General features: G+C 70.1%; 40 protein-coding genes. 20 read left to right on the top strand and 20 right to left on the bottom strand.

What is annotated here, in order from left to right; all coding sequences use genetic code 11:
• Positions 1–343: 343 nt before the first annotated feature.
• The 3 genes from ACWEPL_RS52575 (at position 344) to ACWEPL_RS52565 (ending at position 3,058) form a co-directional block, all read left to right on the top strand.
• Positions 344–1,483 (top strand): mandelate racemase/muconate lactonizing enzyme family protein, encoded by a 1,140-nt coding sequence (locus ACWEPL_RS52575; protein WP_452440888.1) that lies wholly within the window; start codon positions 344–346, stop codon positions 1,481–1,483.
• 228 nt (positions 1,484–1,711) lie between these two features.
• Entirely contained in the window at positions 1,712–2,059 is a 348-nt protein-coding gene (locus tag ACWEPL_RS52570) for an STAS domain-containing protein (protein WP_363975703.1), read from the top strand.
• A 261-nt stretch (positions 2,060–2,320) separates the two neighbouring features.
• Positions 2,321–3,058: a hypothetical protein gene (locus ACWEPL_RS52565; RefSeq protein WP_452440887.1), complete on the top strand. Its 738-nt coding sequence runs from the start codon at positions 2,321–2,323 to the stop codon at positions 3,056–3,058.
• 56 nt (positions 3,059–3,114) lie between these two features.
• Here the strand turns inward: ACWEPL_RS52565 and ACWEPL_RS52560 are convergent, their stop codons facing one another.
• A complete protein-coding gene (locus ACWEPL_RS52560; RefSeq protein WP_452440886.1) occupies positions 3,115–4,584 on the bottom strand; it encodes an MFS transporter in 1,470 nt (489 codons plus the stop codon).
• 65 nt (positions 4,585–4,649) lie between these two features.
• Here ACWEPL_RS52560 and ACWEPL_RS52555 point away from each other — a divergent pair, with 65 nt between their 5' ends.
• Positions 4,650–5,630 carry a helix-turn-helix transcriptional regulator gene (locus ACWEPL_RS52555; RefSeq protein WP_452440884.1) on the top strand — a complete coding sequence of 327 codons (981 nt, stop codon included), beginning with the start codon at positions 4,650–4,652 and terminating at the stop codon, positions 5,628–5,630.
• 2 nt (positions 5,631–5,632) lie between these two features.
• Here the strand turns inward: ACWEPL_RS52555 and ACWEPL_RS52550 are convergent, their stop codons facing one another.
• Positions 5,633–7,333, bottom strand: coding sequence for a sensor histidine kinase (locus ACWEPL_RS52550; RefSeq protein ID WP_452440883.1), 1,701 nt, complete (start codon positions 7,331–7,333; stop codon positions 5,633–5,635).
• 570 nt (positions 7,334–7,903) lie between these two features.
• Between ACWEPL_RS52550 and ACWEPL_RS52545 the strand changes: the two genes are divergently transcribed.
• Together ACWEPL_RS52545 and ACWEPL_RS52540 are read left to right on the top strand one after the other, a co-directional pair.
• The gene (locus ACWEPL_RS52545) at positions 7,904–8,545 is read left to right on the top strand and encodes a response regulator transcription factor (protein ID WP_350735980.1); all 642 of its coding nucleotides are present in this window, start codon (positions 7,904–7,906) and stop codon (positions 8,543–8,545) included.
• A 292-nt stretch (positions 8,546–8,837) separates the two neighbouring features.
• On the top strand, positions 8,838–9,902 hold the full coding sequence (locus tag ACWEPL_RS52540) for an LLM class flavin-dependent oxidoreductase (RefSeq protein ID WP_452440881.1): 1,065 nt from the start codon (positions 8,838–8,840) through the stop codon (positions 9,900–9,902).
• 292 nt (positions 9,903–10,194) lie between these two features.
• Here ACWEPL_RS52540 and ACWEPL_RS52535 read toward each other — a convergent pair whose 3' ends face one another.
• Positions 10,195–10,632, bottom strand: a complete 438-nt coding sequence (locus ACWEPL_RS52535; protein WP_363975684.1) for a hypothetical protein — start codon at positions 10,630–10,632, stop codon at positions 10,195–10,197.
• Positions 10,633–11,170: 538 nt separating this feature from the next.
• Here ACWEPL_RS52535 and ACWEPL_RS52530 point away from each other — a divergent pair.
• A complete protein-coding gene (locus tag ACWEPL_RS52530) occupies positions 11,171–12,049 on the top strand; it encodes a TNT domain-containing protein (RefSeq protein WP_452440880.1) in 879 nt (292 codons plus the stop codon).
• 533 nt (positions 12,050–12,582) lie between these two features.
• Here ACWEPL_RS52530 and ACWEPL_RS52525 read toward each other — a convergent pair.
• From ACWEPL_RS52525 to ACWEPL_RS52515, 3 genes are all read right to left on the bottom strand, one after another.
• Complete coding sequence (locus ACWEPL_RS52525; protein WP_363975679.1) at positions 12,583–13,107, bottom strand: hypothetical protein; 525 nt, start codon at positions 13,105–13,107, stop codon at positions 12,583–12,585.
• Between the two features lie 110 nt (positions 13,108–13,217).
• The gene (locus ACWEPL_RS52520; RefSeq protein WP_363975676.1) at positions 13,218–13,886 is read right to left on the bottom strand and encodes a CBS domain-containing protein; all 669 of its coding nucleotides are present in this window, start codon (positions 13,884–13,886) and stop codon (positions 13,218–13,220) included.
• Positions 13,887–13,982: 96 nt separating this feature from the next.
• Entirely contained in the window at positions 13,983–14,825 is an 843-nt protein-coding gene (locus ACWEPL_RS52515; RefSeq protein WP_452440878.1) for a universal stress protein, read from the bottom strand.
• 124 nt (positions 14,826–14,949) lie between these two features.
• Here ACWEPL_RS52515 and ACWEPL_RS52510 point away from each other — a divergent pair, with 124 nt between their 5' ends.
• Entirely contained in the window at positions 14,950–15,618 is a 669-nt protein-coding gene (locus ACWEPL_RS52510) for a helix-turn-helix domain-containing protein (RefSeq protein ID WP_452440877.1), read from the top strand.
• 4 nt (positions 15,619–15,622) lie between these two features.
• Here the strand turns inward: ACWEPL_RS52510 and ACWEPL_RS52505 are convergent, their stop codons facing one another.
• Together ACWEPL_RS52505 and ACWEPL_RS52500 are read right to left on the bottom strand one after the other, a co-directional pair.
• Positions 15,623–17,035 (bottom strand): WS/DGAT/MGAT family O-acyltransferase, encoded by a 1,413-nt coding sequence (locus ACWEPL_RS52505; RefSeq protein ID WP_452440876.1) that lies wholly within the window; start codon positions 17,033–17,035, stop codon positions 15,623–15,625.
• A 109-nt stretch (positions 17,036–17,144) separates the two neighbouring features.
• Positions 17,145–18,023, bottom strand: a complete 879-nt coding sequence (locus tag ACWEPL_RS52500; RefSeq protein WP_452440875.1) for an EamA family transporter — start codon at positions 18,021–18,023, stop codon at positions 17,145–17,147.
• A 68-nt stretch (positions 18,024–18,091) separates the two neighbouring features.
• Here ACWEPL_RS52500 and ACWEPL_RS52495 point away from each other — a divergent pair, with 68 nt between their 5' ends.
• The 6 genes from ACWEPL_RS52495 to ACWEPL_RS52470 all read left to right on the top strand — a co-directional run bounded on the left by ACWEPL_RS52495 (position 18,092) and on the right by ACWEPL_RS52470 (position 24,610).
• Entirely contained in the window at positions 18,092–18,961 is an 870-nt protein-coding gene (locus ACWEPL_RS52495) for a LysR family transcriptional regulator (RefSeq protein WP_452440874.1), read from the top strand.
• Positions 18,962–19,262: 301 nt separating this feature from the next.
• Positions 19,263–20,810 (top strand): ABC transporter substrate-binding protein, encoded by a 1,548-nt coding sequence (locus ACWEPL_RS52490; RefSeq protein ID WP_452440873.1) that lies wholly within the window; start codon positions 19,263–19,265, stop codon positions 20,808–20,810.
• Positions 20,810–21,769, top strand: a complete 960-nt coding sequence (locus tag ACWEPL_RS52485; protein ID WP_363975652.1) for an ABC transporter permease — start codon at positions 20,810–20,812, stop codon at positions 21,767–21,769. The genes ACWEPL_RS52490 and ACWEPL_RS52485 overlap by 1 nt, the downstream gene beginning before the upstream one ends.
• The gene (gene opp4C / locus ACWEPL_RS52480) at positions 21,766–22,635 is read left to right on the top strand and encodes an oligopeptide ABC transporter permease (RefSeq protein WP_452440871.1); all 870 of its coding nucleotides are present in this window, start codon (positions 21,766–21,768) and stop codon (positions 22,633–22,635) included. The genes ACWEPL_RS52485 and opp4C overlap by 4 nt, the downstream gene beginning before the upstream one ends.
• Complete coding sequence (locus tag ACWEPL_RS52475; protein ID WP_452440870.1) at positions 22,632–23,612, top strand: ABC transporter ATP-binding protein; 981 nt, start codon at positions 22,632–22,634, stop codon at positions 23,610–23,612. Before opp4C ends, ACWEPL_RS52475 begins: the two co-directional genes overlap by 4 nt.
• Entirely contained in the window at positions 23,609–24,610 is a 1,002-nt protein-coding gene (locus tag ACWEPL_RS52470; RefSeq protein WP_452440869.1) for an ABC transporter ATP-binding protein, read from the top strand. Before ACWEPL_RS52475 ends, ACWEPL_RS52470 begins: the two co-directional genes overlap by 4 nt.
• Positions 24,611–24,613: 3 nt before the next feature.
• Here ACWEPL_RS52470 and ACWEPL_RS52465 read toward each other — a convergent pair whose 3' ends face one another.
• The 3 genes from ACWEPL_RS52465 to ACWEPL_RS52455 all read right to left on the bottom strand — a co-directional run bounded on the left by ACWEPL_RS52465 (position 24,614) and on the right by ACWEPL_RS52455 (position 27,289).
• The gene (locus ACWEPL_RS52465) at positions 24,614–25,735 is read right to left on the bottom strand and encodes a CU044_5270 family protein (protein WP_452440868.1); all 1,122 of its coding nucleotides are present in this window, start codon (positions 25,733–25,735) and stop codon (positions 24,614–24,616) included.
• Positions 25,732–26,268, bottom strand: coding sequence for an RNA polymerase sigma factor (locus tag ACWEPL_RS52460; protein WP_350736030.1), 537 nt, complete (start codon positions 26,266–26,268; stop codon positions 25,732–25,734). Before ACWEPL_RS52460 ends, ACWEPL_RS52465 begins: the two co-directional genes overlap by 4 nt.
• Positions 26,269–26,347: 79 nt before the next feature.
• Entirely contained in the window at positions 26,348–27,289 is a 942-nt protein-coding gene (locus tag ACWEPL_RS52455; protein WP_355199699.1) for a LacI family DNA-binding transcriptional regulator, read from the bottom strand.
• A gap of 163 nt (positions 27,290–27,452) precedes the next feature.
• On the opposite strand from ACWEPL_RS52455, the gene ACWEPL_RS52450 reads away from it, so the two are divergent.
• From ACWEPL_RS52450 to ACWEPL_RS52430, 5 genes are read left to right on the top strand one after another with little or no spacing between them, the layout of a single operon-like run.
• Positions 27,453–28,244 (top strand): ABC transporter permease, encoded by a 792-nt coding sequence (locus tag ACWEPL_RS52450; RefSeq protein ID WP_363975633.1) that lies wholly within the window; start codon positions 27,453–27,455, stop codon positions 28,242–28,244.
• Positions 28,241–29,032, top strand: a complete 792-nt coding sequence (locus tag ACWEPL_RS52445) for an ABC transporter permease (protein WP_350736038.1) — start codon at positions 28,241–28,243, stop codon at positions 29,030–29,032. The genes ACWEPL_RS52450 and ACWEPL_RS52445 overlap by 4 nt, the downstream gene beginning before the upstream one ends.
• A complete protein-coding gene (locus tag ACWEPL_RS52440) occupies positions 29,029–30,018 on the top strand; it encodes an ABC transporter ATP-binding protein (protein WP_452440867.1) in 990 nt (329 codons plus the stop codon). The genes ACWEPL_RS52445 and ACWEPL_RS52440 overlap by 4 nt, the downstream gene beginning before the upstream one ends.
• Positions 30,019–30,034: 16 nt before the next feature.
• On the top strand, positions 30,035–31,087 hold the full coding sequence (locus tag ACWEPL_RS52435) for an extracellular solute-binding protein (RefSeq protein ID WP_364264958.1): 1,053 nt from the start codon (positions 30,035–30,037) through the stop codon (positions 31,085–31,087).
• Positions 31,084–32,157 carry an adenosine deaminase family protein gene (locus ACWEPL_RS52430; RefSeq protein WP_452440866.1) on the top strand — a complete coding sequence of 358 codons (1,074 nt, stop codon included), beginning with the start codon at positions 31,084–31,086 and terminating at the stop codon, positions 32,155–32,157. Before ACWEPL_RS52435 ends, ACWEPL_RS52430 begins: the two co-directional genes overlap by 4 nt.
• A 340-nt stretch (positions 32,158–32,497) precedes the next feature.
• On the opposite strand, the gene ACWEPL_RS52425 is transcribed toward ACWEPL_RS52430, so the two are convergent.
• The 4 genes from ACWEPL_RS52425 to ACWEPL_RS52410 all read right to left on the bottom strand — a co-directional run bounded on the left by ACWEPL_RS52425 (position 32,498) and on the right by ACWEPL_RS52410 (position 35,142).
• Positions 32,498–32,821 carry a hypothetical protein gene (locus ACWEPL_RS52425; RefSeq protein WP_452440865.1) on the bottom strand — a complete coding sequence of 108 codons (324 nt, stop codon included), beginning with the start codon at positions 32,819–32,821 and terminating at the stop codon, positions 32,498–32,500.
• A gap of 126 nt (positions 32,822–32,947) precedes the next feature.
• Positions 32,948–33,667: an ABC transporter permease gene (locus ACWEPL_RS52420; RefSeq protein ID WP_452440863.1), complete on the bottom strand. Its 720-nt coding sequence runs from the start codon at positions 33,665–33,667 to the stop codon at positions 32,948–32,950.
• Positions 33,668–33,691: 24 nt separating this feature from the next.
• Positions 33,692–34,588 (bottom strand): ABC transporter ATP-binding protein, encoded by an 897-nt coding sequence (locus ACWEPL_RS52415; RefSeq protein ID WP_452440862.1) that lies wholly within the window; start codon positions 34,586–34,588, stop codon positions 33,692–33,694.
• 314 nt (positions 34,589–34,902) lie between these two features.
• A complete protein-coding gene (locus ACWEPL_RS52410; RefSeq protein ID WP_452440861.1) occupies positions 34,903–35,142 on the bottom strand; it encodes a hypothetical protein in 240 nt (79 codons plus the stop codon).
• A gap of 165 nt (positions 35,143–35,307) precedes the next feature.
• Here ACWEPL_RS52410 and ACWEPL_RS52405 point away from each other — a divergent pair, with 165 nt between their 5' ends.
• Positions 35,308–35,910: a response regulator transcription factor gene (locus ACWEPL_RS52405; protein WP_452440859.1), complete on the top strand. Its 603-nt coding sequence runs from the start codon at positions 35,308–35,310 to the stop codon at positions 35,908–35,910.
• A gap of 304 nt (positions 35,911–36,214) precedes the next feature.
• On the opposite strand, the gene ACWEPL_RS52400 is transcribed toward ACWEPL_RS52405, so the two are convergent.
• The 5 genes from ACWEPL_RS52400 to ACWEPL_RS52380 form a co-directional block, all read right to left on the bottom strand.
• Positions 36,215–36,412 (bottom strand): hypothetical protein, encoded by a 198-nt coding sequence (locus tag ACWEPL_RS52400; protein WP_452440858.1) that lies wholly within the window; start codon positions 36,410–36,412, stop codon positions 36,215–36,217.
• A 254-nt stretch (positions 36,413–36,666) separates the two neighbouring features.
• Positions 36,667–38,475, bottom strand: coding sequence for a glycoside hydrolase family 15 protein (locus ACWEPL_RS52395; protein ID WP_452440857.1), 1,809 nt, complete (start codon positions 38,473–38,475; stop codon positions 36,667–36,669).
• Complete coding sequence (locus tag ACWEPL_RS52390; RefSeq protein WP_452440856.1) at positions 38,472–38,978, bottom strand: hypothetical protein; 507 nt, start codon at positions 38,976–38,978, stop codon at positions 38,472–38,474. The genes ACWEPL_RS52395 and ACWEPL_RS52390 overlap by 4 nt, the downstream gene beginning before the upstream one ends.
• Positions 38,975–40,345 carry a molybdopterin-dependent oxidoreductase gene (locus ACWEPL_RS52385; RefSeq protein WP_363975597.1) on the bottom strand — a complete coding sequence of 457 codons (1,371 nt, stop codon included), beginning with the start codon at positions 40,343–40,345 and terminating at the stop codon, positions 38,975–38,977. Before ACWEPL_RS52385 ends, ACWEPL_RS52390 begins: the two co-directional genes overlap by 4 nt.
• Before the next feature lie 18 nt (positions 40,346–40,363).
• Entirely contained in the window at positions 40,364–41,638 is a 1,275-nt protein-coding gene (locus ACWEPL_RS52380; protein ID WP_452440855.1) for a glycosyltransferase 87 family protein, read from the bottom strand.
• Positions 41,639–41,841 lie beyond the last annotated feature (203 nt).

The raw sequence follows: 41,841 nt of genomic DNA, 5'->3' as shown, positions 1-41,841 counted from the left end.
CCGCCCAAGACCCCCCCCCCCACCGCGCTGCGGGTCTTCCCCCCGCACCCCTCGTCCGCGTACCCCGCCGGCCCGCCGCCCCCCCCCCCCCCCACGGACCAGCCCTCGTCGGCGATCCGCTCCCGCAGTGCGGCCGCCACCTTTTCCGATTTCATTCCCTGAGAGAATGAATTTGATCCGATCGGCGGTGTCATGGCCGGAATCATGCCTGAGCAGAAAGAGACGGTCAAGAGTTGTCCAGCCGTTTATTTCGTGATTTCCTCCTGCCTATCACCCCCTCTGAAGTGCGACTTCATGGAATGAATTCATTCCTTTTCAAAGGAGGAAAGTGCCCGGCCCGAGAATGACCGTGGATTCGGTCGAATGCTTCGTCCTGCACCTGCCCGCGCTCCGCGACTTCAAGATCTCCGGTGGCACCGTCACCCGCGCGGGCGGCGCGCATGCCCGCGTCCTGGTCCGCGTCGGCGCGGATGGCCTGGCCGGGTGGGGCGAAGCCACTCCGGCCCCGACCTGGACCTACGAGACGACAGAGAGCATCGTCTCGACCATCCGCGGATACCTGGCCCCCGCCCTGGTCGGCCATCCGGTCTGGGACCTCGACGGCGCGATCCGCCTCTTCGAGCGGGCCATCAGTCCCGGATACACCCTCGGTGCCCCCTTGGCCAAGGCGGCGGTCGACGTGGCCCTGCACGATCTCGTCGGCCGGGCCCTGGGCGTCTCCATCGGCGAGCTCTGGGGCCAGCGCCGGGTTGACGAGATCCCCCTGGCCTGGATCGTGTCGGGCGCCGACCCCGAATCGGCGGCCAAGGAGACGGAAGAGGGCCTGGCGGCCGGATATCGGGCGTTCAAGACGAAGGTGGGCATCTCTTCGCCCGAACACGACGCCGAACGCGTGGCAGCGGTCCGCGCCCGCGCGCCCGACGCGCCGCTCTGGATCGACGCCAACCAGGCCTACACCCTCGACCAGGCCTTCCGCCTGGCACGCCGCATCGAGCCGCTGGCGGTCAGCCTGCTCGAACAGCCGCTCCGGGCCAACGACCCGATCGGCCTGAGCCGGCTGCGCGACCGGAGCCCGATCCCGATCGCCCTCGACGAAAGCCTGGTCCACCCGTCCGACCTGGCCACCTTCATCCGTCTCGGCGCCCTCGACCTGGCCGTGGCCAAGGTCCAGCGAACCGGCGGCCTCCTGCTGTCCCGCCGTCTCTGCTCACTGGCCGAGGACAGCGGAATCGGCCTTGTCGGCTCCGGTCTCACGGACTCCGCCGTGGGCCTGGCGGCCTCCCTCCATCTGTTCGCGGCGTTCGGCATCACCCACCCGGCCGACCTCAACGGCCCCCAGTTCGTCCGATCACCTTACGTACGCGGTCCAGACGTCGTGATCAGCGACGGCACCGCTCACGTGCCCTCCGGTCCCGGCCTGGGCGTGGAGGTCGACGAGGACGCGGTCCGGGCCCTGGCCGTCCCTCTACCGGCTTGGTCATAGGTGAACGCGCGCACCAGCGGGCCCAGCTCGGTGTCGCACTCGCCTCCCGTACCCGTCCCGCCCCTGATGATCGGCAGTGAGCGCGGGCCGTATCGCCCACGATCTCTTCGTCGTCCACATCCGCCATCCCAGAGGACCATCGGAGGACAAGGACCGGGACTTTCGGCCCTACTGCGGCCGCCGGAGCCCCGACAGCATGGAGCGAGGGGGATCCGGCTGGAGGCGGATATGAACGGGAAACATGCCAATCCAGGCCTACATATGGAACATTTCCAACTTTCCGAGCAGGCGGTGAGCGGCTCCGCGAAGATCATGGTCAGCGGAGAGGTCGACCTGGCTGCGGCGCTGCCACTGCAGGAGCTGCTCTTCGACACGATGAACGGCCCGAGCTCGACCACCGAGGTCGACCTGGGCGACGTTTCGTTCATGGACGCGTCAGGACTCACAGCGCTCATCCGGGCCGATAGCAAGGCCCGAGACGTCGGCGGACAGCTGCATCTGTCCCATGTTCCCGATCGCGTCTTCCGCCTCCTCAGGATCTTCGATCTTGATCAACGATTCTCCATCCTGACCTGATCACCTGTGTGACAAGCGGCTCGCCCACCGTGCGAGTGCGCGCCAGGTGACGTGATCGAGACCGCAGCGTCGTGAGCCCAGTCCCACAGTGCCCCAGCAGGCGCGGCTGCGGGTTGTCCGCGTTTCGTGGTGGGATGCTGCGTTATGAGATCGCTGAAAGGCGCAGTGATAGGGCTCATGGTCGGGGCGGTCGTGGCCTTGATCTACGCCGATACGATCGCACAGGAGCACGAACTCGGCACGATGCTGAACAGTGCGCTGATGCTCTTGGTTCCTTTCCCGATCGGTGCGGCGGGCGCGGCGCTGCTGCGGATGCCGCGCTGGGGTGCCGTGGCGATCGCCGGGCCGATCGCGACGCCCGTGCTGGGATCGGCGCTGATGCAGGTCATCCCCGACTTCTACCTCTTCGGCTTCGACGAGATGTGGACCACTGGGGTGTGGGTCGTCGCCGGGGTGCTCGGGTACGTGGCGGCAGCGTGGTGGGCCCGTGACCGGTGGGCCGCGATCACGGTCACCGGCGTGCTGTTGTCGGTGCACGTGATCTCGGGCCAGGTGCGGGATCCGCTGAACGAGTGGCAGGAGGCCCTGGCCTTCCGGCGGTCGGGCATCCCGCTGCTCGCACCGGAGATGCCGGGCTACTCCATCAGGCGAGCCGAGCTGTGGACCGGCGAGGAGGACGGGACGGCGATCCTGCTCGAGTACACGCGCCCGAACCGGACGGAGGTCCAGGTTTTCCTCCGTCCTGCCACGGCCGCCACGCCGAAGACCGCGTGCGGCTCGCCGTTCCCTGTCGTCAGCTGGGGCACAGACGGCGTCTCCTGCACCCCGTCAGAGGGTGACCGGTGGATTCGTGAGGACTCGAGCGGGGAGGTCGCGGCGTTCGCCTGGCACGGGGGCGCTCTGGTCCAGGCTTCCGGCATGGCCTTGACCCCTCAGGAGCTGTTCGCGCTCCTCGACAGCCTGCGTCCCATCACGGCCGCCCAGCTCGCCCGGGTGTAACCGGTTGTCATGCGGCCTGGGCCGCCGCCGTCCGCGTCCATGACCGAGCGTTCGGCTCACCTCGGTCCGGCAGAGGCGTGCGGGGCTTTCGGGAGTGCCAGCATCACGAGCGCCGTGATCAGGTAAAGCGCGGCGGAGGCGATCAGGACGATGCTGAGCGCGTGACCGTAGTCGGGCAGCACCGGTGCTCCGGTGGCCGAATCGGTGACGGAAGTGAAGAAGATCGTGCCGAGCACGGCGATGCCGACGGCGCCGCCGATCTGGTTGACGGTGGAGAGCACCCCGCCCGCGGCGCCCGCGTTGCGTCCGGGGACTCCGGCGAGGACGACGTTGACGAGAATGGGTGCGGCGAGACCGAGCCCGAGGCCACCGATGAAGAGCGCGAGGGCGAGGAGCCAGTATCCGGGATCGTTGCCGTCCTTGACGATGTACCACAGGACGAGCTGGGAGGCCGCGATGGTGAGCGAGCCGGCGATCAGGAGCGTTCTGCCCGCCTTGGCGGCGAGCGCGACGCCGAGGCCGGAGGTGATGATCGAGCCGAGCGCGTACGGGAGGATCACCAGGCCGGTCTCCCATGCGGTTCGGCCGGTTCCGTTCTGGAGGTAGACCGAGAGGGTGAGGAAGTACGACCCGATGCCGCCGAAGAAGAGCACCGAGGCGCTCAGGCCGACTGCGAAGGCGCGGATTCTCAGCAGGGCCGGGTCGAAGACAGGTTCGTCCCCGCGTCTGGTGAGGCGGCGCTCGTGGGCGAGGAAGATCGCGAGCACGATGATTCCGGCTGCGAGGAGGGCGGAGCCGGCCCAGGTCCATCCCCATGTCTCGGTCTGGATGATCGGCAGCAGCAGGAGAAGGATGCCCGTGGCCGCGAGGAGCGCGCCGGGGAGGTCCGGTCGCGCGGTCGAGGCGGAACGGGACTCCGGCAGGACCTTCGCACCGATGATGAGCGCCAGGATCGAGACGGGCACGTTGATCCAGAAGATCGTGCGCCAGCCCAGGTCGAACAGGTCGATGTCGACGAGCAGCCCGCCCAGCAGCGGGCCGGCGACCGAGGCGAGGCCCTGGACCGCTCCGTAGGCGCCGAACGCCTTGGCACGCTCGCCCGGAGCGAATGACGCCCGGATGATCCCGAACACCTGCGGGACCATGATCCCGGCGGTCAGTCCCTGCCCGGCCCGCATGCCGATGAGCATCCCCGGATCGACGGCCAGCGCGCACAGTGCCGAGGTGACCATGAACCCGGCCAGCCCGATCATGAACAGCCGCTTGCGGCCGTACTGATCACCGAGCCGTCCCCCGGTGATCAGGCCCGCGCCCAGTGCGAGGGTGTAGGCGGCGATCGTCCACTGGATCTGAGCGTCGCCGGCGCCCAGGTCCTGGGCTATCGCCGGGGCCGCGACGGTGACGATCGTCGCGTCGAGAAGGTCCATGAAGGAACCGAAGAGCACCACCAACAGCGCCATGGTCGCGCCCGTCGGAGATGCCTCAGAGGTGAGGGTGCCCTCTCGGGGGCTCGGTGAATCGGTCATGCCGGTCACCATGGCGGGCATAGTTGCCATCGAGTGACCGCTATCGGTGGGAGAATCGCACAATCATGGCTGCCACCTCCGCGCGGACGCTCAAGCTGCTGTCCATCTTCGGGATCGGTGCGACCCTGACCGCCGAAGAACTCGCCACCCGGCTCGGAACGTCTGTGAGAACCGTGCGTCGCGATATCGATACGCTCCGGGACCTCGGGTACGAGATCGAGGCCGTCCGCGGAGCGGGTGGCGGATATCGGCTCGGTCTCGCTACCCGCCTGCCGCCGGTCGTGTTCGATGAGGACCAGGCCGTCGCCACGGCCGTCGCGCTCCAGACCGTGCCGACGGTCCTCTCCGGCATCCGCGAGAACGCGGCCCGTGCTCTCGCCACGCTGCACCAGGCGATGCCCGCGCGCAGCCGCGCGCACGCCGAAGCGTTCACCGTCCTTACGGCCCGCAACTACTGGGAGTTTCCCGCGCCACCGATCGACGCCGAGATCGTCCGCGCCGTCGGCAGCGCGATCAACCGGCAGCACCTCGTTCGCGTGGACTACACCGGTGACGGCGAACCCGTCACGCTCACGCTGGAGCCGCACGACCTCGTGGTCTGGGCCGCTCGCTGGTACCTGGTCGCCTTCGACCCGGATGCGGACCGATGGCGCGCGATGCGCATGGATCGCATCGAACCACACATGCCCACGCACACCCCCTTCGACCGACGTGACATCCCGCACGGCGATCCCGTCGCCTTCGTCATGACCGCACACGACCGCGGAGACGCCGCCGCCGAATGGCCATGCCGCGGCTCAGCCATCCTCGCCCTGCCCGCCTCCACCGTCGCCCGGTTCGCCCCCGGCGGATCAACAGTCGGGTACGTCACCGAAACCACGTGCCGGCTCACCCTCGGCGCATGGTCATGGCCAGGACTGGCAGGACTGCTCCTCACCTTCGACGCCGACATCACCGACATCGAACCGGCCGAACTCCGGCAGGCCCTGCGCTCCGTGCGCACCCGCATCACCAAGGCGATCCGACCCGACCGACCTCACCAGTGATCTCACAGAGGGACATGCCAGCGTAGCCGCGTGCCTTTCCCGTCCGGGCCCGGGCTCTCCAGCTCGGCGGCGCCGCCCAGGCGGCCTGCCCGTTCCTCGATGTTGCGCAGGCCGCTCCGGCGTCCGCCCTCCCCCAGGCCGACGCCGTTGTCGGAGACCACGAGGGTGACGCCGTCTCTTGACACCTCGGCCGAGACCTCGGCGCGGGTGGCGTGGGAGTGCCGTACGACATTGGACAGGGCCTCGCGCAGGACGGCCAGCAGCTGCTCGGCGACGCCTTCGGGCACCAGCGTGTCGATCTGACCTTCCATCCGCAGGCCCGGCATGAACCCCAGATGGCTGCCAGCGCCCTCCACCAGGTCCACGATCTGTCCTCGCAGGCTGGGCGCGGCCTGGTCGTGGGAGACCTGGAGGGCGAAGATGGACGAGCGGATCTGCCTGATCGTCTCGTCCAGCTCGTCGATGCCGCGCTGCAGCCGTTTGGCCGCCTCCGGATGGTCCACCAGCCGCACCGTGCTCATGAACGTCATCGCGGTCGCGAACAACCGCTGGATCACCACATCGTGCAGGTCCTTGGCGATCCGGTCGCGGTCCTCCAGCAGGCCGAGCCGCTCGGCGTCCCGGCGCGCCTCGGCCAGTTCCAGGGCGATCGCCGCCTGGCCCGCGAAGGCATGCAGCATCTGCCGGTCCGCGGCGCTGAACGGCAGCCGCCCGTCCCGCTTGGCCAGCGCGAGCACCCCGCGCACCTTCGGCGGGGCGCCGAGCGGGATCATGAGCCCGGGGCCGTAGCCCAGCCGCCGCAGCGGCGGGTCCAGGTTGGGAGCGCTCTGCAGGTCCGCGTCGGTCAGCGGCTCCCCCTGGGCGAACACGTCGCCGGCGAGCGTGGCCGACATCTCGAAGGCGGTTCCCAGCACTTCCTCGGCGCCCTCTCCTTCCACGACCTGCGCACGCAGCGAGTCGCCGGCCGGGTCCGGCAGCAGCACCTGGACGAGGTCGGCGTCACTCATCTGGCGGGCGCGGGCGGCCACCACGGCGAGCACCTGACCCGGCTCGGCGCCGGACAGCAGGCTCGTGGTCACCTCCGAAGAGGCCTGCAGCCAGGTCTCGCGCCGCCGCGACTCCTCGTACAGGCGGGCGTTCTCGACGGCGACGCCGGCCGCGGTGGCCAGCGCGATCACGATCGCCTCGTCCTCCTCGTCGAACTCGCCACCGCCGCGCTTCTCGGTCAGGTAGAGGTTGCCGAACACCTCGTCGCGCACCCGTACGGGGACACCGAGGAAGGTGCCCATCGGCGGGTGGCCGGCCGGGAAGCCGTACGACTCCGGGTGATCCGAGATGCGGCGCAGCCGCAGCGGCCGGGCGTCCTTGATCAGTAACCCGAGCAGGCCGAGCCCATGCGGCCAGTGCTCGATGCGAGCGATCTCCTCCTCGCTCAGCCCGACCGGGATGAACTGGATGAGGGTGTTCTCCTGGCCCACCACGCCGAGCGCGCCGTAGCCGGCGTCGACCAGCTTGGTCGCGGTCTCCACGATGCGCCGCAGCACCGTTTCCAGGTCGAGGTCGCTGCCCACGGACACGACGGCCTCGAGCAGCGCGTGCACCCGGTCCCGGGTGGCCAGCACGGCGTTGAGCCTTACCTGCAGCTCGGCCAGCAGCTCATCGAGCCGCATGTGCGGCATCAACGGACGGTGCTCGCTTTCCATATCGATCAGTCTGGCATCCCACAAAAACGCTTCCTACCCTCCGTTCCCGGTGTCCCCAGGCCGCCTTGGATAGCGGCGCCACGGGGCAACGGAGTCCGGCCTCCGACGTCAGGGCCACCCGGATCATGGACGAGAGCGGCGTCGAACGGCCGGTCGCCGTCGTCGCCGGCCGCCGGGACCCGCGCGACGATGACGAGCCCAGGCGCCGCACGCCCTCACCCGGGGACGGTGGCAGGGACCAGCAGACCGCCTGTCGTCCTGTAGTTCACCGCGACAGCCTGCTGTACGGGCGAGGCCAGGAATAGGGTCCAACGTCCCTTCTTGCCGCTTCTTCTCCGGACTTCCGCCGCCGCAGCGCGATGCGCCCGTGAGGAGGTCGCGTACGTGACCGGCCCAGCCCGGAAGCGGGTGCTGGCACGCATCCGCCCGCCCCCTTCGGTGTAGCGGCCGGTCTCGTACGCCCACCGCGGCATGGCATGCGCCACCCTCGACGATCGAGCGCCTCGGGTGCGCCCGGCTAGGGACTTTGGCCTCTTTGCGATCGTGGATCGTGTGACTAGCGTCGGGCGCATGATTCGTGTGTTTCTGCTTGACGACCATGAGGTCGTACGGCGCGGGGTCGCCGCCTTGCTGGACTCCGAGGACGACATCGAGGTCATCGGCGAGGCCGGCTCGGCCGAGTCGGCCATCGCCCGCATCCCCGCGCTCAAGCCCGACGTCGCGGTGCTGGACGTGCGGTTACCGGATGGCAACGGCGTCGACGTGTGCCGAGAGGTCCGTTCCCGGGTGCCCGGGCTGGCGTGCCTGATGCTGACGTCGTTCGCCGACGACGACGCGCTGTTCGACGCGGTGATGGCCGGGGCGTCCGGGTACGTGCTCAAGCAGATCCACGGCTCCGACCTGGTCGGCGCCGTACGCACGGTCGCCTCGGGACAGTCCCTGCTCGACCCGCAGACCACCGCCGCCATGCTGCAACGCCTGCGCGACCAGGCCGCCCGCAAGGACCCCCTCGCCGCGCTGACGGAACAGGAACGCCACATCCTCGACCTGATCGGCGAAGGCCTGACCAACCGGCAGATCGGCGAACGACTGTTCCTGGCTGAGAAGACGGTCAAGAACTACGTCTCCAACCTGCTGGCCAAGCTCAACATGCAACGCCGCACCCAGGCCGCCGCCCTGTCCGCCCGCCTGCGCGCCTACAAGCCAGAATGATCACTTCAGCGTGCCTGAGCAGACGTCAGTCACGCCCGCCTGGCCTCAGCGGATGCCGTTCTACGGGCCGCCGATGGCCGGGCCGGCACAGCGGTGGCGGTATCGAACAGGCTGTCGGTTGCAGTTGAACCTTTTGCCGATGTTCGGGTTGAGTTATCGGGTTCCACCTTCGATGTCGCTGAACGACACCCGCAACCGCTCGGTGCCGACTGTCCGATCGACCTCGACGTGCTCGATCCACCGTCGGGTGTCAGGCTGAGTACGTTCGATTCTTCGCGCCTTGGAGGTTTTGATGCGTGCAGGCGTCGTGGTCACCGCACACCCCGGCGTGGAGGACCTCGCTGTACAGGCCGAGGAGTTGGGCCTGCACAGTTTCTGGCTCAACGACACCCCGATGGTCCACGGCGACCCCTTCATCGCCCTGGCACTGTGCGCGAAGGCCACCAGCCGCATCAGGCTCGGCATCGGCGTGACCTCACCGGCGCTGCGTTCGGCCCCGGCCGCCGCGAGCGCGTTCGCCAGCCTCAACGCCCTGGCACCAGGCCGGATCATCTGCGGGATCGGCACCGGAAACACCGCCCGGCGCACCCTGGGCATGCGGCCGACCACAGCAGCCACGATGGAGACCTTCACCGCCGCGCTGCAGAACCTGTGCGCCGGACGCACCATCGAGTACCGCGAAGGTGGCCGAGTCCGCAATGTCCGATTCCTGCACACCGGGGCGCACGCGAACACGGCTGACCCGATCGAGTTCGTCGTGGCCGCGCTAGGACCGAAGGCCGCCGCCGTCGCCGGCCGCCGCGGCATCGGCCTGATCTCCTTCGGCCTGCTGGACCCCACCGCCTGGCAAGCACTTCATGACGCCCGCCGCCACGCCGCTCACGACACGCCACGCGACCCCGACTCCCGCATGGACTCCTACGTGGTCACCGCGCTGCACATGCTCGACGAGGACGAAGACCCCCGCGGCGACGCGGCCCGGGACGCAACGGGCCACATCGTCCTGTCGCTGCTGGCCTTCGCCGCCGACACCGCCGCCGACGCACACGCTTTCGCCGACCAACTCGGCCCCGAGGAACGCGAGGCGGTACAGCGACTCCTCGACCGGCGCGGCACCACCGCCACCGCACCCGACCGGCACACCAAGCTCTACCCCGACTACCTCCAACGCATCGCACCGGAGGACCGGGACCTGATCCTGCCCTCACTGATGGACACCCTGGCCTTGGTCGGCACCCACAACGACCTCCGCGCCCGCATCACCACCCTGGAACAGGCCGGCATCGACGAACTGCTCATCCAGCCGGTGATCGACCCACCAACAGAGATGGCCCAGCTCGCGAAACTCCTCACCTGAGCGGACCCGCCAGCCGTGCGCACGCGGTTCACCGGCAACAAGACCCGATCAACCTTCAGCCGAACCCGTTCGGATCAACATGACGGGCCGCCGGCCGGCACGTGTCCCTCCCGCCAACCTCATCCGGAAGGGACATCGGCAGAGCGGGCGGCGCAACCGGCGGGCGCTGCCGAGCACTGACAGCGAGGACAAAGCCACTGCGGCGGCCGGTAGAGCGGTCCGCAGGGCCGGCTGGCGAGTCCGGACCGAGTGCGTGACCCGTCCTGTCCCCTATGCGGTCACGAGGTGCGGCTCAGCTCGCGGGCAGGGCGGTGGCCAGCAGGACGACGCCGAGCGACCCCACCAGTGAGGCCACTGCCATGGTCCGCGCCAGCCGGGGACGGGCCGCGCTCGAGGCCCAGCCGTGGAGACCGGCAGCCGCCATGACCGCGCAGAAGAGCAGGAGCTTGGCGGCCAGGATCCGGCCATAACCGGGATCGGCGAGCGAGGACCAGGTGACGCCCTTGTGCCAGGCGAGCGCGACGCCGGTGCCGATTTGGACCGGCAGGAACGCGGCCACGGTGATGATCCCGAAGCGGCGGCCGACCGCGGTCAGCACCTCGGCCCGCGGTTGATCCTCCAGCAGGCGACGGGCCAGGGGCAGCACCACCAGCGACACCGTGAGCTGCCCGCCGACCCACAACGCCGCGGACAACACGTGCAGGAACCGGACCATCGTCCACCAGGTCATCGTCGTCCGCGCCTCCTTCGGCTTCTCGCATCCTGAAGTCCACCGTCGGCATGGTCGGGCCATGGTACAGCCACGCCGGTGCGTGACCCCCGCGTGGCCGCATCACGGGGGACCACATCGCGTGCCCCTTTACAGTGTAGATCAACTGCTTGTGGCCAAGTGGGCCGAGCCTCGCCGAAGGACAGGCCGACCCGCCCTGGGCGACCAAGTCGATCGGCAGAGACGGCCGCCCGCGCCGTTGGGCCATTCGCCCCCGGCGCCAACCCGATGAACAACCGCGACCGCCTTGGCATGATCGCCTTCGCCATCTCGACCGCCAAACTCCCCCACAACGGCGTCGCGAGATCGGCACATATCCGACAAAGACCAACATGCGCAATAAATTCAATGAATGACAATCCTTACCACTTTTGTCGCAACATCTTTACCTTTTCCTTATAACGCCGAAGATGCGCCACAGGCGGCACTGGGAATGTAGAACCCGATCACCTTCGGTGATCTATTTTTTCACTTCCCAAGTGCAACCAACGGATAAATTATGCGATTTCATCGACGAAGCGCCGTACTGGCTGCCGCGATATGCGCGCTGGCCGGCACCCAAAGCGGCGTGGCCGCGCAAGCTGACAATGCCGCCCCGTCAGCAACCCAGCTCGTCCAACCCATGGCCTTCCGCCCCACGGCGCCTCCGGACAAAAGCGAGACCGAAAGCGGGAGCACGCAGAGCAGCGGCCAGGTATGCGGATCACCGTACGTAACCGGCGACCCGGATCTGGGACCGAAGCTCCTGCCCCAGACCGGCTACATCAGCAATCTCCTGCGCGGCTACGTGCCGTTGGGCGGTCTGAGTCCCCAGCATTTCCTCGGGCGCTACTGGGACTACGTCGTGAACAACTATCGTTTCCCGCCCGACGCCGGATTCGCCCGTTCCGGCGATTATCCCAACGGCAGACTGCTGCTCAAGACGACGTTTCTCCAGCCTGGCATGAGAATCGACCGTTTCGGCGGCTACACCGGGTCATTCTTGGCGCCCCTGGGCGACCTGTACACCAGGCGCGCGTTGCCACCGCGGAATCTCAACACCAACCCGCAGGATCCCGAGCACCTGTGCAACTATCATGCTTTCCGGGTGCTCAAGTCGTTCCGCGTCGACGTGGGCCCGGCGGCGCCCGCCTTCGAGCAGCCAGGCGGCGGCACGCAATATCACGTGCTCAGCAAGTACATTCCCGAAGCTCCTCAGACAAGCGAAGAAGTCCCGATCAGCTGGCTGCTGCTGAACGGTTATCTGGAAGAGATCGAGCCGGTCATCCTGACCGACCTCAGGACCGGCTCTCCCATCACAAAAAACGGCACAGCAAGCAACCAGACCACGGCCATGACCATCGGACCACGAGCGACAAGGCCGGCGGGCAGCAGCTGAGCCGAACAAACGCCGGAAAAGCGTGACGGGAAAAGCTCTCCTGTCCACTGAGGCCGGGCAGGCACCGGCAGCGCTCGCCTTCAGCGCGATTGGCACCTCTCACTGAAGGCGAGCGGCGGCGCAGCCCGGAGGCCGCGACCTGCGACCGGCCCAGCTCCGGCCGACGGTTTCCATCCAGGTCCGCCACCTGCCACGATCCCGGCCAGTACGACCGGGCCCCGGGTGGCGTCGGCCGCCCGGACCGGCGGGGCGTGCGGTCGCACCCGTCCGGCCACCTGGTCGCGGCGCAGACCCGCACGTGGCGGCACCCGTGTGGGACAGGTCCACGTAAAAGGTGGCCGGACCCAGCCCCGCCGCCGCGGGCAACCCGACGCGCCGCCGCCAGGGCTCGCGTACGTGGACGATGCGCAACGGCAGCTCTCTTCGTCCGGCGTCGTCGGCGGCCCAGGCGAGCGCCGACCACGCGCTCCGCGACCGCTGTACGAGCAGCGCGACGCCCACCCCTTCCGAGGGGTGGGCGTGGAGGTCGCCGGTTACTTGAGGTAGGGGTTGTGCCGGACGATGGGGAGGTTGCCGAGTCCGAGGGTGGTTCCCGCGTCGGCGAGGGCGAGGCCGGCCAGGACGACCGCGTAGACGATGTGCTCGTCCATGAACGGGTTGTTGGCCAGGGGCAGCTCGGCCGCCCACATCAGAGCCAGCATCAGGCCCCCGGCGACCGTGGCGATCCTGGTGCCGACGCCCAGGACCAGCGCCAGGCCGACGCCCAGGAGACCGGCCATGAACAGCCAGTCCACCCACGCCTGCCCGGCCAGGGAGCCGAAGAAGCCGCCCAGCGCGTTCTCACCGGTGCCCTTGAGGAACCCGGTCGTCGGGCTGCCGCCGGAGATCCAGGCGCGGGCGGCCGGGGTGGCTAATCCCCAGCCGAAGGTCTTGTCCAGGAACGCCCACAGGAAGATCCAGCCGATCGAGATCCGGGCGATCGCCCAGACGTAGTCGACGGGACGGCGGGTGGTGGCGGTGCCGGTGTCCGTGCCGGGCCTGTTGACGGTGGTGTTCATGACGGCCCCCTTTCGGTGGGGATCGGTCGTCCTTGTCACACCCCAAGCACACCGTTTTCGCCTTCTTCGAGGCAGTGCCGTACGGCCTGCGGCGCCGGGACCTTCGTCCCTCAGCCGCCGTCCCGGAAGGCCTCCTGGACGATGAGGAGGTCGTCCTTGTCGAAGGTCACCTCGGATCTCACGTCCACGACCCCCTCGATCAGCCGGATCTGCTCCGTCAACGCCAGGGCCTGGGACTTCCACTCGACCACGCCGCTGATCGTCACCACACCCTGGTGGATGCCGACGGTGAACGCCTCGGGATCCGGCAGGACGGCTCTGACGTCCGCTGCCAGTTCCTCGGCAGGGCGGGTGAAGACGCGCAGCACATCGCGCTGGTGCAGGGTGCCGACGATGCGTCCGGTGTTCATGTCGATCACGGGGAGCTGCTTGACGCGCTCGGCGTGCATCAGCCGGGCCGCGTCCCGCACGGAGGTGTCCGGTGTGACGGTGATCGCCGGAGAGGTCATGAGCTGAACGGCGGTCACGCCCGCGGCCTTCCGGTGCTCCTGCTGCCGCTTGCGCGACTCGAAGATCGGCACGCCGTGCCTGACGGTGCCGGCCTCCTTGAGAAGGAGATCGTCTTCGGAGACGACCCCCACGGGCCGTCTGTAGGCGTCGATCACGGTGACCGCGCCCACCGCGAACCGCTCCATGGCCTCCACGATCTCGGCGAAGGAGGCCTCCTTCAGCACGGCGATGGCCACCCGGCCCATGACGTCCTTGACTTCGAGCGACATAACTCCACCTCCGCTTTCACGATCCGCCGGCCCGGCCTCCCCCGGCAGTGGCCAACGTCCCCGATGCCGGGTGACCAAGGTCCTGGCCTGCGATTATCAGGCGCGGACCACCGCCACCGGGCAGTGCGCGTGGTGCAGGACACCCCGGCTGACCGAGCCGAGCAGCATCGACCCCAGGGCTCCGCGCCCGTGCGAGCCCACCACCAGCAGGTCAGCCCGCTCGGACGCGTCGGTGAGCGCTTCGACGGGATGGGCGGATTGGACGTCCTCGACCACCTTCACCTCCGGGTGGTCAGCGCTGAAGATCTTCACCCGGTCGCGGACGACCTGATGCTGCGCCGTACGGATCTCGTCCATGTCGTAGCTGATCTCCGGCGCGAAGGCGTGCACCGGCAGTTGCCAGGCGTGCACCACCCGCAGCGCGCTCCCGCGCAGATTCGCCTGCTCGAAGGCGTAGGCCAGCGCGGGCTCGCACGCCGGCGAGTCGTCCACCCCGACCACGACCTCCTGGCACACCGGCCGCCGCTCGCCACGTACGACCACGACGGGACAGGGCACATGGCCGGCCACGTGCATGCTGACGGAGCCCAGCAGCGCGCCGGTGAACCCGCCGAGTCCCCGGCTGCCGACCACGACCTCGGTAGCGTCCTTGGCCTGCTCGCGCAGGACCTCGGCGGGCGCTCCCTCGAGGTCCTCGGTCGTGACCTCGATGGTGAGCTGGCGCGCGCACACGAGCACTTCCGCCTCACGCAGGATCCTCTGCCCCTCGCGCCGCAGCGCATCGGGGAGAGCGTCGATGGGGTACTTGCGGATCTGGTACGGCGAGCGGTCCATGGCGTGCACGATCCGCAGCGGCACCCGCATGCGGTACGCGTCGTCGGCCGCCCATTCCAGCGCGGCGCGCGAGTTCTCCGAGCCGTCGGCTCCTACGATGATCACGATACGCCTCCTTCGTCACCCTCCATCCGACCCGCTCGCGCCCGCCCGCAGCAGGGCCGGAGGTCGGTCCCGCAAGGGCCGAAGGACTCTGTCCGCCGAGCGGGTGACTGGCTAGCTTCGTGACATGACCAGGGAGGACACGCTCATGACCGGCACCGGCGACTTCGCGCGTCGCATCAGCTACCACCGTCATCGGCTCGGCCTCACCGCCGAACAGGTGGCCGACCGGGCGGACATGTCCGCCGGATACGTCCAGCACCTCGAAAGCCATCTGGGCACTCCTGACACAGGTACGGTGACCCGCCTGGCCACCGCCCTCGAAACGACGGCCGAGGAGCTGCTCGGCGGCGGCCGCGATCGCCCGCCCGGCCCTGGCCCTGGCTCGGCCGACGCGGTCCTGGAAATCCTCGAACCCGAGGAGTGCCTGCGCCTGGTCGCCCCGGGCGGCATCGGCCGGGTGGCGTTCAACGGTCCGGAGGGGCCCACGGTGCTGCCCGTGAACTACAAGGTCCACGACGGCGCCATCGTCTTCCGCACCGCCCACGGCGGCCCCATGGACCAGGACCTGCGCAGCGGTGTGGAAGGGGTGGAGATCAAGATCGGCTTCCAGGTCGACCGGATCGACGAGGCCCAGCGGGAGGGCTGGAGCGTCCTCGTCCAGGGCCCCGCCCACCACGTGCCCGAGGACGAGGTCATCCGGGCTGACATCACCCCATGGGCGGGTGGCGAGCGTCGCCTCTACATCCGCATCGTCCCGCACCAGATCACGGGCCGCCGCATCCACGGCCTCTGAGCCCTCAGGTTTTCCTGCGGGCTCCCGCCCTCCTCGGACTCGGGCTGAGCTCGTCCAGGGACTCGCGCAGGTAGCCGGGAAAGGCCCACACGTCGGGAACCAGCTCCCCGCAGGCGGTGAACCCGACGTCGAGGCGCCCGTTGTAGGAGAAGGCCGTGACGTTCACGGCGCCGCTCACGTCGGTGACCACGGACACCGGGTAGTGCGCCAGCAGCCTGACCCCGGCGATCCGCAGCGGGAACTGCGGGCCGGGAACGTTGGAGACGACCACGTTGACAGGCGGCCCCGTACGTCCCAGAAGATCAAGCGCGGCGCGGTCAGCCAGGCCGTTGAGGGCGGCGGGCATGCTCTCGCTCAGGTCACGCAGCAGGCGCGCGGGGGTCAGGGCGAACCGTTCCTTGATCTGCCGCATCCCCTCGCTCACGAGTTCGAGCCGCCGGCGGGGGTCGTCCACGTGCGTGGGCAACTGTGTGATCATCATCGTGACCTGGTTGCCCTCGTTCACACCCTCCTGGCCGCGTACGGAGAACGGCACCCCTGCGACCAGCGGGATCTCCGGCAGCGCCGCGTGGGCCAGCAGCCAGCGCCGCAACGCCGAGGCCACGAGCGCCATCACGACGTCGTTCACGGTGACGCCGAAGGCGTTCTTGACCCGTTTGATCTCCTTCAGCGGCAGCTCGGCGAAGGCGTAACGACGGCGGGAGGAAACCGGGCCGCTGAGCGGGGTGTGCGGGGCCTCCATGTCCGGCAGTTCGGGCCGGGGCGCGCGCCGGATCAGCCGCGCGACAGCGCTCGCGCCGGGCAGCCGGGAGATGACGGGGAGCTGGTCCAGAACCGGCAGGGCCTCGCCCGCGAACCGCAGCAGGTGCGCGGGATTCCCCGCAAGGTGCCAGGCGCTCCTGGCCAGCATGCGCCACAGCCCCGGAGGGGCTTCGAGCTCGTACGAGGCCGCTTCGGGCACGGGATCCATGAGCGCGGCGAGCACCTCCGCCCCCGTCAGCCCGTCGACGGCCGCGTGGTGGACCTTGGCGTAGATGCCGCAGCGGCCGCCGGCCAGGCCGTGGATCAGGTACATCTCCCACAGGGGACGGGTTCGGTCCAGGCGGCGCTCGTGCAGGCGGGCCACCTGCTCACCCAGCTGCGCGTCGTCGCCGGGAGGGGGCAGGGTGAGCTCCCGGACGTGATGGTCCAGGTCCACCTCGCCGTCGTCGGCCCAGTACGGGTGATCCAGGCCGAGGGGCACGCGGACCAGGCGCTGCCGCAGCTGCGGCACCCCGGCCATCCGCTCCGCCAGCCTGCGCTGGATCTTCTTCCTGGACAGGTCCTTGTACAGCACGGCCAGACCGCCGACGTTCGCGACGTTGGTGGCGGTCTCGAAGTTGAGGAACTGCGCGTCCAGCGCGCTGAGCTGCCGCATGTCTCTCCCCTTTCCCCTCATTCCACCGTGCGCCACCGCGCCGCCCCAGGGCCACAGGTCCCCCTTGAACAGGGCCAACGACCTGATCGGCCGGCTCGGCGTACGACGATCAGCGCCTGGGAGCCACGGCGGCGGCGTTGGCGGTGACGATCATGGCGATGGCCAGCCACGAGGCCACGTCAAGGCGCTGGTCGAGAACGACCATGCCGATCAGGGCGGCGAACACCGGGTTGACGCTCATGAAGATCCCGAAGAAGTGGGCGGGGACCCGGCGCAGCGCGAGCAGGTCGGCGAGGAACGGCACCGCGGAGGACAGCACCCCCGCGGCGAACGCGCACAGCAGGGCACCGGCGGTGGGCCGGTGGAGCCACAGGACGGCGACGCCGACGGGCAGGTAGAGCACGCCGGAGACGGCCGCGGCGGCGGCCGATCCCTGCAGCCCGGGCAGGCGCTCGCCCACGGTGCGGTTGAGCAGGACGTAGCAGCCCCAGCAGACGGCGGCGACCAGGGCCAGGCCGATGCCGAGGTAGTCGGTGCTGGGCTGGGGGCGGGCGAGGATCGCCACGGCCGCCGCGGCGGCGAGAGCGCACACCAGATCGGTACGGCGGCGCGAACTCGCCAGCGCCACGGCGAGCGGGCCGAGGAACTCCAGGGTGACCGCGAGCCCGAGCCCGATCCGGCCGATCGCCGCGTAGAGCGTCAGGTTCATGGTCGCGAACACCACGGCCAGCCCCAGCACCGGCCGCCACTGCGCGGCACTGAACGAGCGCAGCCTCGGCCGGCCGGCGCTCAGCAGCACCGCGGCGGCCACCCATTGGCGCACCGCCACCACTCCCACCGGCCCGAGGACCGGGAGGGCGAGCGCGGCGACCGACGCCCCGACCTGGTTGGACAGCCCGCTGCCCACCATCAGCGCCATCCCGGACCACCGCGTCGAGCTCGGCCGCGACGCGGGAGCGGCCGTCTCCGTGCCTGCTTCGAGTGCCATGGCACAACCATCCGGTACGCCGAAGCATACGCAAAATGCATCCAAGGACGTATCTATACTCTGGACGCATGGATGGCCGTAAGGAGCTGGAGCTGCGGCACCTGCGCTGCCTGGTCGCGATCGTCGACTCCGGCAGCTTCACCGACGCCGGGATCGAGCTGGGCCTGTCCCAGGCGGCGGTCTCCCGCACCCTCCTGGCGCTGGAGCGGATCCTCGGAGTGCGGCTGCTGCACCGCACCAGCCGCACCCTCACCCCCACCACCGCCGGTGTCCAGGTCCTCGCCCGCGCCCGCCATCTGCTCGCCGAGGCCGACGAACTGGTCCATCAGGCCACCACCGGCCACACCCGGCTGCGCATCGGTCACGCCTGGTCCGCCATGGGCCGGCACACCGCCGAGTTCCAGCGCCGGTGGCACGGCCGCTACCCCGGCATCGAGCTTCACCTGATCCGCCACAACACCCCCACCGGAGGCCTCGCCGAGGGCCTGTGCGACCTGGCCGTCGTCCGCACCTCCATCGACACCCGCCGCTACGCCCACGCGCTCGTCGGCCACGAGCGCCGCTACCTCGCCCTGGCCTCCGACGACCCCTGGGCCGGACGCCGCAGCATCCGCCTGGACGAGATCCGCGAGCGCACCCTGGTGGTCGACCGCCGCACCGGCACCACCACCCTGGACCTGTGGCCCGAAGGCGCCCGCCCCGCGACGGAGTACACCCACGACATCGACGACTGGCTCGCCGCCATCGCCACCGGCCGCCGCGTCGGCGTCACCCCGCAGGCCACCGCCAACCAGTACCGCCGCGACGGCATCACCTACCGCCCCCTGCGCGACGCCGACCCCGTACCCGTGCATCTCATCTGGCGGCGGCACGACCCCCACCCCGCCACGCACGCCGCCGTCGCCCTGCTCGCCGATCTCTACCGCGAAGGCGCCTGACGTTCAAGCGAAGGTCGCCCACCTGGAGGAGAACATCAAGACCGCTGGGCTGACCCTGCCCGCCGACGCGATCGCCGAACTCGACACCATCGGAGCCTGAGCCCCACCATCGCCGGTTACCCGCTCCACGTTTTGGCACGCCGTCCCGAGTCGCCGGGCTCGGCAGCACCGGGCAATCGTCGGAGTCCAGTCCGAGGGCTCCGTGGAACGTTACACAAACCCTGCCCGCTTGCGTCGAGCCTATATTACTGTAAGTATTTTTATCGTCACTCAATGTGCACGATCCTTTCAGGAGGCTCCCATGAACCGCCTGTCAGGCGCGCTGGCCATCGTCGTCCTCGTGCTCGCCGCCGGCTGCTCCGGCCCGGCCGACTCCCCCGCCCAGGATTCCGCGCACAACGCGATCAACATCCACCTGTACCAGAAGCCGAAGCGCTTCTCCCCGCTGGACCCGCCCACCGGCCCCGACCAGCAGGTCATGACGTTGATCTTCGACAACCTGCTGACCGTCGACGACTCCTACGCCTACGCGCCGCGCCTGGCCGAGCGCTGGGAGGTGGACGAGGACCGGATCACCTTCCACCTGCGCGCGGGCCTGAAGTGGAGCGACGGCATGCCGTTCACCAGCGAAGACGTGCTGTTCACCTACAAGCTGCTGGCCGACGCCAAGAGCGGCAGCGCGATGGCGGGCAAGCTGGCCGGGGCCGCCTTCGAGGCCCCGGACGACACCACGTTCGTGATCAGGCCGGCCAGGCCGAACGTCGGCTTCCTCAGCCTGATCGCCGGGCCGTTCGCCTTCATCCTGCCCGAGCACGTGCTCGGCATGGAGCCGGTGGACAAGATCGCCGGCAGCACCTTCTTCAACCACCCGACGGTCGGCATGGGCCCGTACACCTTCGTGACCTACAAGACCGACCAGTACGTGGAGCTGGCCGCCAACCCGCACTACCGCAAGCCTGTCGCGATCCCCAGGATCTTCCTCAAACCCATCAGCTCGGACGTGGCGACCGCGCAGCTCGGCACCGGCGAGATGGACCTGGTCCAGATCTCCCCCACCGACCTGCGGGCGGTGGAGGGGCTCAAGGGCGTCACCGTCTCGGCGAAGCCGAGCCCGGGCTTCATCAGGATCGCGGTCGACCAGAGCGACAAGCGCTTCGCCGATCCCCGGGTACGGCGGGCGATGCTCCACGCGATCGACCGCCAGGCGCTGGTCGCCAAGCTCCTGGCCGGCCGCGGCCGGGTGCAGAACTCCTCGTTCGTCACCCCCTGGGCGCTGCCCGGCACGCTGGAGGAGTACGCCTACGACCCGGCCAGGGCCAGGTCGCTGCTGGCCGAGGCGGGCTGGAAGGCCGGCCAGAAGGTGACGCTGTCGTGGATCCCCGGCCAGCGCGACCGCGACGTGACGGCCACGGTGGTGCAGGGCGCGCTGAGCGCGGTGGGCATGACCGTCGAGCTCAAGCAGGTGCAGGCGGCCGAACTGCTGGAGTCCTACGAGAAGCGCACGTTCGACCTGGCGCTCTTCGGCGGCGGCAGCTACGCCGTGGACCCCTCCAGCAGCGTCACAATCATCAATTGCGCCGCCTTCTACCCCGGCGGGGGAAATATCAGTAACTTCTGTGACGAGTCGCTGGACACCCTCGCCGCCCGAGCCGACGCCCGCACCGACCGAGACCAGCGCGCCAAGCTCTACCAGGAGGCCGCCGGCAAGGACAACGCCCAGGTCCCGTACCTGTGGCTGTACAACCCCGACACCCTGTGGGCCACCGGCTCGCGGCTGCGCGGCTTCAAGCCCAGCGGCGACTTCACCACCGGCTTCTGGAACGCCGACGAGTGGACCCTGGCCGGCTGATGCTCGCCTACCTCGTGCGCCGGCTCCTGACCAACGCCGCCGTCTTCCTGCTCATCAGCGTCGGCGTGTTCCTCCTGGTCCGCGCTGCGCCCGGCGACCCGGTGCGGATGATGGTCGACCCCGAGCGACTGGCCTCGGGCGGCCCGGCGTTCGTCGCCGCCAAACGCGCCGAACTCGGTCTGGACAGGCCGGTTCTGGTCACGTACGGCATCTGGCTGCGTGACGTGCTGGGCGGTGACCTCGGCCACTCCTTCGTCAGCCGCCGCCCGGTCGCCGAGGTGCTCGGCGAGCGGATGGGTCCCACCGTGCTGCTCATGGGCACCGCTCTGGCGATCGGCCTGGTGCTGGCGGTGGCGGCGGGCACATTGGCCGCGATCCGGCGCAACACCGCGGTCGACCACGCCACCACCGTGGCCGGCCTCGGCGCGATCTCGGTGCCCGGCTTCTTCCTGGGCATCGCCGCGATCTACCTCTTCTCGCTGCGGCTCGGCTGGGTGCCGTCCTCCGGCATGTCCACACCGGGCGACGGCGGCGCCGCCGACATCCTGGCCCACCTGGTGCTGCCCGCGGCCGTCCTCGGGCTGTCCATCGCCGGGCCGTTCACCCGGTACGTGCGCGCCGGGCTGCTGGCGGAGCTCGACGCCGACTACGTGCGCACGGCCGAGGCCAAGGGCGCCGGTCCGGGCCGGGTGCTGATGCGGCACGCGCTGCGCAACGCCCTGGTCCCGCTCATCACCGTCGTCATGATCTCCATCCCGCAGCTGCTGGCCGGGGCGGTCGCCGTGGAGCAGGTCTTCGCCTGGCCCGGCATGGGGCAGCTCGCCGTCAGCTCGATCGGCCAGCTCGACCACCCGGTGGTGATCGGGTTCGCGATGTTCGTCGCGGTGCTCGTCCTGGTCTGCAACCTCGCCGCCGACCTGCTCTACGCGGTGGCCGACCCGAGGATCAGCCTGTCATGACCACGACCGTCGCCCCCGCCTCGCCCCGCTCGCTCGCCGCCCGGCGCTTCCGGCGCAACCGCATGGCGCTGGCCGGAGCCGTGTTCCTGACCGCCGTCGGCGTGCTGGCGCTGGCCGCGCCGATGGTGGCCGGGCACGACCCGAACGCGGTGGACCTGGCCGCCTTCCGCGAGCCGCCGTCTGCCGCGCACCTGCTCGGCACCGACTCCTCCGGGCGCGACGTGTTCGCCAGGCTCGTGCACGCCGGCCGGGTCTCGCTGCTGGTCGGCCTGCTGTCGTCGCTGGCGGCGGTCGCCTTCGGCACGCTGCTCGGCGCGCTGGCCGGCATGTTCGGCGGGCCGGTCGACGCCGTCGTCATGCGCGCCGCCGACGTGGTGCTCTCCTTCCCGTCACTGGTCGTCATCGTCGTGCTGGCGGGCGTGCTCGGGCCGGGCGCCGCGATGCTCGTGCTCGTCTTCGCCGCGTGCAACTGGCCGACCGCCTGCCGCGTGGTGCGCGGGCTGACGTTGTCGCTGCGCGAGCGGGAGTACGTCCAGGCGGCTCGCACCTTCGGGGCCGGGCGGCTGACGGTGATCGGCCGGCACGTGCTGCCCGCCGTCCTGCCGCAGGTCGCGGTGGCCGGCACGCTGCTGGTGGCGCAGATGATCCTGCTGGAGGCGGTGCTGTCCTTCCTCGGCCTCGGCGTACGGCCGCCGCGGGCCAGCTGGGGCAACATGCTGACCGACGCCCAGAACCTCACCCTCATCCAGACCATGCCGTGGTTGTGGCTGCCGCCCGGCCTGGCCATCGCGCTGACCGTGCTGGCCGTGAACTTCGTCGGCGACGGCCTGCGCGACGCCGTGGACCCGAAGGGAGCCCGCGGATGACGCCGCTGCTCACGGTCGACGACCTCGCGGTCGAGTTCCGCACGCGGGACGGCGTGGTGCGCGCCGTCGACGGAGTCAGCCTCGAGGTGGGGCCGGGCGAGATCCTCGGCGTGGTCGGCGAGTCCGGCTCGGGCAAGAGCGTGACCGCGATGTCGGTGCTCGGCCTGGTCCGGCCGCCGGGGCGGGTGGTGCGCGGCAGCGTCCGCTTCGACGGCGAGGACCTGCTGGCCCTGCCCGCGCGCCGGCTGCGCCGGATCCGGGGTCGCCGCATCGCGATGATCTTCCAGGACCCGATGACGGCGCTCAACCCGGTCGTCCCGGTCGGCGCCCAGATCGCCGAGGCCATCAGGCTGCACCAGCCGCGCCTCGGCCGCGCCGCCGTGCGGGCCCGTGTACTGGAGCTGCTGGCCTCCGTCGGCGTAGCCGACCCCGCCGCCCGGTACGGCCGGCACCCCCACGAGTACTCCGGCGGCATGCGCCAGCGCGCGATGATCGCGATGGCCCTGGCCAACGAGCCCGACCTGCTCATCGCCGACGAACCGACGACCGCGCTGGACGTCACCGTCCAGTCCCAGGTGCTCGGCCTGATCGACACGGCCAGGCGGGAGGCCGGCGCGGCGGCGGTGCTCATCACCCACGACCTGGGCGTGATCGCCGAGCTGGCCGACCGGGTCGCGGTCATGTACGCGGGCCGCGTCGTCGAGCACGGCGACGTGTACCAGGTCTTCGCCACGCCCCGCCACCCCTACACGCGCGGCCTGCTGGCCGGCCGCCCCCGTCTGGAGCCGGCGACGGTGGACCTGGTGCCGATCCCGGGCAGCCCGCCCGACCTGCTGGCGCCGCCGCCCGGCTGCGCCTTCGAGCCACGCTGCGCGTTGGCCGCCGGCCGCGCCGCCTGCCGGGCCGAACGTCCCGAGCCGGTCGTGGTGGCCGCCGGTCACCTGTCGGCCTGCCACTTCCACGAGGAGCCGGTGTGAGCGAACCCGTGCTGGCCGTCGAGGGCCTGGTCAAGCACTTCCTGAGCCGTACCGGGGCGGTCCGGGCCGTGGACGGCGTGGATCTGGCGCTGCGCTCCGGCCGTACCCTCGGGCTGGTCGGCGAGTCCGGCTGCGGCAAGACCACGACGGGCCGGCTCGTCGTTGGCCTGACCGAGCCGACCTCCGGCCGCATCCTGTACGGCGGGCGCGACCTGGCCGCCATGTCGCATGCCGAGCTCCGGCCGCTGCGCGGCGAGATCCAGATCGTCTTCCAGGACCCGTACTCGTCGCTGTCGCCGCGGCTGACCGTGCACGAGATCGTCGCCGAGCCGCTGCGCACCCAGGGCCGCTACCGCCGCGGCGGCCGGGAACGGGTCGGCGAGCTGCTGGAGCTGGTGGGCCTGTCACCCGAGCATGCCAACCGTTACCCGCACGAGTTCTCCGGCGGCCAGCGCCAGCGCGTCGGCATCGCCAGGGCGCTGGCCCTGAACCCCCGCGTGCTGGTGCTTGACGAGCCCGTCTCCGCGCTGGACGTCTCGATCCAGGCGCAGGTCGTCAACCAGCTCGCCCAGCTGCAGCGCGAGCTGGGCCTGGCCTACCTGTTCATCTCGCACGACCTGTCGGTCGTGCGGCATCTGTGCGGCAGAGTGGCGATCATGTATCTGGGCCGGATCGTGGAGGAGGGCGAGCGGGCGGAGATCTTCGCACGACCCGCCCATCCCTACACCAAGGCGCTCATCTCGGCCGTGCCGATCTCGTGTCCGTCGCAGCGGGGCGAGCGGAGGCGGATCGTGCTCACCGGTGACGTGCCCAGCCCGGCTGATCCGCCGTCGGGCTGCCGCTTCCGTACCCGCTGCTGGAAGGCCCGGGCGCGATGCGCCGTCGAGGAGCCCGCGCTGACCGGCTCGGGGCACCGCGTCGCCTGCCACTTCCCCGACGAGAGCACCGATGCCGGGCGGGAGGAGCGGCCGGCCTGGGCCGGCCGCTCCGACCCGTGACGGTCACTCGGGCTTGTCGTCCGTCCAGCCCGCCTTGATCACCGCGATGGAGTTCCACATCGTGCCGGGCTCGAAACCGGCCTGGAGGCCGCGCGGCTTCACCGCGACGTACTCGCTCGCCAGGGCCTGTCCGGCCGCCTCGTCGATGATCAGCCGGTGCTCCGTGACGCCGCCGTCGAAGGTCGGCTCGTTGATCGCCACGGCCGTGCCCGTGCGCCCCTCGGCATCCGTGACGTTCTCGATGACCCGTACGTCGTCGAGCTCGGCCAGCATCCGGAACGCGGCGCCGCGCACCTCGGGCGTCACCGGCATGTCCATGATCAACCCAGCGCTGATCACGAACAGCCACGCATCACCCTGCATCGGCACGTCGTTGTCACGACCCTTCCAGCCCAGGAGCCGCTTCTTGAGCTGGTCCGGGTCACGGGGCAGCTCGCGCAGGTCCTTCACCGAGACGTTGCGGCCCAGCCAGAAGACCTTGTCCCCGTCGGTCAGCGGGCTGCGGCCGGTCATGGCCCGGCCCGGCGACGTCTTGAGGATCATGGGCTTGGGCTTCCTGGGGACCGTGACCTCGATGGAGGTGGGCGACCCGGCCCGCTCCCACGCCTGCCGGTCCTCCTCGGTGGCCGGGCGGGCTCCGAGGGACTGCATGCGGCCCCACCGCTTCTGGTCCGGGCCGGTGGCGCTGGGTGTCCAGCCCTCGTCCCGCCGCTGGTCGAGCACCCGGTAGCCGCCCTTGGCCGCGGCGAACAGGGTCCGGCGCACCGACACGGTGTGCCAGTACCCGCCTTTGCTCTCCGGTTGCCGCTCCGCCCGCGCGGCCGCGGCCAGCAGCACCTCCCGGGCCGACAGCGTCACCGCCTGCCGGGTGCTCGCCGGGGTGTCGGGGCCTCGTGCCGTGGACGCCGTGCCGTTCGTCGCGACGACCACGGCCACGGCGGTGACGGCCGCCGCGGCTCCGGCGAGCCCCAGGCTCCATACGTGCCGCGCGGGCCTGCGCCGGCGCCGGGCCGGCCGGGGCTGGGACATGGCGCGGGAGAGCTCGGCGGCCCTGGTGCGCGGGTCGATCGGGCGGTCTCCGAGGTCGGCGGGCCGGGCGGCCCGGAGTTCGTCGATGGGGTTCATGACCACTCCTCGTTGAGGCTCCGCACGTGGGGCAGGGGTTCGCGCCGTGGGCCGGCGTCCGTGGCCTCCATGGCCTGCTTGAGTCGTTTGCGCGCCCGGTGCAGCCGTACGCGGAACGCCGCCGACGAGCAGCCGACGACCCGCGCGCCCTCCTTCGGCGACAGCCCGTGCCAGGCGACCAGGACGAGGATCTCCCGATCGTCCTCGGGCACGGCGGCCAGCGCGCGCAGCACGCCCATCCGCTCGGTCACGTGTTCGGCGACGTCGCCCTCGGCCCAGGCCCGCAGCTCCGCGGCGACCGCCTCGCGGCGCACCTCGGCGCGGACGTTGTCGCGCAGGACGTTCCTGGCGACGCCGAGCAACCACGGCAGCGCCGGCTCGGGCACGTCCTCCAACCGCCGCCAGGCGATCGCGAACGTCTCGCTCACCACCTCGTCCGCCACTTGGCGGCCCGCGCGGCTCACGACGTAGGCCCACACCCGTTGTCGGCATTCGTCGTACATGCCGGTGAACCGGTGCTCATCATCTGACACCGCCCAGCCCCTTCGTTCGGGATGCGTTTCTTCTGACACCACGAAGTGGCCGCAACCCGCCCGTTGTTACACCTTTCGGTCAGCTGATCGGGACGGTGAGGCGGCGGGTGGTGGGTGACGGCTCCCTGCGCTCCCCGAGGAGGGCCATGAGCTGATCCATGGCCACCTCGCCGAGCTTCTCGCCGTCCACGTCGATCGCGGGGACGTCGCCCAGGCCGAGGCTCTCGACGATCATGCGCTCCGAGCTGACCACGACATCGCGGATCCCGCGGTGGAGCAGGGCGAACATGAGGCCCAGGCCGATCGAGGTCGCGTACGGGACCACGGCGGTGGCGCGGGCGGCCACCACGGCCTCCGCCGTCTCCACTCCGGCGGCGAACGTCGAGGGGTGAGGGCCGAGCATGGTCAGCGTCGCGCCGCTCGGCCCGGCCGCGGCGCGGATGGCCGCCTGGCGCTGGCGATCCTGCCAGGAGCCCGCCGGGCCGCCGATGTAGACGATGCGCTCGTGGCCCATCTCGACGAACCGGGTGACGAGCGTGCCGAAGGCGGTGGCCGTGTCGGCGACCACCGAGGTCATGCCCTCGATCTCGCGGTCGATGAGCACGGTCGGCTTGAACGACGCGGCGGCGCGGACGATCTCGTCCGAACCCCGGGGCGCGGTGAGCAGGAAGCCGTCGACCTGGTGCGCGAGCTGCTCGACCGCGGCGACCTGGGCGGCGTGCTCCAGGGAGTGCACCGCGATGGTCAGCTGCATGCCCGAGTCGGCCGCGCGCGCCTGGGCGCCGCCGATGATCGGGGTGAAGAAGGTGTTGTCGAGCGTGGGCACCACGACGGCGACCACACCGGTCCGCCCGCGGGCGAGCTGCGTGGCCGCCCGGTTGGGGACGAATCCGAGCTGCTCGGCGGCTGCGCGGACGCGGGCCACCGTCTCCGGGGCGGCCAGGTCCGGCCGGCCCAGGGCGCGAGAGGCCGTCGCCTTGGAAACCCCGGCCAGCGCGGCGACGTCCGCGAGTGTCGGCACTGATCCTCCTTGAGTCGTTACACGGATTTCACACAGGGGTTTGTGCGACAGGCCGCTCATAATCTATGGTCAGGCTCATGCAACCGGTTCCGCAACCGGTTCCAGCAAGCGTACGCCACGGAGAAAGGACGCCGACATCTCCCCCAAATCGGCCCTTCTGCTGGTGCCTGGTCTCGTCCTTCTCGTCGCGGGGTTCCTCATCCCCTCCGCGGCGATGCTCTTCGCGCCCCCGGACGTGCCGACCGGCGAGATCTTCACGCGTCTGGGCAGGATGCTGACGGATCCGTACGACCTGGAGGTGATCGGGCGCACGGTCGGGCTGGCCCTGGCTGTCACGATCATCTGCGTCGTCCTCGGCTTCCCCATCGCCTACTGGCTGGCCCGCTCGCCGTCACGCTGGAGCGGGGTCTTCCTGGCAGTGGCGATCTTCCCATTGATGCTGAGCAACGTGGTAAGGACGTTCGGCTGGCTGGTGATCCTCGGCTCCAAGGGGGCGCTCGGCCGGCTGCTCGTCCAGCTCGGCATCGTCGACGTGGCGCCGCAGCTGCTCTACACCAAGCTGGCGATCGTCCTCGGCCTCACCCAGCTGTTCCTGCCGCTGGCGATCATCTCCTGCTACTCGGCCGTCGCGCAGGTCGATCCCGGCCTGGACGACGCCTCGCGCGGGCTCGGCGCGAGCCGGAGCCGGACGATGTGGAACGTCGTCATCCCGCTGACCATGCCGGGCATCGTGGTGGCCGCCACCCTGGTCTTCGCCGGGTCCGTCACCGCGTACACCACGCCCTACCTGCTCGGCGGGTCCAGCCAGCGGATGCTGTCCACGCAGCTGTTCAACTACGCGAGCACCACGGTCGACTGGGCCTCCGCCTCGGCGACGGCGCTCATCATGACGGTCCTGGTCTTCCTGGTCTCCGGGCTGTCCTCGCTGATCGGGCGGAAGGGGGCCACCTCATGAAGCGGCCGATCACGGCGGCGCTCGCGGTCATCGGCTACGTCATCATGATCGTGCCGATCATCTTCGTCGTCGCCACCGCCTTCACCGCCGGAAGCACCCTGAGGTTCCCGCCCGACGGGATCTCGCTGCGCTGGTTCGACGAGGCGCTCGGCTACGAGCCGTTCATCGAGGCCGCGCTCTCCAGCCTGGAGCTCGCCGTGCTCGCCACCGCGCTCGCGCTGGTGCTCGGCGTGCCCGTGACGCTGGCCGTCCACCGTGGCAAGCTGCCCGGCAAGGGCCTGGTCGAGGGGTTGTTCCTGTCGCCGCTCATCGTCCCGGAGCTGGTCGTCGGCCTCGCGCTGTTCCAGCAGTTGATGGTCGGCCTGGACCTGGACAACTTCAGCACCCTGCTGGTCGGGCACACGGCGCTGATGCTGCCGTACGCGGTGCGCGTGACCGGCGCCTCGCTCGCGCTGGCCGACCCCGCGCTGGAGGAGGCCGCCCGGGGTCTCGGCGCCTCGCCGCTGCGCGCGTTCTTCAACGTGACGTTGCCCGTCCTGCGTCCGGGCATCTTCTCCGCCGGGCTGCTCAGCATGGTGACGTCGTTCAACAACGTGCCGTTGTCGCTGCTGCTGCAGGGACGCGACTTCCGGACGCTGCCGGTGACGATGCTCGACTACGTACAGCAGTCGTACGACCCGATGGTGGCCGCCGCCTCCACCCTCATCCTGGCCGCCACCGTGGTCATCGCGGTGATCGCCGAGCGCACGGTCGGATTCGCCAAGATCTTCGGAGGGATCAACCAATGACCGCCGCCGCCGAGCTGATCAAAGTCACCCAGAGGTTCGGCTCCTTCACCGCCGTAGACGAGATCGACCTCGCCGTGCCGGCGGGGAGGCTGACGACGCTGCTGGGCCCGAGCGGCTGCGGCAAGACCACCACGCTCAGGATGATCGCGGGCTACTCCGCACCGACGTCGGGGACGATCCGCATCGACGGGGTCGACAGCACGCGCACGCCGCCGGAGAAGCGCGATCTCGGGATGGTCTTCCAGTCGTACGCGCTGTTCCCGCACATGACGGTGGCCGACAACGTCGGGTACGGGCTCAGGCTGCGCAAGGTGCCGGCCGCGGAGAGACGTACGCGGGTCATGGAGACGCTCGACCTCGTCGGGCTCGCGCACCTGGCCGACCGCAAGCCGAAGAAGCTCTCCGGCGGGCAGCAGCAGCGGGTGGCGCTGGCCAGGGCGATCGCGATCAGGCCCAAGCTCCTGCTGCTCGACGAGCCGCTGTCCAACCTCGACGCCCGCCTGCGCGTCCAGATGCGGGCCGAGATCAGGCGCATCCAGGCGGAGACGAAGCTGACCGTCATCCTCGTCACCCACGACCAGGACGAGGCGCTGGAGATGTCCGACGAGATGGTCATCATGAACGAGGGCAGGATCGTGCAGCAGGGCACTCCCCAGCAGGTCTTCCCCCGTCCCACCGACCGTTTCGTGGCCGAGTTCCTCGGCTACGAGAACTTCCTCACCGCGGCCGACGGCACGCCGCTGACCATCCGGCCCGAGCATCTGCGCATCGCGGAGAAGGGCGCCGGCCTTGGTCACGGCCTCGACGGCACGGTGGTCGACGTGGCCTTCCGCGGCGTCGACCTCCTGGTCTCGCTCGACGTGGTCGACCCGTCGGGCGCGACCGTCAGGCTGCTCGCCGACGTACGCAGCGGCGCTGCCCTGACGCCCGGATCGGGCGTCACGGTGATCGCGCCCGACGACCATCTGGTTCCACTCCCCCGCTGAAAGAAGGAACGACCCCATGCCCACGCGCCGCGCCGTACTGGCCGCTGCTCTGACGGTGCTCGCCGCAGCCGGATGTTCCGGCTCCGGCTCCGCCGAGAAGCAGGCCGATCAGAACACCATCGTCGTCAGCACCTTCCCCTTCGGTGTGAAGGAGTTCGAGCAGGCGGTCGTCGCTCCGTTCAGCAAGCAAACCGGGATCAAGGTCGAGCTGGACACCGGGTCCAACTCCGACCGGCTCTCGAAGCTGAAGCTCGCCAAGGGCGAGCCGGAGGCGGACGTGGTGCTGATCTCCGACTACTTCGCCGCGCTCGGGCAGAAGGACGGCCTCTTCCAGAAGGTCGACGTGCCCAACATGAAGCAGCTCGCGCCGTTCGCGACCGAGGGCTCCTACGAGGGGCCGGCCTACACGCACCAGCTCAACGGGATCATCTACAACACCGGCAAGCTCAGCCAGAAGCAGGCCGCCGACTGGGAGCTGTTCGCGAACGCGGCGAACAAGGGAAAGGTCGCGCTTCCCGATATTTCGGTGACCGCCGGACAACTCATGATTTCGGGGGTTGGCGAGTCGTACGGCAAGGGCCCCTACGACATCGACACCTCGCTGAAGACCCTGTCCGGCTGGGCGCCGAACGTCCTGCAGTTCTACACCTCCTCGACCGAGGTCACGAACCTGCTGACCCAGGGCGAGATCATCGCCGCCGACGCGCTGAGCGGCTTCGCCACCAAGCTCGTCACCTCGGGCGAGCCGATCGCCTGGACGGCGCCCGACAAGGGCCGCTACATGGCCACCAACCGGGCGATGATCCCCAAGGGCGCGCGCAACGCGCAGGGAGCGGCGAAGTTCATCGACTACATGCTGTCGGCCGAGGCGCAGAGCGCCATGGCGAAGGCCGCCGGTGACCTGCCCACGAACCCGAAGGCCGAGATCCCGGCCGACATCGCCAAGGTGACGGGCGAGGCGGCGAAGGACCCGGTGGCCGCCGGGTTCAAGACCCTCGACCCCGCCCAGCTCGTCGACACCCGCACCACCTGGGTCGACCGCTTCACCCGCGAGGTGGCCGGCAAGTGAACCTTGACCTGATGCCCAAGGTCGATCTGCACTGCCACCTCATCGGCACCGTACGCGCCTCGACGTTCGCCGAGCTGGCCCGGCGGGAGGGGCTCGACCTGCCCGACACGCCTGGGCGGATCTACGCGGACGTGAACTCGCTGCCGCCGGACCCCGCGCTCTACCTGGACACCCGGATCCCGGTCCCGCAGGGCAGGAGCGCGGACGAGCCCGAGGTCTCCTACTCGCTGTTCCAGGTGTCCTCGTGGGTTCTGCAGGTCCTGCGCGACGCCGACGATCTCACCAGGATCACCTACGAGGCGTTCGAGGACGCCCACCGGACCAGCGCGACCAGGCATCTCGAGGTCTCCTTCGACGCGTTGACCGAGCATCAGGAGAAGCTCGGCTACGCCACGGTGGTCGAGGCGTACGCCGAGGGCATCAGGATGGCCGAACGCGACTTCGGCATGTCGGGCCGGCTCATCGCGGCCGTCGACCGGAGCAGGTCGGGAGACGAGGCGCTCTCCTGGGTGCGCACGGTCGTGGACAACCCGCACGACTACGTGGCGGGGATCGGGCTGGACAACCTGGAGACCGCCGGGCCGCCGGAACGGTTCGAGGCCGCCTTCCGGCTCGCCGGTGCGGCCGGGCTGCGCCGTACGGCGCACTCCTCCGAGCACGCGCCCGTCGCCGTCAACACGGTCACCTGCCTCGACGTGCTCGGCTGCGACCGGATCGACCACGGCTACTTCGTGCTCGAGGACGACGAGGTCGTCGCCAGGGTGCGGGACGAGCAGATCCCGTTCACCGTCATCTCGACCACGTCGCGGCGCTCGTGGCGGCCGTGGCGGCGGGCGTCGATCGCGGCGATGCTGGAGGCCGGGCTCAACGTCATCCCCGCTTCCGACGACCCGGGGATGTTCCCGACGTCGCTGGCGAACGAGTATCGGATCCTCTCCGAGCAGCTCGCCGTACCGGATGAGCGGTTGCGGGCGATGGCGCTGGCCGGGGTGGAGGCGTGCTGGCTGCCGGAGCCCGAGAAGGACGCGCTGCGCAGGCGCTTCGAGAGCGAGCTCGCGAACGTGGAGTGATCGGGACAGGCGGCTTCACGCGGACCGTGTCCCGCTGCAGTGCTTACTTCGGTGCTCACTTCGGTGACGCCAGGGGCTGCGGCCGGTCCGTCGAGCCCGGCCGCCAGGACGACCCGAGCATCGTCCCTCTCTTCGACACCGTCGAGGCCAGTCCGTTCACGCCGTAAGACCGTGGCCGTCCACGCCGGGCGCGCTGGTCTGACATGAGGGCTCTCCGGGGTCGAACAGCAGCGTCTGCCCAGTATTCTTCCTGCTCCACGGCGGCACCAGTGACACCGCGTCATGACGTCACCGCGAGACCGCATCGGGTGCGGCGCCGCCGTTCGGCATCGCGTGGAACTCAGGTGACCGCCGTGATCACGGCGACACTGGCGGCAGCACTCGCCGCGGCGGTGCGCGTCACTGCGGTGTTCACGGCCGCGGCGCCCCAGCTGCCGTTCTCGAGCTCCTTCGCACGCTCGCGGACCTTGGCCGACCACGCGAGGGGCGGCCGGAGAGCCGGCTGCTCCGGCTTCAGACCACAGGTCACCGGGGTGCTGTGGCCGACACCCCGCGGGTCCATCCCGATCACGTCATAGCTGTCCAGCACGCTCCGCGGCAGCCCCAGATCCCGCAGGATGGCCGGGAAGGCCGGCCCAGCCCCGCCGCTGTCGGTCAGCAGCACGCCGCGGCGCTTGTCCGGGCTGGTGCCGGCGCGAGACCGCGACCTCGATCGTCTTCCCGCCGGGCTCGCGATCCCGTTCCTCCTCATAACATGACGAACGGCACTGTGTATGGACGAACCCGGACGTCATCGGCGCGGCTCCCAGCGGAAGCTCCGGGAAGCCAGCGCGACGGCGACGACGACCCAGCTCAGCGTGGGTGCCAGCAGAATCAGCGAGTCAGCGATCGGTACGCCGCCGTTCCAGGCGTTGACGACCAGTTCGGCGGCCGAGCCGCCGGGAAGCAGCCGCTTGAGCAGCGTGAGATCCTCGGTGCCGGCGATCCCCACCCAACTGGCCACGACGATGGTGCCGATGGCGATGGGCAGCGTGGTCACCTGCGCGTGCTCCGGGGATTTCGTCACTCCAGCGGTGGCCAGTGCCAGCCCCAACATCATGATCATCGTCGCGACGACGGCCGCCGCCAGGAGAAGTACGTTGTCCGGCGCGCCCGTGACCGCGCCCAGCACGGTCATGATCACGGCGGCCTGGACCAGCGAGATGGCGGTGACCGGGAGCAGCAGCCCCAAGAGGATGCCGGTGTCGCCCGCCGCGGTGGAGCGCAGCCGCTTGAGGAAGAGGTTCTGCCGGCGCGAGGCCAGCGTGGTCACCGTGGTGGTGTAGAGCGTGAACGCCGCCACCGTGAACAGCACCACCGCCGCGATGTATCCGAGACTGCCCAGAGCCGCGAACACCTCGTGCCGGGAGATGAAGAACGCGCTGACCGCCACGGGCATGACGAGGCAGGTGACCAGAACCAGCCGGTTCCGGAAGATCTGAACCAGCTCGCTGAGAGCGATCGAGAGCATGGCGAAGGTCCTTTTCTTGGAAATTCAGGGAGTGGGCCGGTCGCTGCCGAGCGCGCGGAAGACGTCGTCGAGCCGGGTCGGCCCGGCCTGGAGGTCCCGCAGCTCCACCGCGTGGTCCTGAGCCCAGCGGAGCAGGGTGTGCAGGTCCTTCTGCAGGCCGAAGGTCTCGATGAGGTACTTCCCGTCACCCTCGCGCGTGGCCTGCAGGGGTAGAGCGGGTGCGGGGGCCGGCAGGGAGAAGCGGATGGCGGCGGGCAGGGTACGCGTCAGTTCGGAGACGGTCCCTTCCCGGTGGAAAGTGCCTTTGTGCATGAGCCCGATGCGGTCGGCACGCTGCTGAGCCTCTTCCAGGTAGTGCGTGGTGAGAACGATGGTGGATCCGTCTTCGCGCAGCCGGTCCACCGCGTCCCACAGGTCGTCCCGGGATTGGATGTCCAAGCCGGTGGTGGGCTCGTCCAGGAAGATCAGCTCAGGCGCTCCGTACACGGCGGTGGCGAAGTCCAGACGCCGCTTCTCGTCGCCGGAGAGCTGGGACACCTTGGTGCCGGCCTTGCGGGCGAGGTCGACGATGCCGAGCACGCGTTCGACCGTGTCGATGCGCTGGGTGAGGTTTCCGATCAGCCGGAGCGATTCCCGCACCGTCAGATCCGGCGAGAATCCGCTCTCCTGCAGCATGATGCCCATCCGGGGCCGCACCGCCCGCCGGTCGCGCGGGCTCTGCCCGAAGACCCGTACGGTGCCCGAGGTGGGCGTGCGGTGGCCTTCGATGGTCTCCAGGGTTGAGGTCTTCCCCGCCCCGTTCGTGCCGAGCAGAGCGTAGAACTCCCCGCGCCGCACCTGGAAGGACAGATCCCGCACGGCGCGGAAGTCGCCGTAGGTGAGGTTCAGACGGTCGACGTCGATGACTGGTGTCGAGGACATACCGTCGATCTCAGCCATCGCCGCACGTATCTCCCAGTGCGACCATGTCATGACCTCGCCATGACATCCTTGGCGTGAACGCATGACGTGGTGTCACTGGTGCCGCCATGGGACGGGAAGAATACTGGCGGACTCTGCCGTTCGATCCCGGAGAGCCCACACATGGACACCAGACCCCTGCGCATTCTGCCGACGGCCGACATGACCGCTCATCCCCGGCACACAGCACCCGGCTGAGGACCCATGAGCCCGCCCGGTGGAGAGCCACCCGTGATGCATGAACGCGCTGAGCGCATGCGGTTCGCCGGCAATCTTCACGACATCCAGGGCCACACGTGGTGAAGCCGACCGCGCCGGCCCGGAAGCTGGTGCGCGCCGACGCCGAACGGGCCGAGGAGGAGCTCCGGGAGATCCGCGTACGCGTCGACCGAAAGGCCGAGGTCGCCCCACACGCAGGCGAACTGCCCGGCCAGGTCCTCCGGGAGACGACCACCAACATCCTGCGGCACGTGCAGACCGAGCAGGTACGGCCCCCAGCCGGGCATCGCCGTCATCGACGACGGCCCGCAGGAGGCTCCGCTTCCCGCCCTCCGGGGCCTCGCTACCCTCAGGGAACGAGGGATGGCCAACGGAACCGAGCTGACGAAGGAACAGAAAGACGGGCGCTTCCTGACGACCGCGGCATTCCCGCACCGACGTTCCGAAGCACAGGAGAACCAATGACCACCGTGGTACTCGCCGACGACGAAGCCCTCCTCCGCAAGGCGCTGGCGTCATTGCTCCCGCTCGAGGGCGAGATCACCGTGCTCGCCGAATCGGGAGACGGCGAGGCGGCGGTACAGGCCACACTGCTGCACCGGCCCGACGTGCTCGTCATCGATCTGGAGATGCCCGGTGTGGACGGGCTCGGCGCCGTCACGGAGATCCGTCAGGCGCGGCCAGACCAAATGGTCCTCATGCTGACCCGCCATGCCAGGCCCGGCGTGCTCCGCAAGGCGCTCAAGCTCGGCGTCCAGGGCTTCGTCAGCAAGTCCGCGGAACCGGCGCACATCGTTTCGGTCATCAAGACCCTGCACGAGGGCAAGCGATGGATCGACCCGGATGTCTCCGCCCTCGCCCTCGTCGACGACTGCCCGCTCACCGACCGCGAGATCGACGTGCTGCGGGCGACCGGCGAAGGCTACTCGGCCGCCGACATCGCCGCCCAACTCCATCTGGCGGAGGGCACGGTGCGCAACTATCTCTCGAACGCGATGCAGAAAACCCAGACCCGGACCCGCCACGAGGCGGCGCGGTACGCACGCGAACACGACTGGCTGTAAGTGGGCATCTGATGATGATTTATCGTCGTTCGTCCCGCTTTCGTCGTGGCCCGAGATGTGTGGATTGATCGGACCTGTCCGATGCCCGCTGGGCGTCTTGACCAGCCTGCGACGCCTGGCAAGCAGCGTGCCGGGCGCCACGATGCGATGCAGTCGAAGGCGAGCGGGTAACAGCCTCGACAGTGCAGCCGGCACCGCCCGATCGGCCCGGTCCGGCCTGTTCGAAACAGCACAAGCCAAGCCTGGAGTTCTGGCACCGGACAGGGCGCACGAATAGCCGAGGTTAAGGACGACGCTTCCGCCGTCAGCTCCGGAAAAGGTACTCGAGCGCGATACCGACGAAGATCACCATGCCGACGTAGTTGTTGTTCGCAAACGCTTTCAAACATTCCGTACGACCGCGCCGGCGGATGAGGAACTGCTGGTACAACGCGAGCAGGGCCGCGGCTGTCACACCCCTCACATGCCATGTTCCAAGGTGCAGTTCCCGGCCGGCCAGCAAGATGGCGATGGGGTGTTGGGAGAGATCGCGGGACCGGTAATTGCGAGCACCGCGAACGGGGTCCTGCTTGTATCGGTCGGGTTGCTGGCGTTCACTTCCAGAAATTTTCGCGCCGCTTAGCGATCTTTGCTCAACGAATTATCACCACCACGGCCTTGTTCGCTCCCGGATGGTGGAGGGCATCACGCTTGGTCTCCCTACCGTGACAGTCATGCCCGTTGAGCGTGACCGTTTCGATGAGGTGCCGGGAGACCTCAACGCCGGGCGTCCCCGATGGCGCGGGCGGCGTTGATCAGGCCGATGTGGCTGAGGGCCTGAGGGTAGTTGCCGATCGCCTCTCCTGTGGTGGGGTCCATCTCTTCGCTGAGCAGGCCGACATCGTTGGCGCAGGAGGCGGCGGTCTCGAACGCCCGCCTGGCCTCGGCGTCCTGACCGGTGAGGGCCAGCGCGTGAGCGAGCCAGAAGGTGCACAGCAGGAACGGGCCCTCCCGGCCGGCCAGCCCGTCGGCGGAACGGTAGCGGTACACCAGCCCGCTCGCGTCGGTCAGCCGGGTGGCGACGGCCTGCACGGTGGAGCGGATTCTCGGGTCGTCCGGCGGCAGGAATCCGACCAGGGGCATCATCAGGGTGGCGGCGTCGACCTGGGTGTCGCCGAACGTCTGGGTGAAAGCACCCGCCTGCTCGTTCCATCCGTGGGTCAGGATCGCGGCGTGGATCTCGTCTCGGACGCGCGTCCAGTCGGCGACCCGGGAGGCGGCCCCCAGCACCGGGGCCAGGGTGATCGCCCTGTCCAGTCCAACCCAGCACATCAGCTTGGAGTGCGTGAAGTGCCGGCTGGGACCACGGACCTCCCACAGGCTCTGATCCGGCTCCTGCCAGCGGCGCGCGGCGGTCTCGGCCACTCCGATCAGCAGCGAGCGGGTGAGGGGGTCGAACGGGCCGATGTCCCGATAGGTCTGGTGGGCGGCGTCGAGCAGTTCGCCGTACACGTCGAGCTGACGCTGGCGCCAGGCGTCGTTGCCGACCCGTACGGGGGCGCTGTCCCGCCACCCCCGCAGATGCGGTAGCCGCCGTTCGCTCAGGTCGCGCTCGCCGCCGATGCCGTACATGATCTGCAGGTCCGGGTCCGCGTCGACCTGGGTCGCGCATGCGCGGGACAGGAAGGTGAAGAAGGCGGTTTCCTCCTCCTCGCAGGTGGCCGTGTTCAGGGCGTGGAGGGTGAAGCTGGCATCGCGGACCCATGTGTAGCGGTAGTCCCAGTTACGCTCCCCGCCGATGCTTTCCGGCAGGGAGGTGGTGGCCGCGGCCACCATGGCCCCCGTCGGGGCGTAGGTCATCGCGCGCAGAACCCGGCCGCCGTGGTTGACCTGCCGGCGCCAGGGTCCCTCGTAGTCGGCGTGCCCGCGTGACCAGGAGCGCCATCCCGCGACGGTGTCGCGGATCCGGCGCGCGACGGCCCAGGAGGTACGGCGCGGCGGGTCGGGCGCCCAGGCCCGGCCGGCCTGCAGGGCCAGGCCGACGTTCTGTCCCGCGCGCAGGGTGAGAGCGGCGTCCGCGACCGAGCCGCCGGTCCGGAACTCCACCGGGCTGGACAGGGTGAGCACGTCGGCGCCTCCACGGGCGATCAGGCCGCCGCGGACCGGTTGCATCAGCGGGCGGACGAGCCCGAACTCGGGCCGGGGCGCATACACGATCTCCACGGACACCCGCCCTTCGGTGCAGGCGAGCCGGCGAAGGAGCACGCCAGGGGATGACGTGCCCAGCGCGTGCCCACGTTCGCCACGGCCCAGCGCGAGAGCGTCCAGGAGCACCAAAGTGCCGTCGCGCGTCCGGAACGTGGTCTCCAGCACAAGGGTGTCCTCGACGTACCGACGGGTCACCTCGGCCGGACATGCCGGCCGGATCGCCCAGAAGCCGGCCTCTTCGTCCAGCAGCCGGGCGAGAATCGCCGGGCTGTCGAAACGCGGCAGGCACAGCCAGTCGACGGAGCCGTCGGACGTGACCAGCGCGGCGGACCGGCAGTCCGACAACATCGCGTAGTCGCCGATCGGCCGGGCGCTCAACGGCCGGCCCGCCCCGCGGCCAGGCGTCGCAGCATGTAGAGCAGTGCTGAGGCGGCGAAGAGCACCAGGGTGACCAGAATCCATCGGTTGAGGTAAGGGATGGTGCTCAAACCGACCGCCGCCCGGTAGTTGGGCTCGGCACCGCGCAGGATGAGTGGGGACCACACCAGCAGCAGCAGACCCGAGAACGCGGTCGGCACGCGCAGGTGGTTGATCGGAGCCGGCCGCCGCCCCGTCGGCCGAGGCCGAGCAGCCGTACGACGACGGCGACGGGTACGGGCGGTGGCGGACCGGGCGGCGAGGTCGGCGGCGGAGTAAAGAGGGAACAGCACCAAGTCGTGGAGGATGACGGCCCCCACGAACCACACCAGAAAGCCCGGCCAGATCCCCACGTCGACCACCCGGGTGACGGCGTAACCGGCGACCAGAAAACAGAGGGCGAGTACGAGCAGGTGCCACGAAGGGGCGCCGTAGGTCCTTGCCCACCGGCTGCGGCCGTTCAAGATCGCCCTTGGGTGAAGTCGAGCTCGCGCACCCACTTCGTGTTGTGCACGCCGGGAGCGTTGGGGACGATGACCCGCGCCGGGTATCCGTGGTCGAGGGACAGGTCGGCGCCGTTGACCCGCAGCGCCAGCAGCGAGCGCGGGTCGGCGACCTGCGCGGCGCTGAGCGAGGCCTGACCGAAATAGCCCCCACGTTGCAGCGACCTGGCGGTGACGCCTGTCGAGCCGGCCCGGATGCCGGCGAGGCGGGCGAGATCGGCCAGCCGTACGCCGGTCCAGGTCTGGACGGTCGACCAGCCTTCCACGCAGGCGATCGGCAAGGCGTAGGTGTGCAGAGGCATCGCCAGCAGGTCCGCGCGGGAGAGTTCCGTCCGGTGTGGCCCGACGAGTGCCAGCCGCCAGGAATCGCCGGTCCGGGCTGCTGTGACGCCGAGGCTCGCCGCTGTCTTGTTGACCTGGAAGTCGTTGGGGCCCGTCCCGTAGAGGCGGCCATGGGGAGCGAGCAGCGCGGTACGGCGCAACGGCCCGTCGACGCACTGGCCGACGGACAGGCCGAACATGACCAGCGAGCCGCCGCCGGCGAAGGCCAGCAGGCCGCGCCTGGACATCGTGGGGGGCGCCGGGTCAACGGCGACCAGGCCATCGGGGTCCGGCGGCTCCGGGCGGGTGTCCGCCACAGGGAGGCGCAGGTAGTCGCGCAGGCCGTACGTCCGCAGGGTGTGGATGACGCGGGGCAGCTTGATGACGACGTGGACGACGAAGGCGGCCAGGAAGATCCATGCGCCATAGAAGTGGGCCGGGTAGAAGGAGAACGGGAAGACGTAGAAGAGCTGGATGTTGAGGATCCCGGTCACGAACTGGAATACCGCGCCGCCGACCAGGAGCAGCAGGCTGGCCCGCTCGACGGCCTCCGCCACGGAACGGGCGGGCGGCCAGGAGAACAGCTTGGGGATGACCGACCAGAGCTTGGCCAGCAGGATCGGCACCAGTGTCAGCCCGCCGACGACGTGCGCGCCCTGGGTGACCCGGTACAACCAGACCGGGTCCGTGGGCCAGTCGAACAGATAGAAGCCCAGCAGACCCCTGCCGGGGGTGGTGTCGTTGCCCGGCAGGCGAGGCTCGTAGGCGGCGTACGACACCAGCCCGGTGATCGCGACGAGGGTGATCCCGGCCAGCAGGATCAGTCCGAGCACCGAGGTCAGCCAGGGACCGCGGAGCGGGCTGCGCCAGAACTCCGGCCGGAACGGCCCGGGCGGCCCGCTCCACCCCCTGAGGCGCGCGGCCAGGCGGCCGCCCTTCTTGTCGGGCTTGACCTCACGATCGCGCCCCCGCGACGCATCCGGCACCGATCCCCCCGAAATCCCCATGTCGGCTGTTCGGTCTCCTTACCGGAAACGGTCCTTCCAAAGCCACGCCCCGGCACCCATTCGGCAATGTCCCGCCGCTCTTCGCAATCTCGGGGCGCCGTACGCGCTGCCGGGTGAGGGACGGATCGCGCGTGCGACAAGCCCGGCGGCCACCGCCAGCGCGGCGAGGGCGTAGGCGATGGTCCCGGAGCCAGTGCTCATGTACGCCGCGCCGCTCGCCAGCGGGACGCCGAGCCACTCCCACCGGCCGTCGAGGGCGACCAGCGCGACGACCAGTACGGCGTACCAGGAATAGCCGGGCGTGAACACGAGGAACCCCACCCCGGTCACCAGCAGGGCGCCCTGCCACGGCCGGTCCGCGTCACCGTGGCGGAGCACGTGGAAGATCGCGATCCCGAGGATGGCGAGGGCCGCGGGGAACGCCCACGAGTCGGGGAGGACCAGTCTCAGCAACGCGTACCGGTCCCTGCTGCCGGCGTCGTCGTAACCCTCCTCGGTCAAGTAACCGAAGAAGTATCCGAGTACCGAGCCGCGCGAGGCGAGCACGTACGGCAGGTAGGCGAGCGCCACGACGAGAGCGGCGGGGCCGAGGACGGCCAGGATGTCGAGCATCCGGCGCGCCGGCGTCTTTCCGCCGGTCGCGAGGACCCCGGAGAGCGCTCCGGGGACGGTGACGGCGGGCAGCAGCTTGGCGGCGGTCGCCGCGCCGAGCAGCGTTCCGCCGAGGACCCTGTGCCTGTTCACCTTGGTCAGGGCGATGACGGCGAGCAGGACGCCGAGCGCGTCGACGTGGGCGTTGTTCACCAGTTCGAGCGGGACGGCGGGACACCACGCGTAGCAGGCGGTGTACGCCGGAGCGTTGGCCCGGGTGCCGGCTCGGCGGCTGAGCGTGATCAGCAGCACTGCCGAGGTCGCGAACGCCAGGAGCGCACCGCCGATCTGCAGCGGCTTGTGCCGTGCCCCTTCGGGCGAGAGTCCGTGTACCAGGAGGAAGTACGCCTCCGCGAGGGGCGGATAGATCGTGTGCACGCCGGGGCGGTTGATCCGCGTGCACGACATGACCGGGTCTCCGGAGTGGATCGGGTAACGATCGGGCCCTTCGCAGCCGGCGCCGCGGGGGAAGAGCCAGAGGTCGCGCAGCGGCGCCAGCGCCGCATCGGCCGGGGCGTGATCGTAGGGCGAGATGCCCGCGGCCTGCACCCGTCCGTCCCAGGCGTAGCGGTAGGAGTCGGTGCTGGTGGCGGGCGGAGCGAGGAGGCCGGTGGCGGTCACGGCGATCCCTCCGACGATCACCAGGCACATCGCCTGGCGCGTCGGCAGCCCGCGCACAGCCCACGCCGCCGCGCAGAAGAACGCCCACGCGAGCGCGTACGGCCAGAACAGGCCGTGGGGGGGGGGGGGGGAGACGGTGGCCCCCGCACTCCGCCCCGGCGGGGGGGAAGAGGGGGGGGGCCGGGCGGGGGGGTGCGCCGCCCGGGGGGGGGCGCCGCGGGCGC

Source organism: Nonomuraea sp. NPDC004186, from assembly GCF_053603495.1.
Note: the sequence above shows the minus strand (reverse complement) of the source record. Positions and strands in the feature narration are given on the sequence as shown.

Excerpts from the sequence above, each read along its gene's own strand:
- ACWEPL_RS52575 (WP_452440888.1), top strand. The coding sequence starts at position 344 with ATGACCGTGGATTCGGTCGAATGCTTCGTCCTGCACCTGCCCGCGCTC.
- ACWEPL_RS52570 (WP_363975703.1), top strand. The coding sequence starts at position 1,712 with ATGAACGGGAAACATGCCAATCCAGGCCTACATATGGAACATTTCCAA.
- ACWEPL_RS52565 (WP_452440887.1), top strand. The coding sequence starts at position 2,321 with ATGCTCTTGGTTCCTTTCCCGATCGGTGCGGCGGGCGCGGCGCTGCTG.
- ACWEPL_RS52560 (WP_452440886.1), bottom strand. The coding sequence starts at position 4,584 with ATGACCGATTCACCGAGCCCCCGAGAGGGCACCCTCACCTCTGAGGCA.
- ACWEPL_RS52555 (WP_452440884.1), top strand. The coding sequence starts at position 4,650 with ATGGCTGCCACCTCCGCGCGGACGCTCAAGCTGCTGTCCATCTTCGGG.
- ACWEPL_RS52550 (WP_452440883.1), bottom strand. The coding sequence starts at position 7,333 with ATGGAAAGCGAGCACCGTCCGTTGATGCCGCACATGCGGCTCGATGAG.
- ACWEPL_RS52545 (WP_350735980.1), top strand. The coding sequence starts at position 7,904 with ATGATTCGTGTGTTTCTGCTTGACGACCATGAGGTCGTACGGCGCGGG.
- ACWEPL_RS52540 (WP_452440881.1), top strand. The coding sequence starts at position 8,838 with ATGCGTGCAGGCGTCGTGGTCACCGCACACCCCGGCGTGGAGGACCTC.
- ACWEPL_RS52535 (WP_363975684.1), bottom strand. The coding sequence starts at position 10,632 with ATGACCTGGTGGACGATGGTCCGGTTCCTGCACGTGTTGTCCGCGGCG.
- ACWEPL_RS52530 (WP_452440880.1), top strand. The coding sequence starts at position 11,171 with ATGCGATTTCATCGACGAAGCGCCGTACTGGCTGCCGCGATATGCGCG.
- ACWEPL_RS52525 (WP_363975679.1), bottom strand. The coding sequence starts at position 13,107 with ATGAACACCACCGTCAACAGGCCCGGCACGGACACCGGCACCGCCACC.
- ACWEPL_RS52520 (WP_363975676.1), bottom strand. The coding sequence starts at position 13,886 with ATGTCGCTCGAAGTCAAGGACGTCATGGGCCGGGTGGCCATCGCCGTG.
- ACWEPL_RS52510 (WP_452440877.1), top strand. The coding sequence starts at position 14,950 with ATGACCAGGGAGGACACGCTCATGACCGGCACCGGCGACTTCGCGCGT.
- ACWEPL_RS52505 (WP_452440876.1), bottom strand. The coding sequence starts at position 17,035 with ATGCGGCAGCTCAGCGCGCTGGACGCGCAGTTCCTCAACTTCGAGACC.
- ACWEPL_RS52500 (WP_452440875.1), bottom strand. The coding sequence starts at position 18,023 with ATGGCACTCGAAGCAGGCACGGAGACGGCCGCTCCCGCGTCGCGGCCG.
- ACWEPL_RS52495 (WP_452440874.1), top strand. The coding sequence starts at position 18,092 with ATGGATGGCCGTAAGGAGCTGGAGCTGCGGCACCTGCGCTGCCTGGTC.
- ACWEPL_RS52490 (WP_452440873.1), top strand. The coding sequence starts at position 19,263 with ATGAACCGCCTGTCAGGCGCGCTGGCCATCGTCGTCCTCGTGCTCGCC.
- ACWEPL_RS52485 (WP_363975652.1), top strand. The coding sequence starts at position 20,810 with ATGCTCGCCTACCTCGTGCGCCGGCTCCTGACCAACGCCGCCGTCTTC.
- opp4C (WP_452440871.1), top strand. The coding sequence starts at position 21,766 with ATGACCACGACCGTCGCCCCCGCCTCGCCCCGCTCGCTCGCCGCCCGG.
- ACWEPL_RS52475 (WP_452440870.1), top strand. The coding sequence starts at position 22,632 with ATGACGCCGCTGCTCACGGTCGACGACCTCGCGGTCGAGTTCCGCACG.
- ACWEPL_RS52465 (WP_452440868.1), bottom strand. The coding sequence starts at position 25,735 with ATGAACCCCATCGACGAACTCCGGGCCGCCCGGCCCGCCGACCTCGGA.
- ACWEPL_RS52445 (WP_350736038.1), top strand. The coding sequence starts at position 28,241 with ATGAAGCGGCCGATCACGGCGGCGCTCGCGGTCATCGGCTACGTCATC.
- ACWEPL_RS52440 (WP_452440867.1), top strand. The coding sequence starts at position 29,029 with ATGACCGCCGCCGCCGAGCTGATCAAAGTCACCCAGAGGTTCGGCTCC.
- ACWEPL_RS52435 (WP_364264958.1), top strand. The coding sequence starts at position 30,035 with ATGCCCACGCGCCGCGCCGTACTGGCCGCTGCTCTGACGGTGCTCGCC.
- ACWEPL_RS52420 (WP_452440863.1), bottom strand. The coding sequence starts at position 33,667 with ATGCTCTCGATCGCTCTCAGCGAGCTGGTTCAGATCTTCCGGAACCGG.
- ACWEPL_RS52415 (WP_452440862.1), bottom strand. The coding sequence starts at position 34,588 with ATGTCCTCGACACCAGTCATCGACGTCGACCGTCTGAACCTCACCTAC.
- ACWEPL_RS52410 (WP_452440861.1), bottom strand. The coding sequence starts at position 35,142 with ATGACGGCGATGCCCGGCTGGGGGCCGTACCTGCTCGGTCTGCACGTG.
- ACWEPL_RS52405 (WP_452440859.1), top strand. The coding sequence starts at position 35,308 with ATGACCACCGTGGTACTCGCCGACGACGAAGCCCTCCTCCGCAAGGCG.
- ACWEPL_RS52385 (WP_363975597.1), bottom strand. The coding sequence starts at position 40,345 with ATGGGGATTTCGGGGGGATCGGTGCCGGATGCGTCGCGGGGGCGCGAT.